Genomic DNA, 57,671 nt, shown 5'->3' on the forward strand with positions numbered 1-57,671 from the left:
AATTTTTAGTATAGAAACTGATTTAAAACAAGGAACTTATAAAATATCAAATACAACAAAAGATACAATTATAAAAACTATTTCAAAAAATAATGAGGTTAAAATTTTAAATCTACAAGAATCACACGAAATAAAATTAGAAAATGAAATGAAATTAATAATTTCAGGAGTAGATTATATAACATTAGAAAAAATTGATTAAGTTAAAAAGGAGACTTTGAACAGTCTCCTCTTTTAATTATCAAAATAGCAAGATTTCCAAACTCCAACCCGATGAAGTATCATGAAAGGATGGAATTCTTATTTTAATGATTTAGGCTTTCCGATAATCTCTGAATAGAGTACAGCTTTTGATAGACTTTCTTTACCTTTTATAATAAACTTTTTAGTCTTTCTTTCTATCAATTCATCTAAAGATTGAATATCTTTTCTCAATGTAACTCTTTCTGTTTTTCGAGAATTATACATCTGACCTTGACCTTCAATAGAAGTATTCATAATACTCTTACCTTCAATAGAAGTTGTCATAGCCGTCTTACCTTCATAAGAATAATTTTCTAGAGTATTTCCTTCAAAAGTAGAAGTCATAACACTCGTACCTTCAGGGCTCTCATAATCTTCGAAATTATTATTCTTATGACTCTTATTTTTTTTATTCTTGTTATTTTTCTTAGCTTTAGACTTATTTGATGTTTTTGCATGATTACTTTTACGTTCATCAATTCCCACTTCATCAATTTGAGTCTTTATATTATTAATCTCAGATTTTAAATCATCAATAAAAGACAAAAAGCCTTTTTCTTTTTTCATAGAAATTCACCTCTATTCTGAAAGTGATTCTCTCATTTTAGTATCAGATTTTAAATTCTTTAACTTTTCATATTCAAATACAGAAATATTTCCTTCTTCAAATGCTTTTGCAATAGCAAGTGGAATTTTACTTTCTGATTCAACAACTTTCGCCTTCATTTCTTCAATCTTAGCTTTATTTTCTTGTTCAACTGCAACAGCCATTGCACGTCTTTCTTCTGCTTTGGCTTGTGCTATTTTCTTGTCAGCTTCAGCTTGATCTGCTTGCAATTGAGCACCTATATTTCTACCAATATCCACATCTGCAATATCAATAGATAAAATTTCAAATGCTGTTCCTAAATCCAATCCTTTTTTCAAAACAGTTTCTGAAATAGCATCAGGATTTTCAAGCACTAAGCTGTGCCTTTCTGCACTACCTACAGTAGTAACTATACCTTCTCCAACTCTCGCTATGATAGTTTCTTCTCCAGCTCCACCTATAAGTCTTGAAATATCAGCCCTAACAGTAACTTTTGCTATAACTATCACTTCAATACCATTCATTGCAACTGCTGCAATTTTTGGAGTATTGATAACTTTAGGATTTACACTGACTTGAACGGCTTCCAACACATCACGTCCGGCAAGGTCAATTGCTGTTGCCATTTCAAAAGTCAATTCAATATTAGCCTTTTGAGCTGCAATCAAAGCATCAACAACATTATTTACATTACCTCCTGCCAAATAATGTGCTTCTAATTCTGAAATGTTAATTTTAACATTAGCCTTTGTTGCTTTAATCAATGGATAGATAATTTTTGACGCTCTAACTCTTCTAAGTTTCATTCCAATAAGGTTCGAAATTTTAACTTTAACTCCACTGAATAAAGCCGTAATCCAAAGTCCTACGGGAACAAAATAAAAGAATCCAAACACCAAAACCACTATTAAAATAACAATAATGCTATTAGTTGTTGGTAACACTTTCATAATTGTTTGTGGTAACATCTTCATAATTAAGTCCTCCATAATTTATTTACACTTCCGTGTATGATTATATTATATCACTTTTTATAAAAAATTCAATAAAAAAAGAAACCAATTTATAAAATTGATTTCTAAACGTCATCCGTTTCACATTTTATTTTTGCACTGATTTCATTATTATTTATTTCAAGTTCATCAACTAAATGTTTAACAATTCTAAGTCCACGACCTGAAGTGGTCGTATTAATATCTTTATTTTCATTAAATATGTAATTTATTCCATCTCCCTCATCTTTAACATTTATATGTATACAGTCCATATTAACACAGACTTTTAAGTTTATACCCTTTTCTTTGTTACATTTATTTCCATGTTCATAACTATTTATAACTATTTCATTTATAACTATTCGGATATTAAACATTAATTCTTCATCTCTAATAACACTTGACAATTTCCCCAAAATAAAGGAAACTGCTTCATCAATATCATCCAAATCACTTTTAATAACCTTAACGTACTCAAAGTCCATATTTTTCTCCTAACCTTTAATAATTGGTATATACCCAATCAAAAATAATTATTAACATTTTTTAACTTTTTATTTGCATATTTAAAGATTTTCTAATATAATATATACATCATGAGGTGATTAATATGTTTTTTAAAAATAAGAATTTATATAAAATAGATTTATTTATACTGATATCGTTGATTTTAATAATACTAATAGGATTAGTAAATTTATATAGTGCAACAATAAGTTTAAAGAGGAATTTTATGTTGTCGCAAATAGTTGCTACAATTTTAGGTTTCGTCTTAATGTTTATATTAATTGCAGTAAATATAAAATTTTTAAAAAGACTATATTTACCGATTTATATAGTTTCAATAGCACTATTAATATTAGTACTTATAATTGGTACAGGAGATTCCGTAGGAGCAAGAAGTTGGATTAAATTCGGTCCTATTTCTTTTCAACCATCAGAATTTGTAAAACTTGGGATGATTATTTGTTTAGCTACAGTTATTGAAAAAAATAGTGCTAAATTAAACGAGCCGAAAACTCTAATAAAAGTTCTAATATTTGCTTTTATTCCGGTTGGATTAGTTCTAATGCAACCAGACTTTGGAACTGCATTTGTTTTTATATTGGTAATTGGGTCAATGCTATTTGTAGCAGGAATAAGTCTAAGACTCGTAGTTTATACATTACTCGCTGCAGTAGCAAGTTTGCCTGCTTTTTATTTTAGTTTATCACCATACCAAAAAAATAGAATTTTAAACTTTTTACATCCTGAAAGAGATATTACAAATACAGGTTATCAAGCGGTTCAAGGAAAAATAGCTGCAGGTTCAGGAAAATTTATAGGAAGAGGACTGTTTAAAGGTCCTCAAAATCAATTTAATTTTATACCTGAAAAACAAACAGATTATATTTTTCCGGTTTTTGTTGAAGAAATGGGATTCGTTGGTGGAACAATTTTAATCGGATTATATACAATTATGTTGTATAGATTTGTTAAACTTTCTAAAAAGACAGCAAATAAATTCAATCAAATGTTAATTATTGGAATATGTGCAATGTTTTTAGCACATATATTTGAAAATATAGGAATGACAATAGGACTAATGCCAATAACAGGCATTCCACTTCCGTTTTTAAGTTATGGTGGAACTTTTCAATTAGTAAATTTAATAGCAATGGGAATAGTATTATCTATATCTTGTGAAAAAACTCCACTTGATTTTATGTAAAACATATTTAATTTTTATTTTTTATATTAAACTATTCTGAATTAATGAACATAAAAACTCGATGCATTTTTGCACCGAGTTTTTATAATTCATAATAGTTTTTTTCGGTTGATAGATAATCTACTACTCTTACTACTTTATTCCCCTCGAGATAGACCCTCGGAATTCTCATGTTTATTCTACAAATTAAGTCATAGACATTTGTATTCGCAATTTTTGCAATCTCAAAAATATCAAGCTTCATATCTTTGTATTCTCCATAAAGTAAGGCTGTATCTCCTATTTTTACATCATCAATATCAGAAATATCTATCATAGTTTGATCCATACAAACTTTTCCTAAAATCTTAGCCTTTTTATTATTTATCATAACATACCCTTTATTGCTTAATTCGTAAGGGTATCCATCTGCATATCCTATTGAAATGGTAGCAACTTTGATAGTTCTATCTGCACAAAAAGTCCTACCATATCCAACCGTATCACCCTTATGAATATATTTTATATTACTCACTGTACTAACAAAACTCACAACAGTATCCATTTTCATTTTAGAATTATCTTTTACATATTCTGAAGGGTAGTGACCATATATTCCAATTCCAACTCTAACCATATCATAATAATAATCATGAAGCAATGCTCCGCCATCATTAGCAATATGTAACATTGGTATTTTTAGATTTTCTTCTTCTAAAATATGTTTAACTTTTTCAAATCTTTCAACTTGTAATTTTGTAAATGAAAAATCATCAATATCAGAAACGCATAAATGTGAGAACATTCCCTTTACAATAATATGCTTCATAGAATAAATTTCTTTTAAATAATCTTTTAATTTATCATCAATTAAAAAACCAAGTCTATTCATTCCAGTATCTATTTTGATGTGTATTTTACATTTTTTTCTACATTTCGCTGAAATTTCATTTAACTCTCTTATCATTTCTATATTATATACTGTTAAATCTACATTATTCTTTATTAACTTTTCAAATAATGCATTTGGAACATAACCTAAAATTAAAATAGGTAATTTTATTTTCTTTTTTCTAAGCTCCATAGCCTCTGAAAAGTTTGCAACACAAAAATAATCTGCTCCTTGTTTTTGCAAAAATTCAGCGACAGTACAAGCACCAAGCCCATACGCATTTGCTTTTAAAACTATTCCTACTTTTGCTCCATTACATTTTTCTTTTATTTTTAAAAAATTATTTTTTAATTTATCTAAATTAACAAAAATCAAAGATTGATTTTCATACATAATATCACTCCCTAATATATTTAATTGCCTTTGGTAAAAATTTAATTATATCTGATGCTACTAAAGAATCTTCACCTAATTCTTCTTTGGCAAAATCTCCAGCCAAACCATGAATAAAGACCCCAAGCTTTGCGGAATTAAAAGCACTAAGACCTTGACCAAGCAAAGATAAAATAATTCCTGTTAGGCAGTCTCCACTTCCTGCTGTTGCCATACCTGAATTTCCAGTATTATTTATATATATTTCTTCGTCAGACTTAACTATAGTATTTTTACCTTTTAGAACAAGAGTATAGTTTAAATTTTTTTCAAAAAATTTATTTACAACTTCCAATCTATTTTCTTTAATATTTTTTAAATCATAAGATGAAAACCTTGAAAATTCTACTTCATGAGGAGTTATTACAATATTGTTTCTATTTAAAATCTCTGCTTTAATATTTCTTAAGAAAAATATAGCATCAGCATCTATAACTATAGGTTTTTTAAAATTTTTTACAATCATTTCTAAAATTTTTGCATTTTCTTCATTTCTTCCTAATCCGCATCCAATAGCTATAGCATCCAAATTACTTATTTTATCAATTATTTCGTCAATATATCTAAAAGTAAAACAACCTTTATTGTCATCAGAAATTGGTAAAACAATATTTTCAACAGCTTTTATTTGTAAAATATCTGAAATAGAATTAGGACAAATATTATAAACCAATCCACTTCCTGTTCTAAGTGAAGCCTTTGCACACAAATCAACACTTCCACACATTCCAATACTTCCACCAATTATTCCGACTTTTCCAAAATCACCTTTATGTCCATCATCTTTTCTATTTAATATGAGATTTTTACATTCTAAGGCATTTTTGGTATTTATTGATATATTTAAAAATTTAACATCTACTACTGCAATGGCATAATCAGAATCATGGGAAACAGAACAAGATAAATCTTCAATTTTTTTTATAATTTCATTATGAATAATTAAATCAGGTTTTCCGGAAAAATTATGTATAATTTCTACATCAATAGGTGAAATGTTTCCAAATCCAGTACCAATTGCCTTTACAAAGGCTTCTTTTAAGGAAAAAATACCCGCTATGGTTTCATCTCTATTTCCCGTCTTTAAAATATAGTCAATCTCTTCATTTGTAAAATATCTTTTTAAAAACTTGTCCAAATTTTTCATATTTGAAAATCTTGAAATACTACAAATATCTATTCCTATCATTATTCAAATTCATCCATTTCTTTTATAACAAAATTATTTTCCAAAGACTTATATAGTTCTTCATAATTTAAAGCTAATATTTCTTCAGGTTGTTCTACATTTTTTAAGAAATTTCTAATTTTATTCTCAATTTCTTTCATACTCTTAAAAGTAATTAAACTAGGTGCATATGAATTACAAATAAATTCCATAACCACATAAGAAATGTCCCATTTCAATTTAAACTTATCTTCATCTGAAATATTTAATTCATCAACAGCACGTTTCACTCTCTTAACAACTGCGAATACAATAAATTCTGAAAACAAAACAAATTCTTCACAAAAGTCATTTTCTTCAATATCTTGAATAACGGAAAAAATCAAATTCCATTTAAAATCCTTATTTACCAGTTCTAAAAGTCCTAATCCAAATTTTTTACACAAATCATTTTTAAATTCAATTGTATCACAAATTTCAAAAGTTTCTCCAATAACAATGGTTCTATTGTTTGCTCCACTAAGCCTATTTAAAAATCTAACAAAATAATCCTCGTAGCGCATAGAATTATGAAATTTGTTTTTTGAAAAAATATAATCTACAATAATATTTGCACAATCTTTGAAATCAACAACGAATCCTGTGCTTTCTTTAATTTTAACAGAATACAAATCATGAACCATCTTTGAAACAATAGTTTTTAAATGTATCTTTGAAGAATCATAATTATTCTTGTTTTCTACATTTTTTAAATGATTATAAACACTTTGAAGTTGATTATCTATCATCGATAAATTAGCTTTAATAGAAAACATTATAGATCGAATAAAATCTTCTGTTATCATATAATTAAAATTTTTATACAATACTCTGTGATCAATTTCTCCCCAAAATATATTTACCAAAGACTTTATTTGCAATTCAAAATTTACAAAATAATCACCCTCAACTACATATCTACCATCAATTTTATATATTTCAAAACCGTTTTTCTGAACTGTAGGTTGCTTTTCACTAAGTTTTAATTCTATATTTGAATTTAGTTCACTCCTATAAAAACCATCTTTTAATTCAACAGTAAAATTTTTGGAAATTTCATCAAAAATTTTCTTTTCATCATCAATAAATCTACATTCAACTCTAATACCTATTAGATCTGGAAGATTTTCGATTGCAGTCTTATAATTAGGATATTTATAATAATAATTATTTCTTAACAATTTTTCTCTGATACTATCCTCGCTTTTTATTCTTGCGGTTGTGTTTATAAAAAAATCACAATTCAAAAAAATATCGTTAAAGAACTTTTTTAATGATTCAGACGAATTAGAAATAAAATCCATATTCTTATCCATATGTTCTATTGATTTTTCTAAAAATTGAAAAATTTCAAGTTTCAAAAAAACACCTCCAATCACAGAAATATTTTACCATAGATTATAAATATTTACAATCTAAAAAATTCTAAAAAAAAGACTGCTTAAGCAGTCTTAAAACTTATAAACTATCTACAACTTTTTTCAATCTGTTCAACCCGTCTGTTAGCATTTTTCTGTTACAAGCTATATTCATTCTAAAGAATAGTCTTCCATTTTCTCCATAAGTTATTCCTGAATTTAGTAGTAACTTACCTTCATTAATAAGTTTTTGGTGCAACTCATCGTGATCAATATCAAAAGCTCTAAAGTCTAGCCATAATAGAAAACTTGCTTCCGGTCTTTTTACTTTTACTTTTGGAATTTCTTTGTTTATAAAATCTATAGCAAAGTCAATATTATCTTCAATATAACTTATACATTCTTCAAACCATTCTTTACCATAAGTGTAGGCTGCCACAAACCCAACGACTGCAAAACTTGCCATATGGAAAATTCCATATCCTACTAATCCTTCTATAAATTTATTTCGAAGTTCTTCATTTGGAATAATAGCAACAGATTGTGCAAGACCTGCAATATTAAAAGTTTTACTTGGCGCAGTTAAAGTAACTGTATTATATAAAAAATCATCATTAAGAGATGCGATTGGTATATGTTTATAATCCTTAAGAATTAAATCTCCATGAATTTCATCTGAAACCATTAATACATTATGCTTTCTACAGATTTCACCATATTTATTCAATTCTTCTTTTGTCCAAACTCTTCCAACAGGATTATGAGGACTACATAACACACTTAATTTTACATTATTATCAACAATTTTCTTTTCAAAATCATCAAAATCAATAACATACTTATCTTCTAATTCAACTAGTGGATTTTCAACAACTACTCTGTTATTTAATTGTATAGCATTAAAAAAAGGTGGGTATACAGGAGTATTTATAATAACAGCATCTCCTTCTTTTGTATTCCGTAAAATAGTGTTTGCAATTCCCGGTACTACTCCAGGAACGGGAACTATCCATTCTTTCTTTATATCCCAATTATTTTTTTCTTTTTCCCATTTTATAAATGATGAAAAAAACTTTTCACATGGACAGTCGTATCCTATTACTCCGTTTGATATCGGTTCTTTCAAAGCTTCTAAAATTTCATCACAACATTTAAATTCCATATCAGCAATGGACATAGACAAAATTGAGTGGTCATTTTTTTGTGCTCCTGCAGAAATCATATTGTTCCACTTTTCTGCGTGTGAATTTTTTCTGTCTACATATTCATTAAAATCATAACATCTTCCCATAATAACATCTCCTATAAAATTTACGTTAATCTATATTAATTTTTTAATATCTTCAACTTTATCCAATTTTTCCCAAGGTAAATCTAAATCATTTCGTCCGAAATGACCATAAGCGGCAATTTGACGATATATAGGTCTTCTTAAGTCTAAAGTATCGATAATTGCAGCAGGTCTTAAATCAAACACCTTGTTGATTATTTCAATAATCCTATCATCCGAAATTTTTCCTGTACCAAAGGTATCTACATAAATAGAAAGAGGTTTAGCCACCCCAATAGCATAAGAAATTCCTATTTCTAATTTTTCACAAATTCCACTGGCAACAATATTTTTAGCAATATATCTCGCCATATAAGTAGCAGATCTATCTACTTTGGTTGGATCTTTTCCTGAAAAAGCTCCACCACCATGTCTTCCAAATCCACCATAAGTATCAACTATTAGTTTTCTTCCTGTTAATCCTGAATCTCCCATTGGTCCCCCAATTTCAAATCTACCTGTAGGATTTACATAAATCTTAGTATTTTCATCAATTAAGTATTCAGGGATAACTTCATCAATGACAAATTCTTTTATATCTTTTTGAATTTGCTCTAACTTAACTGAAGGACTATGTTGAGTAGAAACAACTATTGCTTCTATTCTTGAAGGAACACCATCAATATACTCAACAGTAACCTGACTCTTACCGTCAGGTCTTAAATATCCTAATATATCATTTTTCCTAACATAAGATAATCTTTTTGACAATTTATGAGCCAAAGTAATCGGTAAAGGCATAAATTCATCAGTTTCTGTACATGCATAACCAAACATCATTCCTTGATCTCCTGCTCCGACAGAATTATACTTATCTTCATTACCATTTTTATATTCTAATGCGCTGTCAACACCTAATGCTATATCTCTTGATTGTTCGTTTATACTTGTTACAACTGAACAAGTTGATGCATCAAAACCGAACTTAGCTCTAGTATATCCTATTTCTTTTAAAACATTTCTAACTATACTCTGTATATCAACATATTGAGAAGTTGTAATTTCACCAACAACCATTACAATTCCAGTTGTTGTTAAAGTTTCACATGCAACTCTTGCAACCGGATCAACTTTTAAAATTTCATCTAAAATAGCATCAGAAACTTGATCACAAATTTTATCCGGATGCCCTTCAGTCACGGATTCAGACGTAAATAAAACTTTTTTCATTTTTACCTCCTTATATTTTATCAAGTAATACCACAGCCTGAGAAGAAATACCTTCTTCTCTACCTTCAAAACCCAAATGTTCTGTTGTAGTAGCTTTTATACTTATATTTTCTATATCAGTTTCCAAAACATTTGCAATATTTTTTCTCATTTTAAAAATAAAATCAGCAAGCTTAGGCTTTTGAGCACAAATAACACTATCTACATTCCCTATTTTATATCCTTTTTCTTTCATAAGTCTTACAACTTCTTTAGTCATTATTAAAGAGTTTATATCTTTATATTTCGAATCATTATCAGGGAATAGTTTCCCAATATCACCTAAACACAATGCTCCCACTATAGCATCATTTATTGCATGAACTAAGACATCAGCATCGCTGTGTCCCAAAAGTCCTTTTTCATGTTCTATTTTTACTCCACCTATTATTAAATCCCGTCCAACGACCAATTCGTGAACATCAAAACCAAATCCTATTCTCATACTAAATGCCTCTTTCTAATAATACTTTTGCATATAAAATGTCTTCTATAGTTGTAATTTTTATATTTGAATATTCACCTTCAACAAGTTTTATTCTAACACCTAATTTTTCAATGATAGAAGAATCATCAGTAATAAAATTACTTTTTTCAAAGAACTTTTTATATCCTTCTAAAATAATTTCCTTTTCAAAAGCTTGAGGTGTCTGAATATTATATAATAAACGTCTGTCAGGTGTAGAAATAACCTCTAAATCAGAAGAAATATATTTAATTGTATCTTTGACTCTAACACCTGTAATAACAGCTTTATAATTATCCAATTCGTTTATAACATTTACAATATTTTGTTTACTGACAAGTGGTCTAGCTCCATCATGACAAATTACAAAATCTGAATCATCTGATACTTCCAAAAGTCCATTATAAGTAGATTCTTCTCTTGAGGAGCCTCCCTCAACTAATTTTATATTTAAAAAGTATCTTTTAATTATATTTTTAAAATCATCAAAAAATTCTTTCTTTGTTACTAAAATAATCTCAAATATTTCAGGTATATCAGTAAAAGCAGAAATTGTTCTTTCAATTACAGAACGTCCACATAAGTCCAAAAAAATTTTATTTGTATTCATTCCCATCCTATTTGAAGAACCCGCTGCAACAATTATAACAGAAATTTGTTTTGCCATAATTTCACCTCGAACTATATTGTACCACATTTAAAATTTATTTTCTATATTTTATAATAAAATTTACGAAGTAAAAATAATAATAATAAAGAATCTCACCCTTATATGATTTTTTGAATTAGGTGAGAGACTTTTTATTTTACAACAAAAGCGATGAATCCTCACCGCTTTTAAAAAGATAAATTATTTTACAAGATCATATTTATATTGTTTTACACCTTGTGCATTGCTAACATTAGTATAACCTAATTTTTTCAATTTTTCGAATGCTTGTCCGCTTCTGTTTCCAGTATTGCAATATAAAACAATTTTTGTATCTTTTTTAGGTACCTTAGATGCAATATCTTTTTCAATTGTTTCTAAAGGAAGATTTATGGCATCTTTAATATGTCCTTCTTTGTATTGGTCTGCAACTCTAACATCTATAACAGTAGCACCTTTTTTTTGTTCTTCTAAAAGAGTTTCCCCTTTCATTAAATTTGATGATTTTTTATCATCCTTTTTTTCAGTTTGTTTTTCAGCTGTCTTATTATCACTCTTTGAACCACAACCTACCAAAGTTGTTGCAGTGATTAATGACAAAAGCAACATTCTTGATAATTTTTTCATTAATTTACCTCCTAAATTTTAATCAATAGAATAATATCATATATTTAAAATAAAGTAAAATAATTTTTTCTTATTAATACAACTTATTAATAATTTTTTTCTATATCACTATATTTTTTATGTTATTACATATATTTTCCCAACTAAATTGGGTTATTTTATATGAAAAATCTTTTTCAAAATTATTATTATATAAATTATTAATTTGATTTTCTAAAGCCAAACTTAATCTTTGAATATAATCATTTACTTCTTCTTTCACAACTTTATCAGTGTCAAACAATTTTGGCATTTTTACAAATTCTATATTTTTAGAATTTATTATATCATCTCCAACAAAATCCATAAAATTTTCGAGTTCATTCATAACAACTTTTAGATCACAAGCCATTGCTTCTATTGTTACAAGTGAAAGTCCTTCATAAAATGAAGGCATAACAAAGATATCACAAGATCTAAATAAATCAGCTATTTCTTGCGTATCCATATATCCATACAATTTGACTTTATCTGACATTTTCTGAGAATATGAAATAATTTCATCATATTCTTCTCCCGTTCCACTTCCTGCCAAAATTAATTCTATATTATATTTGTCTTTTACTTTTTCAAAGGCCTTAAGTAAATATATAACTCCCTTAGCTCTGCTAAATTTTCCGGCATATATAAGTTTTAATTTAGAATTTTTATTATATATTTTATCTTCGCCTCTATAATAAAATTCTAAATCATATCCACCTCCGATAACATAAACTTTATCTTTATTATATTCAAATACTTCAATAATTTCCTCTTTTTGTTTTTCGGACAAGCAAAAAATCCCATCAACTTTTGGGATATTTTTACAAATTAATTTTTTATGGATGTTATTTTTATATAATTGTCTTAAATCAGTTCCATGACAAAATGCAAAAACTTTACAACTTAAATTAAGACTTGCAACAATGGATGACATAATATATAAGTGGTTTGTAAAAATAATATCGGGATTAAATTCATTAACAATTTTTGTTATTTTGTTTGTAAAAACTTTAATATACTCCTCTAATTTTTCGTTTACTAAATTAGAAAATAAAAATGACTCATAAGGCATTACATCACTCATTCCAACAACTGGAAAAGATAAATCTTTACTCTTGAATTTGATAATTTCATAATCATCAAAATTGACTTTTATGATATCATCTTCATTCATTGCACATAAAACTTTTTGAGTAAAGTTCATAGACTTAAAATTTTTATATACTTCCGTTAAATATATTCCACTACCTGTTTTTGAAGGGTACTGACTAATTAAATGTAAAATTTTCAATTTAACAACTCTCCTTATAATATCATAAAAAACTGAAATATCGAATCATAATTTCTTCTGATAATTATATCATATCAACATAAAAAAGTAAAAAAAAAAGCTCCACACGGAGCAAATATAGTGTGTTGGATCCATACACGCTATATTTACGCTTGTGTTGAAGCATCATGTAATCTTTTACTTAATTTACTAACTTTTCTAGATGCAGCGTTTTTATGAAAAACACTGTGTTCAGTAGCTTGTTTAAGTCTTTTGTCAATTGTTCTCAATAATTCATTAGCTGTTTCTAAATTTTTTTCAGCTAAAGCTAAATCAAACTTTTTAATATAAGTCTTTATTTCAGATTTTCTACTTTTATTTTTAAGAGTTTGTTTTTTAGTAATATCTATTCTCTTAAGTGCTGATTTAATATTTGCCATTTCATTCACCTCCTCAAAAACAACATTAATATTATACTACAAACATATAATTTTTACAAGCCCTATTGCTAAAGATTTAAATATACAACTAAATGCTATCTCTAAGAGCGCAATTTTCGCAATACCACCGAATGAGCACCGGAGAATCTTATTGTTCCACAATAAAAAGAACCGGAATAGCATAATCCCAGTTCTTTTTTCAAATTAAAATAAATCAAACAAACTAACTTGATTCGTTTCTTGCAACTTATTTAACACCCCATGTTCTCTTAAGGATTCTAAAGCATTTTTATTTATTTTTGTTCTCTCTTGAAAATCTTCAATAGAGATAAATGGTAATTTTCTAACTTCTTCATAAATTGAAACTGAATTTACGTCGCTTACAAAATCTAACGCTCTAAATGGAGGTAGGATTTTTCCATTTCCATCAATTAAAAATCTTGAAGAATCTGACCTTTCTAAATCAACTTTGCTTGCAACAATTCCTCTAAGATACATTTCTTCCGCAACTTCAAGAATATCATATACATCCTGTTCTTTTTGTGATGCTAATTTTCCTAATTCTTCTATTTCCTTCATTTTAGTTTGGATTGCAGTAAGCCCTTTAAAAATTAAATTACCTGGATAATTATCTATTTTTGTTGTAAAATATGTTGCATAAAAAGCTTCCGGATAATGAACTTTAAAATATGCAATTCTATAACTCATCATTACATAAGCAACAGCATGAGCTTTTGGAAAAAGGTATTTTATCTTTTTACATGATTCAATATACCATTCAGGTATTCCGTTTTCTCTCATATATGATTCTGTTTCTTCATCAAGACTTTTTCCTTTTCTGACTGTTTCCATTATTTTAAATGAACGTTTATTTTCAAGACCTTTAAAAATCAAAAATGTCATTATATCGTCTCTGGTACAAATCGTCTCATTTAAAGGAATTCCCTTTTTTATAAGTTCTTGTGCATTTCCAAGCCATACATCAGTTCCATGAGATAGACCTGAAATTCTTATAAGTTCAGTTAAAGTTTTTGGTCTTGTATCAAGTAGCATCTGTCTTACAAAATTCGTTCCATATTCAGGTATTCCTAAAGTACCTACTGAATCTTTGTATTTGTTATCCATTAGTTTTAAACTATCTGTTGAATAAAATATATTTAAAGTTTCCTTGTCATCCATAGGAATATTTAGAGGATCAACTCCTGTTAAATCTCCTAAATGTTTTATTATAGTTGGAACATCGTGTCCAAGTAAATCAAGTTTTAAAATTCTTCCACTTATAGACTTATAACTAAAATGTGTTGTTTTAGTTTCAGACGTTGGATCATCTGCCGGATATTGTATCGGAGTAAAATCATAGATTTCTTTATTATGAGGAACAATCATTACACCACCGGGATGTTGACCGCTTGTTCTTTTTACGCCAACTATCTTTCTTACATACCTTCTAATATTACCGGCAGTTAAAGAAATTTCTTTTTCTTCTACAAATTTTTTAACATAACCAAATGCAGTTTTATCAGAAATTGTACCAATTGTTCCGGCTCTATAAACTTTATCCGACCCAAATAGTTCTTCAGTATATTTATGACAAGTTGATTGATATTCTCCGGCAAAATTTAAATCAATATCCGGTTCTTTATCACCATCAAATCCTAAAAATACTTCAAAAGGAATGTCATGCCCTTCCTTACTCATATTTATTTTACAATGTGGACATTCTTTATCAGGCATATCGACTCCGGATTGCCCACTATATTCTTCATGAAATTCTGAATATTTGCATTTTGGACAAATATAATGTGGGATTAATGGATTTACTTCTGTTATGCCAGCCATAGTAGCTGCAAAAGATGAGCCGACAGATCCTCTTGAACCTACCAAATATCCATCATCATTTGATCTCCAAACCAATTTTTGAGCAATTATATATAATACAGCGTATCCATTTTTTATAATTGAACTTAATTCTCTCTCAAGCCTATCTTCAACTATTTTCGGTAAATTTTCTCCATAAATAGATTTAGCCTTATCATAACATATTTTTCTTAATTCTTCATCAGAACCTTCAATAAAAGGTGGATATGTTCCATTAGGAATAGGTAAAATATCTTCCAGCATATCTTTAAATATATTTGTATTTTTTACTACAACTTCATAGGCTTCATCTTTCCCAAGATATGAAAACTCATCAAGCATTTCATCAGTAGTTCTAAAATAAAATGAACCTTCTTTTTCAAGATTTTTTCTTCCTTGACCATATAAAATTACATTTCTAAAAATATAATCATTTTTATCCAAGTATTTTACATTTCCAGTTGCTACCACTAACTTATCTAATTTCTTTCCGAGTCCATAAATCTTTTTATTTATTTCTTTCAAATCATCTATGCTTAAAACTTTACCTCTAAAAAACAAATGTTTTAAATTAGATATAGGTTGAATCTCAAAAAAATCATAAAATTTTGCAATTTCTAAAATTTCTTCTTCACTTTTTTCTTCAATAAAAGCTCTAAAAAGTTCTCCATCCCAATTTCCCGAACCAATTAAAAGGCCTTCTCTATATTCCTTTAATCTTGACTTTGGAAAGCCGGCAACTCTTCTAAAATACTTCATTAATCCTTCAGAAACCATCTTATAAAATCCACTTAAGGCTTCCATTTTCTTAACATATATAATTGAATTATATGAAATGTTTTTTGCAACAGGCCATTTTGTTTCAATATTATTTATATTTTCATCAAATACTTTTCCTTCTTTTTCAACTATTTTTATAAGTTCTAAAAGTATTCCTGCACAAGCCTCAGCATCAAAACTGGCTCTATGATGATTTAATAAATTTACTCCTAATTCCTTACATAATGTATTAAGTTTATGATTTTTTAAATGTGGTAATATAGCTCTTGCAAAACCCATTGTATCTATAAATGTTGGATTAAATTCAAGATTTAATCTCTTACAGTTAGTTTTTATAAATGAAATATCAAATTCTGCATTATGTGCAACAAAAACTGCATTTTTAGAAAATTCTAAAAACTTTGGCATAATTTCACTTATTAATGGTTTATCTGCTACCATTTCATTAGTAATACCGGTTATTTCAGTAATTTCTTGAGATATTTCTTGTTCAGGATTTACCAGCTCATTAAAAACATCAACTATTTTTCCACTTTCAACTCGAACAGCTCCTATTTCTGTAATATTATTTTTTAAATGTGAAAGACCGGTTGTCTCAATATCAAAAACTACAAAAGTATCAAAATTTACACCATCTTTATAATTATATAAAATTCTCGGGTTATCCTCTAACAAATTTAATTCAAGTCCATATAATGCCTTTATATCGCTCTTCCCAAACAAATCCATCATTTTCGGATATGCTTGAACAACTCCAATATCTGTGACACCTATGGCAGTATGACCCATTTCTTCCAATCTTGATTTTAAGACTTCTAAATTTACACAACCATCAAGCCCACTCATTTGTGAATTCAAATGCAGTTCAACTCTCTTTTCAGGTGCATTATCAATATAAACAAAACTTGAAGACTTTTCCATGCCATCAATCATCATAGAAATTCCTTTTGCATATTGATCATATTCAACTCTACCGATAGCCGTTACATAAATTCCTTTTTTAATGGAGTCTCTATTTATATTATTATTGAAAATAGATAATTTCTTTTCATCTAAAAACCATTTACAATTCATAGCAGAAGTTTCATCTTCAATATCAAATAATGCTAATTTTTTCCCACTTTTCAGCTCTCTAATTTCTAAATCATAAACTCTTCCCTGAATTTTACAAAAACCACTATTTTGATCTAAATCTGAAATTTTTAAAATTGGATCTTTATCCGAAATCTTTTTACCTAGTCTAAATAAACTATTTTCTTCTGTACTTTCTTTATTTACTTTGATTTTTTCAGCTTTAATTTTATTTTCTTGCTTTATTTCTTTTCTTTTATTTTCTAATTTGTTATCAAGTTTTTCACAACTTTTTTCTTCTCTTGTTATTAAACAATTTAGCATAATAAGCTCAATGTCTTCAGTAAATTTACCGGATATAAATTCTTTTAAATCATCCAAAAAAGAATTTGAAATAAGTTTAAACCTACAAAGAGAATTTGAAATAAAAATTTCTATATAATCTTCCAAAAAATTTATTCTATCACTATTAGTAAGTGAAAATCCATGATTCTTCAATAATTTTTGAACTTCATTCACAAATTCATCATAATTTATATAATAAAAATATTTATAAGGATATTCAGATTTTGAAAAGTTTTGAACCGAAAAATCTACTTCTCTTCCATTAAATATCTCATGAAGTTCTTTATCCAAAACAATAAGTTCTTCTATTCCAATATCATCGGAGTTTGTAAGCAATCTAAAACTTATCTTTTCATCACCAAAAATAAACTCATCAATGATAAAATCATCTGATAAGCTGTAATTTTTTCGCTGTGAAAAATAAAAACTTTTTAAACTCCTATACATACTATTCCTCCAATTTATTTATTTCGTTAATAAGTTCTGCTAATAAATCTTTTTCTTCAACTTTTTTTATAATTTGCCCTTTTTTGAAAATCAGACCTTTACCATTCCCGCCTGCAATTCCTAAATCCGCTTCTTTTGCCTCACCGGGACCATTTACGGGGCATCCCATTATCGCAATTTTCAAATTTTTCTTTACATGTTTTAATTCCTTTTCAGCTTGTTCAACAATATTGATTAAATCTATTTTTGTTCTTGAACAAGTAGGACAGGAAATTAAATCTATTCCATCTTTTAAAAGTCCTAGTGAACGTAAAATTTCTTTTCCAACTTTAACTTCTTCTACCGGATCTCCGGTTAAAGAAACTCTAATCGTATCTCCAATTCCTTTTGCTAAAATAATACCAAGTCCTACAGAAGATTTTATGGTTCCTCTAAAGCTTGGTCCGGCTTCTGTAATCCCTAGATGTAATGGATAATCGCATAAATTACTCAAAAGTTCATAAGACTCAACACAAATAGGAACATTGCTTGATTTTATTGATATTTTAATTTGATCAAAATTTAAAGATTCTAAAAATTCAACTTGATCTAAGGCACTATAAACTATAGACTCTTTATTAACTCCATGAAATTTATCTATAAACTTTTGATTTACAGATCCGGAATTAACCCCAACTCTTATTGGAATATTATGGTACTTACAACATTCCACAACTTCTTTAACTTTCTTTTTTCCACCAATATTTCCGGGATTAATTCTTAAACAATCCGCTCCGTTTTCGGCTGCCATTATTGCAAGTTTATAATCATATTGTATATCTGCAATAAAAGGTATAGTAGTTAAAGACTTTATTTTCTTAATTGCCAAAGCATCATCCAAATCATTCACTGCTGAACGACTAATATTGCAACCTTCTTTTGCAAATTCATTAATTTGTCTAGCAGTTGAAAATACATCTTTTGTAATTGTATTAGTCATTGATTGTATAGAAATAGGAGAACCCCCTCCAACAGGTACGTTCCCCACATAAATTTTCTTAGTTATTTTTCTTTCCATTAATTTGCTCCAAATATTCCTAGTCTTATTACATCTTTAAACGATACAAATAAAATAAGACCCATTAAAAATATAAATCCTATTGTATGAATTAAGCCTTCTTTAGATCTTGAAACAGGTCTTCCTAAAATAAATTCTATAAATAAGAAAACCAGTCTTCCTCCATCTAAAGCCGGAATAGGCAATAAATTTATAAAGCCCAAGTTCACACTTAAAAAAGCTGTAATGTATAATAATGAATACCATCCATTACTTGCAGCACTACTTATTGCTCCAACTACTCCTATTGGTCCAGATAATTGTCCTACACCAACTTTACCTGTAAATAATTGTCTTAAAATATCAAACATTGAGCTTATAAAATAAAAAAATGTATTAAAAGTTTCTTTTACAGAAACTAATAAATTTCTTTCCAATTTTGAAGTAATACCCAAAATTTTTTCATTAGAATTATCAAATTTTACTTTTATTTCTTTTTCTTGTCCATTTCTCACTACCTTAACAACAGTTTCTTGTTTGTCAAGCTTAGATAAACTTTCTTGAATATCTTTCCAAGAATTTATTTTATTTTCTCCAATACCTACAATTTTATCTCCAACTTGAATTCCATACTTTTGAGCAATTGAATTGTCCTTAAGATTACCCACCGTAGTTGTTTGATGTCCTCTAAATCCAAATAGTGTAAAAAGGATAACAAATGCTAAAATAAAATTAAACAATGGTCCTGCAAAAATAGTTAAAATTCTTCCACCTATTGAGGCTCCATTAAAATGTCCTCTTTTTGAAAAATCTAATTCCTCTTCGTCTTCTCCTTCATCTTCACCTTCCATAGCACAAAAACCGCCTAATGGTAAAGCTCTGATAGAATATAATGTATCTCCTCTTTGTTTTCCAAAAATTTTAGGTCCCATTCCGACGGAGAATTCATTTACTTTTATCTTAGCTCTTTTAGCGAAAATAAAATGTCCAAATTCATGAACTACAACTACTACCATAAACACTAAAAGTGCTATTATTATTTTTATAATCATCAAATACTACCTCCAAATATGTGAAAAATAATATAGACTAAAGGAGTTACAAAAATTATACTGTCAAACCTATCTAAAAATCCGCCATGTCCTCTAATAATATTACTAAAATCTTTTATTCCAATTTCTCTTTTTATTTTAGATGCAAATAAATCTCCCAATTGAGCAACAATAGAAAGAATTATTCCAAAACTAATTATAAAAACGGCATTATATTTTAAAACAAAAAAATTGAATATATTTAACAATATAACTGATCCGAAAATTCCTCCTAAAGAGCCCTCAACAGTTTTTTTAGGACTTATGCTCGGATATAACTTATGTTTTCCAAAAATTATTCCAAATAGATAAGCAAATGTATCAGTTCCCCATGAAATAAGAAATACAACCCACAAAAGATTTGTTTGCCCTAATCTTAAAAAAATTCCCATAGGTATTGAAATATAAATAAAAGAAAACAATAATTTTCCAAAATTTTCAATATTGATTTTATTAAAAAACAAATAATATATGGAAATAGAAAGAAAATATAATGAAAAAAAAGTCAATACTAAATCTTTATTTGAACTTCCTATAGAATACAAAATTGCCACAGAAAATAACATACTAAGAACTATTACTAATATATCATTTAACTTAAATGTCCTAAACAATTCAATTAAACATAGAACAGCAATAGTCATAGCATATCCTATAAGTGCATAACCACCACAACAGATACAAATAAAAGATACTATTAACATTAAAACTCCACTTATAGTCCTATTAATAAAACTATTCATTAAATTCCCCCAAATCTTCTATTTCTATTTTGAAAATCATATATTGCATCATACAAATCATCGGCATAAAACTCAGGCCATAAAATATCTGTAAAATAAAATTCAGAATAAGCTAATTGATAAATCAAAAAATTGCTTATCCTCTTTTCATTTCCTGTTCTTATCATTAAATCAACATCTGAATTTTCTTTTGTATATAGATATTTTTTAAAGCTTTCTTCATTTAAATTATCTATTAAAAATTTTTCTTTTAAAATATCATCATATAATTTTTTTATTGATGCAATAATTTCAGCTCTACCACCATAATTTAATGCAATATTTAATACCATTCCATTATTATTTTTTGACTTGTTTATACTGTCTTCAAGTAACTTAACTATAGAATCCGGCAACTTACTATAATCTCCAATAACTCTAAAAACTATATTATTTTCTAAAATCCTCTTTAATTGAGAATTTATGTAAATAACCAAAATATTCATAAGACCATTCACTTCTTCTTCAGGTCTTTTCCAATTTTCAGTTGAAAATGCATATAAAGTTAGAGTCCTAATTCCTATTTTACAGCACTCTTCAACAATATCAACAACTCTATTCATTCCTTCTTTGTGTCCGGCAATTCTGGGCAAAAATCTATTTTTTGCCCATCTTCCATTGCCATCCATAATTATACCAATATGTTTTGGCACATTTTTTAAATCTATATCTTTCATTAAATTTCCATTAATTCTTTTTCTTTTAATTTTGTAATATCTTCAACTTTTTTGATAAATTTATCTGTAACTTTTTGAACTTCTTCTTCAGCTTGTCTTAATTCATCTTCGCTGATTTCTTTATCTTTTTCTAATTTTTTCAATTTATCAAGTCCATCACGTCTCAAATTTCTAATAGCTATCTTAGAGTTTTCCCCATATCCCTTAACAACCTTAACTAATTCTTTTCTTCTATCTTCTGTCAATGCCGGAAATGGCAGTCTAATAACTTTTCCGTCATTAGATGGAGTTATTCCTAAATTTGATGCTAAAAGAACTTTTTCTATAGGAGTTATCAAAGATGCATCCCAAGGTTGAATAACTAATAATCTTGCCTCCGGAACTGAAATAGATGCAACTTGCTTAATTGGAGTTTCTGTTCCATAATAATCAACAGTAAATTGATCTAAAATTGTAGGATTTGCTCTACCAGCTCTTACTGTTGTTAGTTCTGTTTCATAAGATTCTATTGATTTTGACATTTTTCTTTCTAATTCATTAATTATTTCTCTATGCATTTTATTTCCCCCTTACTATTGTTCCTACTCTTTCTCCCTTTACAACTGAAACTAAATTTTCCGGATTGTCAATTCCAAATACAATAAGAGGAATATTGTTATCCATACAGAGAGAAGTAGCTGTAGCATCCATTATACCCAATCCTCTATTCAAAATTTCTATATATGTTAATTCTTCAAATTTCTTCGCATCTTTAAATTTATTTGGATCTTTATCATAAATACCGTCAGTTCCTGTTTTACCAAGTAAAATTACATCTGCTTGCATTTCTGCTGCTCTTAAAGCTGCAGTTGTATCAGTTGAAAAATATGGCATACCTGTTCCTGCTCCAAAAATAACAATCCTACCTTTCTCAAGATGACGTTCAGCCTTTCTCTTTATAAAAGGTTCTGCAACTTCATGAACACTAATTGCGGTCTGAACTCTTGTAGGTACTCCCATATTTTCAAGTGTGGCTTGTAACCTTAAAGAATTTATTATAGTTGCAAGCATACCCATATGGTCAGAAGTTGAACGTTCTATTTTTTCACTCGAACGGCCTCTCCAAAAGTTTCCACCACCGACTACAATACAAATTTGAATACCTAAATCATATACATCTTTTACTGATTTACAAATTTTTTCAATTGTTTCATCATCAAGCCCATGTCCTATTCCACCTGACAAAGCCTCTCCACTAAGTTTAATAACTACTCTTTTAAAATCTAAATCCATAAGATAGTTTTTCTCCTTTAATTTTATACAATAAGTGTATCATTTTTTCGAAAATTTTTCAATATTTAAAATATATTTATAAATATATAAACTTCAAAAAATATATTAAAATTAAATTTTGTATTTAAGAATTAAAAAAAAGATTGAAATATAATTCCAATCTTATCTTATTTTTTATCAATAAAATATTTTATTTTTTATCTTTTTTCATTTCTCGCTCTATTTCATCTTTAACTTTTGGAGAAAGTTCATCTTTATTATTCTCCATACCTTTAACTGTATTTTTATATTGATTAACTAAATCCTTAGCTTCTTTATAAGCATTTATATATTCGTTGTCATCACTCTCTATTCCATATTTACTCAAATTATCAACATATTCTATCCCCAAAAGTGTATCTAAAATCGTAAATTCATCTTTGATTTCAAATCTATAATTTGGATAAAACTTACTATCAGAATTTATATATTTTTTCCCGTTCCTTACTTCTATTTTTAGGTTAAAGGCTTCAAAGAAGGCTTCTTCTCTGTTTGGTTTTTTAAAAACTTCTCCATTCTTATCAACTATAACACCTGAATTTTTGTTCCAACAATAGTCAGGATATTTTATATTAATTTTATCCATATGAAATACAATACGTCCATTGTCATTTGCTAAAAATACTTTATTTCTAAACTTTTCTATACTAATATTAGAACTTTTACAAGAAGAAAAGAGAATTAAAAAGCAAAAAGAAAATGTTACCAATAGGACTTTAAAATTAAAAAGTTTAATTTTTTTACTCATAATAACCACCTCTGTATATTCTCTTCCATTATATCACATTAGCGAAACGAATTCAATAATCATTACTGTAAATTATATAAAAAAAGACAAACAACAATGTTTATCTTAATTCATAATTATATTTTCACTTAGATTTTGGATAAACTCGTCAACATTTCTTTTTTACAACTCTATTATTTTAAAATCTTCATCATAAATATTATACTTTGTTAAATGTGAAATAATCATAAATTTACATTTATATAATTTCTTTATATTATTTATAATTAATTTTATTGTTTCAACATCTAAATTTGCATCAGGTTCGTCTAAAAAAAAGTATTTGAGGGTTTGTTATTAATGCCCTAGCTATTGTTAATCTCATTTTTTCTCCTTTAGATAAAACACTTACCTTTTCATCAATATAAAAGTCAAGTCCATCATCCAAAGAATCTATCCAATTATCTAAACAAACCGTTTGTAAAGCCTCATATATTTTATCGTCACTAACATCTTTTTTATCTAGTAATATATTTTCTCTTACAGTACCCGAAAAAATCAAAGGTTCTTGAGAAACATAAACAGGATTTCTACTATTCTCTAATTTGCAATATTTAAAGTTAATGCTCCCTTTATCAGGTTTTAAAATACCAAATATCAATTTAAATATTGTACTTTTGCCAATACCATTTTTACCACAAATTATATAGTTATTTGAAAAATCAAATTCTAAGTTTAATCCATCTATTAAATACTCTTTACTATCAAAAAATTTAAAAAATACATCCCTAAATTCTACCTTAGATATAGGCTTTAAAACAAATTTTGATTTTTCAGAATTTCTTTTAGAATATAAAAAAGTATTAACTTTTGAAATACTTATAAATAATTTTTGTATAACAGATATATATTCACCTGTATAACTTAAAAAGAAAATTATTCCTTCAACCATAGAAAAACATAGTAATAGATATCCAAAATTTATACTTCCTATCGAAACAAGATACATTCCATAAATAATTATGACTAATTTGAATCCAATTTTATATACCATATTGTCTATAAAAAAAGTTATCGTTTCATAAATTTTAATTCTTAATTTTTGTTTATATACTTCCCCCAATACTTTTAAAATATCACTTTCCATTGACTCATTTAATCCGTAAATATTTACTATTATTAAATTATTTACATACTCAGACACATATTTTATTTTAAGCTCAATATTTTTTCTTATACATAAATATAATTTTTTTATAATTTTTATAAAAAATAAATTTGATATTATTGCAATTAAACCTAGAATGTAAAGTAATAGTAGCATTTTATATGAAGCATTAAAAATCACAATAGTTGATATAATACCTGATAAAATAGCCTGAAAAAGCACTACAAGATCCCAACCTAATATCTTAGAATCATTTATTACATCATGTTGAATTAAAGTAATGTTCTCAGATGAATGTACATCACTATTTCTATTAAGAATTGTTGTAAAAACTAAATCAGTTAAATTTTTCTGATAAACATTAACACCTTTTTCCATATGATAGCCCCAAAAAGGAATTAAAAACACAAAATATAAAAACACTAGAAATGTCAATAACACTAAAAATGGATAATCTATTTTACTATAATACAATTTTTCAAAAATTAAAAAATATAATATTCCAAAAAGAAAATCAGCAAAAACACTTTGAAAAGAATTGAATAGGAATGAAATTCCAGATAGTAAATTAAAACTATTTTTTACTAAATTAATTTTTTTAAACATGAATTTCACTCTCCTTATTTATTTCAAAAACTTTATTATCTGAAATTCTAAGTAATCTATCACTCATATCCATAAGTTTTTTTCTATGTGTAACCAATATAGTTGTAACATTAATGTTTTTTAACAAATCACAAAATAAGCCCTCGCTGTAATCATCAAGTGCAGATGTAGGATCATCTAAAATCAAAAGACTTGGATTTCTAAATAATGCTCTGGCTATACAAATTTTCAATTTTTCTCCTCCAGATAAATTTGTTCCAAATTGCTTTATACTCAAATCTTTATCTAATAAATAGTTTATACCAAGCATTAAAGCTATATTTTCTAAATTTGTTAATTCAGAATTGGTTAAATCATTTTTTAAAGTAATATTATAATTTATACTCCCATCAAATAAATATGTATTATTATCAACATATCCAATATTTTCCCAAATTTCTCTTTTTTCATTATTAACATCAAATCCAAAAATATTTATTTTTGTTTTTTCATTTAAGTCATATAATCCTAAAATAATTTTTATCAAAGTAGACTTTCCTGAGCCAGTTTCACCAATTATAGAAATTTTTTCACCATTCTTTACACTAAAATTTACATCCCTAAAAATAATTTTATCTCCATAATTAAAATCCAAATTTTTAACATTAATTACTGTATCATTAGTAAAGTTTGAACTTTTAAAATTATTCTTAATGATATGACAATCTTTTAAATCTATTATTTTTACAATGTCATCCAACAAAACACTTATTGATTTCAAATTAGTGATTGTTCTTAAAAATTTCGTAAAAGGTAATGATATCCCAACAACCATACTAAGTAATGCAAAAAACTGACCATAGCTCATAGGAGAATATTTTACTCTTAAAATTGCTATAAAAATTAATATAATAGTCGGTAAATATTCGTTTAATAGTGCAGGAATATAGGAAATTTGTTCTCTAAATGTGAGATAATTTTTAGATTTTAATAATTTTTCTTGTTTTTTTCTATGTAAACTATCAACATAATTTTCAAGACTATTAATTTTTATATTTTCAATTTTTTCTAACATTTCTTTTTGAAAATTTATGCAATGACTATTTTCTTTATAATATTTTTGTGAAGAATATATCAGTTTATCTGTCAACAAAAAACCGATAAACACGGTAGTTACCACAACTGGGATAATTATTATTGCAGTCATTCTATCAATCAAGAAAATTCCTAAAAAAGTAAATATAAATGAAAAAGGTGTATAAATAAGACTGTTTAAATTATTATCTAGAAAATCTGTAAATTTTGAAATTCTATCCATGATAACAATGGAATTGTTTAATTCTTCTTCTTTTAAATTTTTTATATTTAAAATATATTTACTCAAAATTTTATATTCTAGCTTTATAGCAATAACTGAAAACAAAAATTTTTTTAAGGTACTCATTACTAAAAAAGCAAATAATATACACACAAATATTTTAACACCATAATAATAAATACCATTTAACTCAATAAATTTATCAACTATTTTTTTAGTATAAGTATAAACAAGAAGTTGAAAAACAGAAGTTAATATACAAACGGCAAAAATTACTATATGAGTAAAATAATTAAAATTAATAATTTTATAAAATTTTCTAACCAAAAAATCCCCCTCTATCAGCAATAAGATTGTTTAATACTAATTGCAAATTTGATTACACAATAAGATATCTTTAAAACCTAATTCATAATAATGTTATTACTAAGATTTTGGATAAACTCGTCAACATTTCTTTTTAAAACTTGATTTTCTTCTTTTTCAAAATTAAAATCATCCATCAAAATCTTATCAACATATTTTATAGCAGATTTTAAAAGCTCATAATCTTTTTGAATATTTAAAATTTTAAATCTGGCTTCTCCTGATTGACGATATCCAAGTATATCACCATATCCTCTTAGTAAAAAATCTTGTTCTGAAATATAAAATCCATCATTTGATGAACACATTATATCCATTCTCTTTTTTACATTTGTACTTTTATTATTACTAACTAAAATGCAAAAACTTTCATAATTTCCTCTTCCTATTCTTCCTCTTAGTTGATGTAATTGACTAAGACCAAATCTTTCCGCATTGTAAATTACCATTATATTTGAATTAGGAACATTAATTCCAACTTCTATTACAGTAGTTGCAACTAGAACTTTTATTTTTCCGTTTTCAAAATTTTTCATTATCCTATCTTTGTCAACGGGTTTTATCTTCCCATGTATAAACTCAATTTCAATGTCTTGAAAATATCTTTCTTTTAAACGTTCATATAAATTTATAACTGACTGTAATTCCAATGTATCACTTTCATCGACAAGTGGACAAACAATATATGCTTGACGTCCTTCTGATATATATTTTTTTATAAAATTCATATATCTTTCTTCATAATTTTCATCTACAAAATAAGTATTCACCTTTCCTCTACCGCTAGGCAATTCGTCAATAGTAGAAATATCCAAATCACAGAACATAACAAGACCGACAGTCCTAGGTATAGGAGTTGCACTCATTACTAATATATCCGGATTTTTAGATTTTTTAGAAAGTAAAAGTCTTTGTTTAACTCCAAATCTATGTTGTTCATCTGTAATAACAAATCCCAAATTTTTGTAAACAACTTTTTCTTGAAAAACCGCATGTGTTCCAATTACAATATCAATTTCTCCATTTTCTATCTTTTCTCTAATAGCTTTCTTTTCGGATTCTTTTAAACTTCCAACTAATAACTCAACTTTTATATTATAATCTAAAAAAAGATTTTTAGCATTATCATAATGCTGTCTAGCTAAAATTTCAGTTGGAGTCATTAGAACTGATTGAAATCCATTTTTTATAACATTAAACATAGCAACAAAAGATATAATTGTTTTTCCACAACCTACATCTCCTTGAACTAATCTATTCATTTGCTTATCGCTAGTCATATCTCTAAAAATATCATCTAATACTTTATTTTGTGAATTTGTCAATTTAAAACTCAAGGATTTTATAAAATCAAATGTTTCATCTTTTATCTCAAATTTAATAGCATCCTCATTATTTCTCTTTATTTTTTTCATAGAGAGTTGAAAATAAAAAATCTCATCAAAAACAAGTCTTCTTTTTGCTCTAATAAAACCTTCGTTATCTTTTGGAAAATGTATGTTTCTAATTGCATTGTCATAGCTTTCTAAGTTTAATTCATTTAGAATATTACTAGGTATTTTTTCTTCAAAATATGAATTCTTTTTTAATAAATTTTGAATAATCTTAACTATGTCTAGATTAGAAATTCCTTTACACAAATGATATTGTGGAATTATGCTTCCAATAATATTAGCTTTATTTTGCATTGTAGGAGACTGAATTTCAACATTTTTTCCAAGCAGTTTTGCTCTTCCGTACATTTCATATACATTGTTAATTTTTAAATTTTTTGAAATAAAGATATTATTAAAATATACAATTGTGCAATAATTCATTTCTTCATCCATTGCTAAAAATTTTGTAACTCTAATATTTCTTTTCTTTCTATTTTCCATTAAAGAAATAATTTTTAATCTATATGAATAACTTCCTTCTTCAGTTATTTCAGAAATTTTTTTAAATTTTGTTGTATCAATATAAGAATATGGAAAATACTCTAATAAATTATTAACTGTAAAAATTCCAAGTTTATTTAAAAGAGCAATTTTCTTTTCTCCAATTCCTTTAATATCTTTTAATTCCATAATTATCCTTACAAAAAAAGTCCTTTCGGACTTTTTCTACTCAACTGAAATCAAATAGTAATATAATGGTTGACCACCATATACTAATTCAACTTCAACATCTTCATATTTTTTCTCAATTAATTTTGCTAATTTTTCAGCATCTTTTTCTTTTACATCTTCTCCATAGTAAATACTTATTATAGATGAATCTCCATCAATAAGTTGATCAATAAGTGCTTCAAATGTATCTTCTATTTTCTTTTTGGATACTGTGATTTTACCTTCATTTAAACCCATAAAATCATCTTTTTTGATTTTTACTCCTTCAATTTCAGTATCTCTTAGGGCATAAGTTATTTGACCAACTTTAATATTGGAAATAGCTTCAGTCATAAGTTCAATATTTTCATCAACTGATAAGGATTCGTCAAAATTAAATAATGAGCTAAATGCTTGTGGTATTTGTTTTGTTTTTATAACATGAAGTCTCTTCTTCGAAATTTTTGCTGCCTGTTCTGAAACAAGTATAATATTACTATTATTAGGGAAAACAAAAATATCATCAGCATTAATCTTTTCAACTGCATTTAGTATATCTTCAGTTGAAGGATTCATTGTTTGTCCCCCAGTAATAATTTCATCTACACCCATACTCTTAAAGATTTCATCAATACCATCTCCTGTTGAAATAGAAATAAAGCCATATTTTTTATGTTCTTTTACTTCTTCAGAATGCTTAGCATCCTCAACTTCTTTGTCAGTATGATGTAAATGATTATGTTGTCTTCTCATATTATCAATTTTTAAATCATGTAAAGGTCCAAATTCTAATGCCCATTCAATTGCTTGTCCTGGATGATTGGTATGAACATGAACTTTTATAATATTATCACCTTTAACTACAATTAAAGAATCTCCAATACTTGCAAGTTTGTCTCTCAACACTCCATATTCTTCTGAATCACTTGTAATCATAAATTCAGTACAATATCCAAATTTTATATCTTCATCTTGTTGTGCAGCCAAATGTTCAATTCTTGCAGGTCTATTAAATTCGTAATTGTTTTTAATTTCAACAACTTCATCTCCTAATGCACCTTCAAGCAGATACATCAATCCTCGACCACCTGCATCGACAACATCTGCTTCTTTTAAAATAGGTAGGATTTCAGGAGTTTTTTCCAAACTTCTAAAACCTTCCTTTAAAATTTCTTTACAAAATTCTATTTCATCATTATAATAAGTGTAATTAGCTTCTGCAAATTCTCCCATTTCTCTTATAACTGTTAAAATTGTTCCTTCAGTAGGTTTTATAACTGATTTATAAGCGACCTTATAAGCATTTACAAAACATTCCTTAATAGTTTCAACATCAAGTGTTACACTTTCTTTACTTCCTAAATAGAAACCCCTTAAAATTTGAGATAAGATTACTCCTGAGTTTCCTCTTGCGCCCATCAATGCCCCATCGCTAATAGCTTTAGTAACATCTGCACAAGTATTAATTTTTGAATTTTCTAAATTCTTTATTGCTGATTTAATAGTCAAAGACATATTTGTACCTGTATCTCCATCAGGAACCGGAAATACATTTAAGCTATTAACTATCTCTTTATTAGATTCAAGATAATTACGAGCTCTTACAAATGCCATTTGCAATTGTTCACTATTTATCATAAACTCCTCCTAATTACCTTCTAATTTAATACCATGAACATTAACATTAACTTTTTTTACAGTTAATCCTGTCAAGTTTTCAACATTATATTTTACATTTTCTATTATATTTTCACAGACTGTTGATATCTTTATTCCGTATTGAATAACAATATGTAAATCTATAAAAATATTATTTTCTTTAAGCACGACATGAACACCTTTACCGGAATTATCCCAACCTAAAAGTTGGTAAATTCCATCTTTAGGAGAAACATTAGCCAATCCGCTAACTCCATAACTTTCTCTTAATACATTAGCTACGATTGTTTTAATCACAACGGGGTTAATAGAAACTTTACCTAATTCATTATTAAATTCCATAAAATACCTCCTAATTTATACATAATTATATAGATTACTATATCAAATTTTAGAAAAAAAATCAAGATTTTATAAATCTTTAATCGCTGATTCCCATTTCACTTTCATAACAAAAAAGAAAAATATAAATGCAGCCATACAATTTGAAAATAAATTTCCCCAGAAAATTGAATATACTCCCAAATACTTTTCAGTAAAAATTATAAAAATATATCTAAGTAACCAAACTCTCATTATTCCTGTAAGCAAAGGCATTTTAGTCCTTCCAAGTCCTATAAATACTCCTTGTTCAACTGTAAATATTCCAAATCCTATCACAGAATACATATAAATAGTCAATGCCTTATTAGTTATTGTTGTAATTTCCGGATTCTTTTGGAATAACTCAACAATATAAGGATTTAGAGGTGTAAAAATGATTATAATCGAAAATACTATCATCAAAGAAAACAAAATTCCATAATAAAATACTTTTTTTGCATTTTTGGAATTCCCATTTCCTATATTCATACTAATCATTGTAGTAACCGTTGTTCCAACACTTGTAGGCAAAACAAAATAAATTGAATTTATATTAGAAGCAATGGTAGAAGCATTAAGGGCAATAGAGCCATATTTTACTACTTCTTTATTAATTAAAAAGAATCCAATATAAACTAAGATATATGATAAAATGCTGGGAATTGCCAAAGCCATTGTTTTTTTTATAAATTCAAAATCGAATCTAAAATTTTTTAAAGAAAGTTGCATATCTGATTTTTTTATAAATAAATCATAGTACATCCAAATACCAATCAAAAAGTAAGACATAAAAGATGCAGATACTGCACCAAAAACTCCTAAATTTAAAATTGATAAAAATATTGTATTAAAAACTATTTTAAAAACCAAAAGAATTATCATACGAAAAAATGGTGCTTCAGGATGTCCTGTCCCATTTTTTATAGAATTAAAAATAGCTGCCATAAATAAAAAAGGTAAAACAAAAGAATAAAGTCCAAGATACTCAAAAACATGTACTGAAAGTTCTTCATTTACTCCTCTTGATATTATATAAGATAATATTAAACAGAGAGGCGAAAGTAGTAGTCCTATACCAAAAGATAAAACCAAAATTTGAACCGAACTATGCTTGGTTTTTTCAATATCGCCTTTCCCATATAATTGTCCTATTATTGCCGACGCCGCAACACTGAGCCCTTGAGAAAATGCATTTAAAATACCTATTACGGATTGAGAAAAACCAATAGCTCCTGCAATTACATAACCGGATTTGTTATTTAAAAATAAGCCATCAGTAATTGGAATTAATGCTTGTACTATTCCCATCATAAACATTGGTATTGTCAAAATAATAATTGTCTTTAAAACTTTTTCACTCAGAATCATATTTCGTCGTTCTTCCGAACTTTTATTAAAAAATTTTACATTCATAAAAATCACTCCAGTTAAATTATATACCTTAACGAAAATTATTTCAATGAAAACATAAAAAAGCTGTCGTTTTTTCGACAGCTTTGTAAAATTTTTGAATTTTATAATTCTATATCAAGTAATGCACCAATTGAATTATCCAATTCTTGATTTTCAAATTTTGTTTCTTCTTTTTCTTCTTCAATAACTACTTCTTCTTCGTTTTTTTCTTCTTCAACAGGTCCTTCAACAGGTTTTTCAAGAAGTTCTTTGATTGATAAAGAGATTTTTTGATTTTCTTCATCAATGTTAATAATCTTTACTTGCACTTCTTCTCCAATATTCAAAACATCTGAAGCTTTTTCAATATGGTCATGAGAAATTTGAGAAATATGAACTAAACCTTCAACATTTTCTTTTAATTTAACAAACGCACCAAAATCAACAAGATTAATTACAGTACCTGTAACTACATCTCCAACTGAATTGTTTTCTAAAAACAATTCAAACGGTTTTTTTGTTAATTGTTTTAGACCCAAAGAAATCCTATTTCTTTCTCTGTTAAGTTTTAAGATAATAACTTCTACTTCATCTCCAACTGACAAAATATCAGAAGGCTTTTTTATTCTATTCCATGAAATATCTGAAACATGAATTAAACCATCAACATCTCCTAAATTTACAAACGCACCAAAGTCAGTTAATTTCCTAACTGTACCTCTTAACACATCTCCAACGGCTAATTTACTCCAAGCTAAATCCAACTTTTCTTGCAATTCTTTTTCTTCAACTTCTCTTCTGGAAAGAACAATTTTTTTCTTTCTCTCATCAATGTTAATTATTGCACATTCCAATTTCTTACCAATATATGGCGTAAAATCTTTTACGAAGCTAGTTGTAATATGACTTGCCGGAATAAAAGCATTAATACCATCAACAGTAGCTAATAGGCCTCCTTTAACTTCTTTTACCACTTCAGCTTCTACCAACTCTTTGTTATTGAATTTTTCAACAAGATTTTGCCAATCTTTTAGAGATTCAACTCTTCTAGTTGATAAAACAACATTACCTTCTCCATCATCAAGTTTAATTACATAAACATCAATTTCTTGACCTTCATGAAATAAATCTTTAGGTTTCTTAGTAACGTCAGAAGATAACTCATCAAGTTTAATAATCCCATCACTTCTATAACCAATGTTTACCATAACTTCTGTTTCGGTAACATAAATTATAGTTCCTTTAACTACGTCTCTTGGATAAATTTTCTTAATACTCCCTTCTATTTGTTCCATAAATTCATCCTTGCTTAAAATTTCCATACCTTCAACTACCTCCTCTATTAACCAATCCGGAGTTGAAGCACCGGCGGTTAATCCTATTTTCTTGTATTTTGCCATATCTTTCAATGGCAAATCTAAAAATGTTTCAATCCTATATACGTTTTTACAATGCTTTTTAGCTACATCATAAAGTTTGTTTGTATTTGAGCTACTGTATCCCCCAATAACTATCATACAATCAACTCTTTTAGAAATTTCTTCGCAAGAATTTTGTCTTTTTGAAGTTGCATCACAAATTGTATTTTCAATTATAACATTTTCATTCTTACCCTTTATTATATCAGAAAATTGAAAAAATTTCTCTACTAAATTGGTTGTTTGTGAAATAATATATAAATTTTTTTTATTTTTTATTATTTCAGCTTCTTCTTTCGTATTTATCACACAAAATTTATCACCACAATATCCAATCATAGCTTTAATTTCAGGATGGTTTTTATCTCCGATGATTATAATCTCATATCCATTTTCAACTTTTTTTTCAATTTTTTTATATATATTTAACAAAACTGGACAAGTACAATCAATATATCTATGTCCAAGTTCTACCATTTTTTTCTTTATATTTGGATGTATCCCATGAGAACGTAAAACAATTGTTCCCTGCTCTTCTTTCTCAAAATCATCTATTACCTTAAGTCCGTTTTTATTAAATTTCTCAACGACTTGTGGATTATGAATTAATTCTCCATATGAATACACTTTTTCATTATTTTGATTTTCATTTAGAGTTTTTTCTGCTAATTTTACAGCTCTTTTTACTCCAAAACAAAAACCGGCATTATTTGCTATATAAATCTCCATACTTTCCTTGATAAATTTTATAGAATAATTCTTCTGTCAATTTATCAATAGCCTCCGCATCTTCCATATTTTCAAAATCACTAATTTCTATCATAGGATATATATCAACAGTTATTTTAGAAAAAATTTTATAGGTTCCTTCAATATGAATAGGCAATATATTTACTTTATTTTTCAAAGCAATTAAAGCTACACCTTTTTTCATATTACTAATGTCTATCGTTTTAACTCTTGTACCTTCTGGAAAAATTCCAAGCATATTTCCTGATCTTATAACTCTAAAGCAAGACTTTATTGCTTTTAAATCAGTATTTTCTCTGTCTATAGGGATGACTCCTAGTTTTGAAAAGAATTTTGCCGAAAATTTTTTATCAAAAAGTTCTTTTTTCGCAAGAAAAAATATTTGTTTTTTTGTCAAAGTTGCAAGAATAACAGGATCAAATATATGAATATGATTAGCACTTATTATTATAGGCTCATCATCTTTAAAATTTTCAATTCCATTAACTCTTACTCTGTAAATTATTTTTATAAGAACAGAAACTATCCTAAGTAAAAATTTATACATTACTTTCTCCTCTAATATAGGATAAAAACTCTAATATAGTTTCCTTAAGAGTCTTATCGGTAGAATCTATTTCAATTGCATCTTTTGCCTTTTTTAGAGGAGATGCTTCTCTATTCATATCATCAAAATCTCTTTTTTCGATACTTTCCCTAACTTGCTCCAAATTAAGACCTTTTTTTCGTTCACTTTGCAAAAATCTTCTTTTTGCCCTTTCTTTAGAAGAAGCAGTTAAATAAAATTTAAAATCTGCCTTTGGAAAAATTACAGTTCCAACATCTCTCCCATCAAGAACACAACTTCCTTCCAATCCTATTTTTCTTTGAAGTGAAACCAAATGATTTCTAACATAATCATAACTTGAAACTAGTGATGCTCCTTTTGAAATCTCATCAGTTCTAATTTCCTTTCCTAATTTTACACCATCCATATAAAGGCAATTAGCTTTATATGTAAAATCAGTATTTTCAAGAATTTCTTTTATTTTATTATGGTTATCTAAAGGAATATTATTAGAAATTAGTTTAAATGCAATCGCTCTGTACATCGCTCCTGTATCTATATAATTAATCTTTAAAATTTTAGAAAGTTTTTTTGCAATGGTGCTTTTTCCAACTCCTGAAGGTCCATCTATTGCTATAATATAATCCATAATTACTCTCCTTCTATACAGGAAACTCCAGCTAAATGTCCAGTAGAAAATGCAATAGTTAAGTTATATCCACCTGTATTTGCATCTACATCTAATAGTTCCCCTACAATATATAAATTTTTTATTAGCTTACTTTCCATAGTAGAAGCATTAACTTCCTTTACCGAAACTCCCCCAATAGTAATAATAGCTTCACTTAGCGGTCTTAAGCTCTTAAAATTAAACTCTAAATTTTTAATTGTTTCAACCAGTTTTTTTCTATCTTCTTTACTTAATTGATTAACTTGAATTTCACCATTAACTTCGGATTTTTCTAAAACAAGTTCAACCATTGAGCCAATTAATACATTTAAAAGTACATTTTTTAAATTTTTATTTTTATTTTGATCAAATTCTCTTAATAATCTAAGATCTAAGGTATGTTGATCAAGTTTTGGTTTTAAATCAATAGAGACTATATAATCTTTTGAATTATCAAAATACTTACTTGATTTTAAAACAATTGGTCCACTAAAACCAGTATGTGTAAAAAGCATTTCTCCAAATTCAGAATGTATAAGCTTTTTATTTGCATTATAAATCTTAAAATCTACAAATTTTAAACTTACTCCTGAATATTTCCTAATATTTTCTTTTGCATCAATTCCAACAAGTCCAGCTTTTAAATCTGTTACTGTATGACCCAACTTCTTTAAAATTTCATGTCCCTTTCCCCTAGAACCTGTAAAAGGATATGATTTACCCCCAGTGGCAAATATAACTTTATCAAAAAGTCCATAATCTTTATTACATATTAGTTGAAATTTTTCTCCAACAAGTTTTACATCCTCAATTTCAGTATTTAAAATAATTTTAACACCTTTGACATTTAATGCTTTTTCTAATACCTTTATAACATCACTTGATTTATCAGAAAGCGGAAAAACTCTTCCACCACGTTCAACTTTAGTTCTTAGGCCATTCTCGTTAAAAAATCTCAAAATATCCTCATTAGTAAAAGAATACAAACTACTATATAAAAAATTTCTATTTCTATTTATTTCATCAAAAAATTCGTAAATTTCTTTTGAATTGGTAATATTACATCTTCCTTTACCGGAGATATAAATTTTTTTTCCAATTTTTTCATTTCCATCAAATAAAAAAACCTCACTGTTTTCATTCTTTGAAAATATTGCACTCATAATACCTGATGCACCTGCACCAATAACTGCTATTTTTATAAAATCACTACCTTGAACTTAATAATTTAACTCATATAAGTATAAAATATTTTTTGCAATTAGTCAAATTTTTTTGTTATTTAATTTTTGAATTTTTACATTTAATATAATATCAATAAATTGTAGAAACATGTTATTTATTGTAATATAAAATTTCTCAAACAAAATTTTTAATATTTGAACAAAAAAATAGGAAGATAATAATCTTCCTAAAAATTTTCATTATAATTATTCAGCTGAAGTAAATGAAGGTCTTTCAACAAAACCACTCTTCAAACATGTAGTACAAACATTAATTCTCTTTACAGAGCCGTCAACAACAACTCTTACTTTTCTAATATTTGCTCCCCATGATCTACTGCTCTTTCTATGTGAAAAAGTTACTTTATTTCCAAATAATTTTGTTTTATCACAAATTGCACATCTTTTTGACATTTTCATACCTCCTTTTACAAACTCAAATTTAACATTAGTATTATATCATAGAATACTCGCCTTTGCAAGTACTTAGGTAGATCATATTAAATATTTTTTTGCAATCAATATAGATGTAAATTAAAATATATATCATTTTAGACTAATACTTTGTAAAAAACTTTCAAGATTTTCTTCAGTCATAATTTCAATTCCAAGCTCCTGTGCCTTTTTCAATTTTGAACCAGCCTTTTCTCCAACAACTAAAAAGTCGGTAGATTTGGCTACTGCAGATTGAACTATAAGTCCATTTTGAGAAAATATATCTTCTAAATCTTTTCTTTTATATTTTTCAAAAGTTCCTGTTATTACTATTTTCTTATCTGTAAATTCACTTTTTGAAATTTCTTCATAAGGAATTACTTCTATTCCTTTTTCAAGTAATTTATCTAAGGCATCTTTACTGTATTCATCATTAAAAAATTCAAAAATGGAATTAGCGACAACATCCCCAATATCATTAATTTGTTGTAGTTCTTCAACAGTTGCATTTCTTAAATTATCTAAATTTTTATATTTTTTAGCTAAATCTTTTGCAGTTTTAATCCCTACATTTTTAATTCCAAGTGCATAAATAAAGTTCTCTAAATTTACCTTTTTACTCTCTTCTATTGAGTTTAATAAATTATTAACCTTTTTATCTTTAAATTTTTCTAGAGTGATAAGTTCATCATATTTTAAATCATAAATTTTATAAACTTTATCAACTCCTAATTTATCGTATAGTAGTTCAATAGTTTTTTCACTTAGTCCTTCGATATTCATTGCATTTTTACTTGAAAAATGAACAAGTGAAGAGGTTAACTGGGGTGTACATGCTAAAGTATTTGTACAGAAAAAATGTACTCCATCTCTAATTAATTCACTATTACAATAAGGACAGTGTGTAGGCATTTTAATTTCTATCTCATTTTCACTATCTTCGTCCATTATTCCAAGAATTTCAGGAATAACATCGTTTGAACGTCTTATCAAAACTCTTGAATTAATTTTTACTTTTTTTCTTAAAATATCATCATAATTATTTAATGTTGCTCTTTGAACAGTTACATCTCCTATTTCAACAGGTTCTAAAATAGCTGTAGGGGTAACTTTCCCTGTTCTACCTACATTCCATACAACTTCTTTTAAAACTGTACTATATTCCTCTGCTTCAAATTTATATGCTATTGCAAATCTTGGAAATTTATTAGTATATCCAAAAAATTCCCTAAGTTCAAAATCGTTAACTTTAATTACAACACCATCTGTCAAATAATCAACTTTTTTTCTTAAAATATCTATTTCTTTTATTTTATCTTTAATTTCATTTATATTAAGACATTTTTTTTCATATCCATTTACTTTGAATTTATTTTCTTTTAAAAATGAAATCATTTCTTCTTGAGTTTTGAATTGTTCATCAGACTTAAAGCCAACATTGTAAATAAAAGCATCTAAATTTCTACTGGCAGTTTTTTTAGGATCAAGATTTCTAATTGCACCAGCAGCAGCATTCCTAGCATTTTTTAAAGGTACCTCAGCAGTCTCATTATATTTTACAAGAGCGGAAAGTGGCATAATAGCTTCTCCTTGAATTTCTACTAAACCCTTATATTCAATTTTAAGTGGAATACTCTTTATTGTCTTTACTTGTTCAAAAACTTCTTCACCATATACTCCGTTTCCTCTAGTAGATGCAGAAACTAAAATTCCATTATCATAAGTCAGATTAACTGTTAGCCCATCAAATTTAAATTCAACATAATATTCCAAAGTCTTTTTAGTATCATTGATAGAATTATATTCTTTCAAAAGTTTAGTACATCTATTATGAAATTCTTCAAGTTCTTCAAAACTTTGTGCCTTTTGTAAACTGTAAAGCTCTTTTAAATGTGTATGTTTTTCAAATTTTTCTAAAACTTCTCCACCTACTCTTTGAGTTGGAGAATTTGGTAAAATTACTCCTGTTTCTTTTTCTAATCTTAACAGTTCATCATAGAGTTTATCATACTCAGCATCACTTACAATAGGTTCGTCTAATGTATAATACTGATAAGCCCAAAGATTTAATTTTTCTACAATTTCTTTCATTTTATCCATTATTAAGCCCTCTTTATACGCTTGTCTTTTTTTATATCAAATAATTTAATTCCTTCTCCATCAAATGCAACCATAAGCATAACCTTTGTTCCTGCTTTTTCACATTTAATTACAGTTCCTTCACCATATTTTTCATGTATAATCTTTTCTCCAACTTTATAAACATCTTTAGATGAAGTCTTATTTGGTTTTTGATAATGATTTAATGGTTTATCTAATTTCGTTCTTCCAAGATCTGCATTAGAAACATAGGTTCTGGAGTAATCCGTATATGCATCATTTCTAATTTTTGAAGTAGCAACTCTTTCTTCATCGAAATTAAATTCAAGATTAATACTTTTATCGTCAACATAATTTATTATTTCATCAACAAAACTTGAAACCCTGTAAAGATTTAATTTTCCATACATGGTCATACTCTTTGTTGAAGATATAAAAAGTTTTTCCTTTGCTCTGGTGATAGCAACATAAAAAAGACGTCTTTCTTCTTCAAGACCGTCATCTCTCTCTTTAATTGACCTTTCACTTGGAAATATCCCTTCATTCATTCCAATTATGAATACAACCTTATACTCAAGTCCCTTTGCGGAATGAATAGTAGTTAAAGTAACTGTATCATCTGCATCTTCAGTCTTATCTATATCTGATAAAAGACTATTAGTTTCTAGATATTCTAATAATTTTACTCCTTTATAACTATTAGAAATTTCTTCTAAAAATAAATTTATATTTTCAGATTTCTTTTCAAAGTCCTTCTTTTCATTTTCTCTTAAATAATCTACAAATTTGATTGATTCTAAAAGCTCTTTAACTAAAATTTCAATTTCTGTATCTTCAACACAAGTGATAAATCCAAAAATCATATCTCTAAAATTTTCAAATTCAGTTCTTAACTTTTTACTTACAGACTCCAAAAATTCATTTCTAAATAACCCGTCAAAAAGGCTTATATTTTCTAAATTGCAATAATCTTCCAACTTTTGTAAACTCACATTCCCGATAGAACGCTTAGGATAATTTATTATTCTTCTAAAAGCATTATCATCCTTCGGATTTGCAATAAGTTTTAAATAGGCTAAAATATCTTTAATTTCTTTTCTATCATAAAATTTAAGTCCTCCGACCATCCTATATGCAATAGAATTTTTTCTTAAAGCATTTTCAATTGCAAAAGATTGAAAATTTGCACGATACAAAACTGCAATATCAGATAAATTGTATCCTTTAAAAATCAAATTTGAAATATTTTGTGCAACTTCTATGGCCTCATAATTTTCATTTTGATAGCTTTTATAAATTATTTCATCTCCACCCTCTTTTTTTGTCCAGAGATTTTTTTCTTTTCTATTTACATTATTTTTAATTAGTTCATTTGCACAATCCAAAATCTTTTGTGTTGAACGGTAATTTTCTTCTAATAAAATTATTTTTGAATTTGGAAAGTCATTTTCAAAATTTAAAATATTTGAAATATTTGCACCTCTCCAACCATATATTGATTGGTCAATATCTCCAACAGCACAGATATTTTTATATTTTGAAGCTAAAAGTTTTATAATTTCATATTGAGCATCATTTGTATCTTGATATTCATCAACATAAATATGTTTAAATTTTTCAGCATAATAGCCTAAAACTTCAGGACATTTTTTGAAAAGTTCAATAGTTTTAAAAATCAAATCATCAAAATCAAGAGCGTTATTATTAATCAAAATTTCTTCATATTTTTTATAAATCTTTTCGACTACATCAGTATTATTTCCAAAAGAAAAATATTTAGAAAACTCACTTGGTTTAACATTTTTGCCCTTTGCATCACTTATAATACCAATTACAGCATTTTTAAACTCTCCAAGTACATTCTCCCATATAGGATTTTGCTTAAAAATTTCTTTTAAAACTAATTTTTGATCATCTCTATCATAAATTGTAAAATTATTCGAATATCCAATTTTCTCAATGTTGAACCTTAAAATTTTAGAACAAATTGAGTGAAAAGTCCCTATCCACATACTAGAAATATCTCTTTTAAAGATATTTTCTATTCTCTCTTTCATTTCCTTTCCGGCTTTATTTGTAAAGGTGATAGCTAAAATTTCGTATTCACTTACATTTTTTTCTAAAACTGCATAAGCAATTTTTGTAGTTAATACCTTAGTCTTTCCACTTCCTGCTCCTGCAAGAACCAACAATGGAGAACCAAAATGCTCCACAGCCTCTAATTGTTTATTATTTAATCCTTTTAATAAATCCATATATAACCTCATTAATTATTTATAAAAAAGCAATGGGTTTACCATTGCTTAATTAAAATTTATTTTCCAATAGCTTGAACAATATCATTTGAAATCTTTGCGATTTCAATATTTTCAATATTTTTAGCTTTTATTTGAACATTTTTGCCAACGTCTTCTTTTTTTACTGAAATGTAAAGTCTTATATCCTCTGCATTAAGTTTAGCCAAATCCGATTCATAACCTCTTACAGTAACTTTAACCTTATCTTGTAAACCCTTCAAGAGAATATCTTTTCCGGATTCATTTTCTATTTCAATATTTGAAGTATCTATTTCTAAAGTTTTTTCAATTTTTTTATCAACATCAATATTGATAACAACTTTAAGATCATTATTAACAAGTGTTACATCAGATGGCAATTCTAAATTCAGGTTATACGAACCAGATTCTTTTATTTGTGATAAATCAAAAGGTTTAGTATTTATCTGAGAAATTTGCTCTAAACTTGTCAAATTTCCAACTATAGAAATTATATTAGGAACAATATCTTTCTTTAAAATTCTTACATCACTAGGCGGTGAATTTATCTCTACCAATTTTATTGGAACTTCTTTAAAGTTCTTAAATCCGATAGAAACATTAGTATCTGTTTTGCTAAGACTGACCTTTTTGACTTCTTTATTGAGTTCATCAACAGGAACAATTTTAGACTGAACCACTTCGTCTCCGTCCTTATTAGTAACATCCACTACACAACGAACTCTCTTTACTTTATTTACATAGCTTACAGGACCTTTAACTACAACTTCAGAATCTGCAGGTTCTTTTTTAGCAACAACTTGATTTTTATTTTTTATCTGCCCAATAGTTTCTACTTCTACTTTATAAGTCTTACTTATCTCTTCATCCAAAGTTACAAGCAAATCATTATCTGAAGCTGATTTAAACTGAACATTATATGGAACCTTATAGTTAATAGACAATCTATGTGCTCCAGATGTTATTCCATTTTGTAAATTTACTTCTGCAACAATATCACTCTTATTCACAGAATAAACATCACTTCTTTTTCCTGTTATAGTAACCGTTACCGTTGGATTTTCAGGACTAACTCTTATCAATTTTCTAGATTCTAAAACAGATTGATTCTTAAAACTTACAGGAACATCAGTAAATTGTCTTGTAACCACAGGATTAACTCCTCCAATTACTAGAAACCACATAACAATCCCAACAGATAACGAAATTAATTTTAATTTAAAATCTTTTTTTACTAACTCAATTATACTCTTTATATTAATCTTTTTTAACAACTTTATCACCTTGATTTTCAACAATTTCACTAACTTCTTCTTTTATATCGTCAATAATTTCTTTTTTAACTTCCTCTTTAAGTTCTTCCTTTGTTACAGATTCTTTTGAAATTTCTTTGTTTTCAAATAAATTTTGGAAAATTTCTTTAAAGGAATTTGTATTTTTTTCTTCGACAACAAAATTTTCAACCAAGTAATTCAATAAATACTCCTTTGAAACATTTCTATTTATTTTTGATTTTTCACAAATAGAAACATATCCTGTTTCTTCACTAACAACAATTACTATAGCATCAGATTTTTCGGAAATACCAATACCTGCCCTATGTCTTGTTCCTAGCTCCATAGAAATTTGTTTGTTATCTGTTAATGGCAAAAAACAAGATGCTGCTATAATATGATCATTGCTTATAACAACTGCTCCATCATGCAAAGGAGTATTAGGAATAAATATATTCATAAGTAATTCATAAGAAATATCAGAATTTAAAGAAATACCAGTTTCAATAATATCTCTAAGTCCGGTTTTTCTCTCTAAAACCATCAACGCCCCTATTTTTTTACCTGCTAAAGAATAAGTTGCCTTAACAATTTCTTCAATAACATTAGCATTACTTCTAGATTCTTCAAAATTAACCGGTTTTAAAAGTTTATTATTTCCAATATGTTCCAAAATTCTCCTAAGTTCCGGTTGAAATACAATTAGAATAGCAATAAATCCAACAGTAACCGCATTATTTAAAATCCAACTTATAGTATAAAGTTTAAAAAATTCACTAAGTTTTGAACCTATAAAAATGAATAAAATTCCCTTTATAAGCTGAGTTGCTCTTGTTCCTCTTATCAAAGCAAATAACTTATAAAACATAAAACTGACTATAAATATATCTATAACATCTGTTATCCTTATTGTTGACAACAAAAAAACTAATTTATCTAAACCCATAAAATCACATCTTTCTAATTTTTATAATTTACATATTAATTATAATATAATATAAACTAAAATTCAACATTTCAATAATATAGAAAAAGGAAAAAACTTCCAATTAATTTGAAAGTTTTTGTACTTTGTACTCAATAAAAACATCATCTCCAATGTTTTTCTCTTTTCCTGTATTTAATTCTATAACTTTTAAAATTTCTTCATCATTTCCCTTTAATTTTAGCTGATATTCTATAAACGCCCCTCTAAATTGTTTTTCAAAAATATTAGCAGGAATATCAGTTTCATAGTCAACTATTTTTATTTTTTCGGGTCTAATAAAATTCTCTTTGTCAAATTTATTTGAATTTCCAATAAATGAAAGAGAAAATTCACTATTCGGAAAATTATATAGCTCTGTAATGGTTGAGTTTTGAATTATTTTTCCTTCATTCATCAAAATAACTTTATCTGCCATTATAAAAGCATCTTCTTGGTCATGAGTTACAAGTATTGTTGTCATTTTAAAATATTTTACAAGTTTTTTTATCTCATTTCTCATTGTATTTCTTAAGCTTTTATCAAGATTTGAAAAAGGTTCGTCAAGTAAAATAAGTCTTGGATTTATAACCAAACTTCTGGCAAGAGCAACTCTTTGCCTTTGACCTCCAGATAACTCATGAATTTTTTTGTTTTCATATCCTTCAAGCCCAACTATTTTTAAAATTTCCATAGACTGTTTCATTCTGTCTTGTTTTTTTACATTTCTAAATTTTAATCCATAAGCCACATTTTCCAAAACATTTTTGTTACTAAATAATCCATAAGATTGAAAAACAGTAGAAATATTTCTATTTTCCGGACTTAATAAAGTTACGTCTTCACCATCTAAAATAATTCGTCCGGAATTATTTTTAATAAAACCTCCAATCGAATTTAAAATAGTGGTTTTTCCGCAACCGGAAGGTCCTAATATACATAGAATATTTCCTTCATCAAGAGAAAAATTAATATCTTTTAAAACTTCTTTTTTCCCATAATTTTTACATAAATTTTTTACTTCTAAAAACATAAAAATCTCCTAATTTATTTAAAATATAATTAATCAACATAAATAGCAAACTAAAACTTAAACAAATCAGAATTATCAATAGAGCTAAAACTGATGCTGTATTATATTTACCACTATTTATAACATCAAACATGACAAGAGTTAAAACTTTTTGTGCAGGATAAACGATAAAAATTATAGACCCCACTGTAGTCATAGTACTGTTAAATCCGTTTATCATACTTATGACAAAATGATTTTTCGTATGTGATAGTATTACATCTTTAAAAATATAAAATTCATTGGCACCTAAGTCCTTAGCACTTAAAATTTGATTCTCATCTATTGTTTCTAAACTTGAACTAAATATTTTTGTAGAAAAAGGAAGTTGTTTAAAAGTAACATTTAAAATCACAATCAAAGCCGTTCCTGTAATGTAAATTGGATAATTATTAAAAGCTAATATATAACCAATACCAAAGAAAGTTCCCGGTAACATGTATGGCATTGTAGCAATAAAATCAAATATCCTTAGAAATTTTACTTTTCTTATATGAATATAATATTGCAGTAATAGTCCTATTAAGCTTCCAAAAAAAGCTGAAATTAATGAATAATAAATACTTCTAAAAACAGTTTTATCTATATAATTTTTTATTCCTGCAAAATGTTCAAATGTAAAATATAATTTTCCTTTTGAATAATCTGTAAAAGCAGATAAAACTATTGAACTGTACTGTAAAATTAATAAAATCAAAAATACTGTTGATAAAAAAACAGCGAAAGAAAAAATAATACCTTTCTTTTTAATATTTACTTCTGATATATTAGATCCAAAGTTTGTATTTGAGATTATTTTTGAGTTCTTTATATAAAATATAAAAGTAAAAATAACCGGAATACAAAGTATTATATTCATCGCTCCAGCTTGAACAATATTTCCATCAGAAATGAAAACATTATATGATTTTGAAGCTAAAGTTTCAAAGGATCCACCTATTATTAAAGGTGTAGAAAAATCGGCAATACTTCTTATAAAACTCAAAATTGCAACAACTTTTATACTAGGCAATAATTGAGGTAAAATAATATCTAAAATGATATTATTTGTCTTTGCTCCAAGTGATCTTGCACTGTTTATCTGTTCCTTATCAATACCATCAAGAGAAGAAATAATCATAAGAGCACTCAATGATATAAGACCTATACTTTGCATTAGAATAACACCAAAAGATCCATAAGCATTTAATGAAAGGTTAAAAATATCATGAGTTATAAATCCCCTACGTCCAAAAAGTTTTATATATGCTAATGATGAAACAAAAGGCGGAGATATCATTGTAATCATTAATACAAATGAGATTAATTTCTTTACACTTTTTCTTATAGTAAAACAAAAAATTCCAATTGAAACTGAAACAATTGTTGTAATTATAGTAGCAAAAAATGCTACAAAAATTGAATTATATAAAAGTTTACTCTGTGTTTTTAAAAATGCAAATCCTTCTAAAGTAAATTTTCCATCATTGAAAAAAGTAGAATAAAAAACTTTTAAAAAAGGAAATAAAATAAAAGTAAATAAACAAAAAACAAGAGTAAATATAATAATTGTATCTATAAATTTAAAATATCTTTTCATAACTTTATCTAATTAAAAAGGGAGATTGCTCTCCCTATTTTCTATTGTAAAACAACAAGATTTTTAAAAATATTATCGATGAAAAACATCGTAAAATTTTATTTTCCTTGTGTTAATTCTGCCCATTTCTTAAGAATGTCATCTCTTTGCGAACCAAAACTTTTAATATCTTCTTTAATAAATTTATCTTTAGGTAAACCAAGATCATAACCTTTAGTCCCTTCAATTACCATTTGTGCACCATCTTTTCCATCAAGTTCAGCAATTAATTGTTGATTTTCAGGTCTTAAAATAAAGTCTTCAAATGCTTTAGCAACTTCAAGGTTCGGACTGTTCTTAAAAATTGCTACACCTTCCGGTACCCAGCATAAACCATCTTCAGGATAAATTGCAGTTAAATTATTTTTTTCAGCTACATCAAAAGCTGATTTATCAATTGGAATAATTCCAATTCCAAATTCTCCGGCAACAGTTTTTTCTTGTGGATCTTTGCCTCTTTTCCCATAGAACTTAACATTATCATTTAACTTTTTGAAATATTCCCAAGCCTTTTCTTCTCCATACATATCTATAAGACCTTTAACATTGGCAAAACTAGTTCCTGAAACAGCAGGATTTGCCATAATAATTTCATCTTTATACTTAGAATCTACAATTTCTGCCCAAGTTTTTGGAACTTTAAGCCCTTTTTCTTCTAAAATTTTATTATTAATTAAAAATCCTACTACTGTAACTCCCTTTGAAATCCAATAACCCTCATTATCTTTAAATCCTTCTTTAATTTTATCAAATCCTTCAGGTTTATACATTTCTAAAAGTCCATCTGATTTAGCTTTCATAAAGGCATCTATTCCTCCACCAAACCAAACGTCAGCACTTGGTTTTCCACCTTCAGCTTTGAGTTTAGCAATAACTTCTCCACTTGACATTGAAAGGAATTCAACTTTAGCTTTAGTTTCTTCAGAAAATTTATCAAAAAGTTTTTTATACTTTTCTGAAGTTGCTACAACATTTAATGTCTTTCCTTCAAAATTCTTAGTAGTTTCTACTTTTTTCTTTTCATTTTTATCCTCTGCTTTTTTTGGTTGACAACTGACTAACATTAAACCTGCAAGCATTAAAGATAAAATTCTTGATTTCTTCATACTTTCCTCCTAAATTATCTAATCCATATTATTTAATATAATTATGGAAATAAAATAAATGCAACTTTATCACAAAGGATAAAGATATAATTATTATATCATATTTTTATAATTTATCATAATTTATTTTGATATGATAATATGATTTTTTACCATTGATATTATGCTTATATTATAATTTTAAAATAACTAACAAATTTGTATTTAATTATAATAAATTTCTATAATTTATGAGAAATATTTTCGAAAAAGTTTGATCAAACTAAATAAATATTTTACTAATTTTAGAAATATTTTTCAAAAATTTTTATATAAATATGTTTTATTCCACTATATTTGTGGAATATAATAAAGGCATAAATTTTTATGGGAGGTGTTGTATGAAAAAAGAACGAAGTGAAATGATTCTACATGGTGATATTTACAAAATAATCGCAATAATATCCATTCCAATTATTTTAAACAATTTTATTCAACAGTTATACTCTCTTGCGGATGCCTTTTGGCTTGGAAAATTAGGAACTGCTGAATTTGCATCAACAAGTTTTACTTGGCCTGTTATTTTTCTATTTAATTCTATTGGTATTGGACTATCAATTGCAGCTATATCTTTAATTTCTCAATTATTAGGACGAAAAGATTTTTTACACGCACAAAAATATGCAGATACTTTAATTAATATTTCTTTACTCTTTTCGATAGTATTTATGTTGTTAGGATATTTTAGTGCTGATTTGATAGTAAAAATGATGGGAGCTACAGGTAATCTTGCAAAATACAGTGTAATCTATTTAAAATATAGTTATCTTGGAATTCCATTTATATTTTTATATTATATATATTCATCAATTTTATCCGCTCAGGGGAAAAACACAATTCCTACAATGATTAGTACAATTTGTGTTATATTAAATATGATTTTAAATCCAATTTTTATCTTTGATGTAATACCATTTACATCAATTTCAGGACTTGGTCTTGGAGTAAAAGGTGCAGCTCTCGCAACTGTATTAACACAAGGAATTATGTTTATAGTAGGATTTATTCATTTAAGAATAAATAAAGATATAATAAAATTAAATCTACATAGCTTAATATATATTAAATGGGAAAAACATATCTTAAAAAGAATTTACAGAATTACTTTGCCATCAGTAATAGGGCAAGTTGGAACTGCCATAGGTTTCATGATAATGAACTCATTTATTCAAAGCTATGGAACAGAAACTGTTGCCGCTTATGGAATGGTAAATAGAATAAGTGGACTATTGAATATACCTCCTGGTGGAATAGGATCTGCTATAACATCAATAATTGGACAAAACATAGGAAATAATAATATAAAAAGAGTAAAAGAAACATTTAAAAAAGCATCTATTATAATAATTATTATGTCAATTTTAATTGCATTTATAAGTTTTACATTCAGATATGAAATCTTATCTTTCTTTATAAATGCGCCAAAAGAATCAGAACTTATGATTCAAGCAAATAGTTATATGTTTTATACATTAATAACTCTCGTAATGTTAAATATGTTTTTTGTATATCAGGGTCTTTTTCAAGGCTCCGGAAACAGTAAATATTCAATGGCAATAGATATGATAAGACTTTGGGTAATAAGAATTCCATTAATACTTTTCTTTAAGTATTTCACTAAACAAGGTGCAACAGGAATTTGGCTCGCCATGGCAATTTCAAATATTTTAGTAACAATAATTGCTCATTTGATATATCTAAAAGGAAAATGGCAACAGGGTTCATTTTGTAGATAAAATATATAATATGATTGGTACAAAAATTGGTGGAAAATTTTCCACCAATTTTTGCTATATATTATACATTTAGTTATTGAAATTTTAATATCTTATTTTTCAAGCAAAAAAGACAGCGATATTAATCACTGTCTTAAAACCATTTTTATATTCCCATTTGTTTTGCAACTTCTTCAGCAAAGTTTTCTTCTTTCTTTTCCAATCCTTCGCCTACTTCAAATCTAGTGTATTCTACGATTTCGATATTTCCACCTAATTCTTTTGCCTTATCATTTACAGCTTCTAAAACTGTCTTATTATCATCCAATACATATTGTTGGCTGAATAACGCATATTGTTGATCAATCAAAGTATTATCTTTAATAAATCTTTCAATTTGTCCCGGCAAAATTTTATCCCAAATTTTTTCAGGCTTACCTTGTTTCTTCAATTCTTCTTTTAATAATTCTTTTTCATCTTCTAAAACTTTTTCTGTTATTTGAGACATTGAAGCATATTTTGGAATCCTCTTTAACTGTTTTCCAAGTCTAACTAATTCCTCATTTTCTTTTTCAATTGATCCTTTAAGAGCTAGATATTCTTTTTCAACAAAATCAACATCTAAATCTTTATAACTTAAATATTGTGGTTTCATTGCTGAGATATGCATACAAACGTTTTGTAATAAATCTTTTGCACCTTTCTTTGTTGCTTCACTATCACAATTAGCTTTTAGGATAACTCCTACTTTTTTATTAAAGTGAACATATCCGCAAACTATGCTGTTTTCACAACATGCTTTAGCAAATGCCAATCTTCTTACTACAATATTTTCTCCAATTGAAGAAATTTGTAATTTTAAAAATTCTTCAAAATTAGTTCCATCAATAGTTGACTTATTTAATTCTTCAAGATTTTTTATTTCATTATTAAATATATGTTCAGTAACTTTTTTAGTTAATGCTACAAAATTTTCATTTTTAGCAACAAAATCTGTTTGTGAATTTACTTCTGTAAGAGCAGCTTTAGTATTATTTTCATCAATAACTAAAGTTATTAAACCTTCAGCAGCAACTTTGTTTGCCTTTTTAGCAGCTTTAGCTAATCCTTTTTCTCTTAAAAATTCGATAGCTTTTTCCATATCTCCATTAACTTCTTGTAATGCCTTTTTACATTCCATCATTCCGGCACTAGTAATTTCTCTTAAATCTTTTACCAATTTTGCAGTAATTTCCATAAAATCCTCCTATAATTTATAAAAAACAAGGTAAGGATAAATATTAAAAATTTAAATCCTTACCCTTTAAAAATTCTACTTACTAATTATTCAGCCACTTCTTCAGAAACTTCTTCTGTTTCCATTACAACTTCTTCTACTACAGTTTCTGTTTCTTCTTGTTCTCCTTGTTTAGCTTCAACAATAGCATTTGCAATAGTACCTGTTAACAATTTTACAGCTCTGATAGCATCGTCGTTACCTGGAATAGCAATATCAACTTCATCAGGATCGCAGTTAGTATCAACAACACCAATAACCGGAATACCTAATATTTTTGCTTCATTTACAGCAATTTTTTCGTTCTTCGGATCTATAACGAAAAGAACATCCGGAAGTTTATCCATTTCTTTAATTCCACCTAAGAATTTTTCTAATTTTTCAGCTTCTCTTTTTAATTTAATTACTTCCTTCTTAGGCAATCTTTGGAAAGTTCCATCTTCTTCCATAAGTTCTAATTTTTTCAATCTTTCAATTCTTTTTCTTATAGTCTTATAATTAGTTAGCATACCACCTAACCATCTATGACTAACATAGAATTGTCCACTTCTTTTTGCTTCTGTTTCAACAGCTTCTTGAGCTTGTTTTTTAGTTCCAACAAAAAGAACTCTACCACCATCAGCAACAATTTCTCTTACAAAATCATATGCTTGTTCAATTTGTTTTACAGTTTTTTGTAAATCTATGATATAGATTCCATTTCTTTCTGTAAAGATAAACTTTGACATTTTTGGATTCCATCTTCTAGTTTGGTGCCCAAAATGTACTCCTGCTTCTAATAAGTTTTTCATTAAAATTACTTGTGACATTTTCTTACCTCCTGTTTTTAGCCACCCATATTCATCAACTTGACAAGGACCACTTGGGCAACGCTTGTTCAATCAGAATATGTGATTATTTACCAAAATATTATAACATAATATATTTCATTTTTCAACATATCTAACGAAATTTTTACAAAAAAATCAGACTACGCGTCTGATTTTTTATTAGCAATCAAAAATTACTTATTTACAATTTCTTTTAATGATTTTCCAGCTTTGAATACTGGAGCTTTTGATGCTGGAATTTTGATAACTTCTTTAGGGTTTCTTGGGTTTCTTCCGCTTCTTGCTTTTCTTTCTCTAGCTTCAAAAGTTCCAAAACCAACTAATTGAACTTTTTCCCCTTTTACCAATGTTTCTTCAACAGTTTGAATGAAAGCATTCAATGCTCTTTCAGCATCAACTTTTGTGATTTTTCCTTTTTCAGCCATACTAGCCAATAATTCAGATTTGTTCATTAAAATTTCCTCCTAAATACACTATTATATTTAATAATTGCCTATTAAATGGTCACTTAACCATTGTGCAATATTATTATATATTAATTTTCAAAAAATATCAAGCAACTCAGCCAATTTATTTAAAATTTTTAATTGGTAAGTACCCAACTTCTTTTTGAATCTTTTCAAACTCAGTTTTGAATTTTTCAGATAACAGAGATTTTTTTAGATTTTGCTTTATACGTTTTTTACTTTCATCTGAAAACTTATCGTAATCTTCAACAATTTCATTTAATTTTATTATATGATAGCCAAATTTAGTTTTTACCGGATCGCTAATTTCGCCAACTTTTAATTTAACAGCTGCATCATAAAATTCTTTAACCATAACCCCTTTAGTGAAAGTTCCTAAAACTCCCTTATTCTTTTTAGCTGATGGATCTTTTGATACTTCAGTCGCAACGTCTTCAAATTTTTCTCCCGCTTCTAAACGACTCTTTACTTTTTTTGCATCCTCTTCATTTTCAACTAGTATATGGCTTGCATTAATTTGTGGACCGTCAAAGTCACTACCTTTGTATTTTTCCATAATTTCTTCATCAGTTGGATCATAATTTTCACTAAACCAAGTTTGAAATTTTGTAGAATATAAATTGTCCTCAATCTTATATTTTAATTCATCTTCAGTAAGCTTGGCTTTTTCAAGTTCTTCGTTGAATTTATCACCTAATTGTTCTTTAACTTTAGCAAGATTATCGTTAATTTCTTGTTCTGTAACGCTTACTTTAGCTATTTCTTCTTCAGATTTACCTTCGTCTTTATATTCTTTTTCTAACTTAGCAAATTTTTGTTTAACAACTTCTATATTAGAAAACATATCTAATATATTTTGCTTCAAAGTCAAAGAAGCCTTTTTTCCTTCTTCAGTTGACTCATCATATTTCGCCTTTTGCTCGTCTGAGTAAGATGCAATTACTCTATCATACTCTTTTTGTACTTGATCCTTAGTGATATACTTTTCACCAATTTTTACCATCGCGCCTCTTGGTGCCGAAGCACAAGCAGTTAAAAGCATAGCTGATAATGCAATAGCACTTGCAAATTTTATAAATCTATTTTTCATATCTCTCTCCTTTTTGATTAATATTCTAATCTTTTGATATTATACATTATTTTTTTATTAATGTCAAAGTTTTTTTAATTTTTTTGCTTTAAAAATAGCAAATTTTCAACAAAATCAATACTTTCTGATAATTTATCCTTATCGTAATTAAATATTAACTCCGCATTTTCATTTAAATTGAATTCAATTTTTCTAAATAAAACATCTGATAATCTGCCTATTAGCTGTAAAATATCTCTATTTGTTTGTTCAAATTTAAATACGACAGACTTCTCTCTATCTATTATCCTTATAAAATTCAGCTCTGTAGAAATAGTCTTTAAATATGAAACATTCATAACATTTAATACCGTTGTTGGAACATTACCAAATCTATCAGTAAGTTCATCATAAATTTCATCAAAGTCATCTCTTGATGATATTGCAGCAATTTTTCTGTACATATCAATTTTCTGATTATTATCTACTATATAATTTGAAGGAATATACGCATCAACTGATAATTCAATCGTAGTTTGATCTTTAATTTGTAAATTTTCTCCCTTAACAGTTTTTATGCTTTCTTCCAACATTCTAACATACATTTCATATCCGATAGTCTCTATATGTCCGGATTGACATTCCCCTAAGATATTTCCAGCACCTCTAAGCTCTAAGTCTCTCATAGCTATTTTAAAACCAGATCCAAATTCCGAAAAATCTCTTATTGCCATAAGTCTCTTCTCTGAAATTTCAGTTAAGACTTTATCTTTTTCATAAGTAAAATATGCATAAGCTCTTCTTGTAGAACGACCGATTCGTCCTTTTAACTGATAAAGTTGAGATAAACCCATTTTATCTGCATCATATATAATCATAGTATTACAATTTTTTATATCCATACCGGTTTCAATTATTGTAGTACATAGTAATATATCATATTCTCCTTCTTGAAAATCATACATTATATTCTCTAACTCTTTGTTAGACAATTTACTATAAGCCATCGCAATTTTAGCATCAGGAACAAGTCTTGATAATTCAACATACATTTTATCCATATCATGAATCCTATTATAGACAAAATAAACTTGTCCACCTCTATCTATTTCTTTATAAATTGCTTCACGAATTATTGAATCATTATATTCTAAAACAAATGTAGCGATAGTAACTCTTTCTTCCGGCGGATCATCTAAAATGCTCATATCTCTAATTCCAACTAAACTCATTTGCATAGTTCTTGGAATTGGTGTTGCAGATAAAGATAATACGTCAATATTTTCTTTTATTTTTTTTAAGGTCTCTTTATGTTTAACACCAAATCTTTGTTCTTCATCTATTATCAGAAGTCCTAAATCCTTAAATTCCAAATTTTTTGACAATAATTTATGTGTACCTATAAGTAAATTTACTTTTCCGTTTTTCACATTTTTCAAAATCTCTTTTTGCTTTGCAGGACTTCTAAATCTACTAAGCATTTCAATTTCAACAGGAAAATTTCCAATTCTATCAATAGCAGTATTATAATGCTGTTGAGCAAGTATGGTAGTTGGAACTAGAAATGCTACTTGCTTATCATCCATCATTGCTTTAAATGCAGCTCTTAAGGCAACTTCTGTTTTCCCATATCCTACATCTCCACAAAGCAATCTGTCCATTGGTTTAAACTGCTCCATATCTTTCTTTATTTCATTGATTGCTCTAAGTTGTGAATATGTTTCTTCATAAATAAAACTATCTTCAAATTCTTTTTGCCAAGTTGTATCTTCCGAAAAAGCAAAACCTCTTATTTTATCTCTTTTCGCATAGAGCTGAACTAAATCTATTGCAATTTCATCTAAAACTTTTTTAGCGCGAGTCTTAGTTTTTATCCAATCATTAGAACCTAATTTATTTAATTTTGGTTTATATCCGTCTTTACCAATATATTTTTGAATTAAATTCATTTGGTCCGTTGGAATGTATAATTTATCATTTCCTTTATACAAAATTAAAATATGATCTTTTACAATACCGTCAACCTCAATTTGTTCAATTCCCCTATATTCTCCAATTCCATGATTTTCGTGAACTACAAAATCTCCAACATTTAAATCTGTGTAGTCAAGTAAATTCTCTTTGCTTTTTTTTCTAGTTTTTTTAGAAGTTTTTTTTACAGTTCCATAAATTTCTTTATGTGTTAAAAACAGTACTTTTTGAATTGGATATTCAAAACCTGATTCTAAATTTAAAGTAGAAATTCCTAAGATAGAACTTTTTAATTCGAATTCTAATCCTTCAAGTATATTGGAATTTATATTTTCTGCATATAAAATTTCCTTTAAATTATTTGCCTTTTCCAATGAACCCGCAAAGATAACAATTTTATACCCTCTTTGTAATTTAGATTTCAAATTCTGAAATAATAAATCAAATTTTCTATTAAATATCTCAGCTTCAATAGTTTTTAAATTTATAATACTTTTTGGATTTATTATTTTTGTTCTTTTTAATAGTTGTGTGAAATTAATTATACTAAAATCCTTTATTCTCCTTAAAATATGTTCAAAAGGAATCAAAATATCTTTATGTGAGTCTAAAATTTCTGCATTCTCAATAGAAAATACTACATTTTCATGGAATAAATTTTCTATTTCCAAATTTCTATCATAAATTTTTAAAATATCCTCAGCACATATTATTGAATCTTGAGCCAAATAATCTAAAAGAGTTGAATAGCTACCTTTTCTTATATAGGGAGAGATTAAATCCATATTTGAAATATGGTAATTTATCTTTAAATCATTATAAATTTGATAAAATTTTTCTGTTGATTTCTCAATATCTTTTCCAAACAGTTTTAATTTTTGTAACTTTTCAATATCTTTATTCAAACCATTTAAAATATTTTCAACATCAGATTTTGACAATACCATTTCTTTTGCAGGTATTATTTCCACCTTATTCAATTTTTCAACAGATCTTTGACTGTTAATATCAAAAATACGTATGGAATCAATATCATCTCCAAACAATTCTATTCTTATCGGATTTTTAAAATTTACGGGAAAAATATCAAAAATAGATCCTCTTATTGAAAATTGACCTTTTGCTTCAACGAAGTCAACTCTATCATAATGCATTTTAATTAAATTTTCTGTCAATTCTTTAAGATTTACTTCCAAATTTTCATCAATATAAATATAATGTGATTTAAAAAATTTTGGTGTGCTGATTTTTTTTGATAAAGCACTTGCAGTTGTAATTATTATGAATTTCTCTTTAGAGAGAAGTCTATTCATTATCTCAATTCTAATATTTTCAAGATTTGTTTCTAAACTATTGATATTGTGAAATCTTATCTCAAAATTTGGATAAACTACAACTTTATCTCCTACCAAACTTTTCAATTCATCACAAAGTTCATTAGCTCTATTTTCGTTTTCAACAAGTAAAACTAAATTTTTATCGGGCAAATCATTAAAAATAGAATATATTAAATGGAATAGACTCTCTTTGATAAGTCCATTACAATAAATTGGAACATTATTTGATTTTAAACCTGAAATCATATCCAAATATGATTCATTATTCTTTAAAAAATCAATTAAAAAATTCATAATTAACTCCTCGTTTATAAAAAATATAGAGGAATATTATTCCTCTATACACATTCCATTAAATTTACACATTGTTTTGTCAACATCGTTTTTTATTATTTCTTCAACTGCATCTGCAGAAATTTCCAATTCTTTTTTCAAAATTTTCTCTTCAGATGGTAAAAATTTACTTAAAACAAAATCTTTTAAATTCATATAATCCGGACATTTACCAACGCTTATCTTAACTCTAGGAAAATTTTCTGTTTCTAAATGATAGATTATTGATCTTAACCCATTATGTGTACCGGCACTTCCCTTTTTCTTAATTCTGACAGTTCCAAAAGGAATGTCTATATCATCCACTACAACTATAATATTTTCCGGTTTTATTTTAAAATAATTTACCGCATCTATAACTGCTTCTCCTGACAAATTCATATAAGTAAGAGGTTTTAGAAAGATACACTTCTTCCCAAACATATTTATTTGACCGTAAAAAGATTTAAATTTTTCTTTTTTCATATTGATACTATACTTTTCAGCTAAAATATCAATAACACCATATCCTACATTATGTCTGGTTCCAATATAATTTTTACCGGGATTTCCAAGACCTACAATTAAAAATGTATTATCTTCCATCAAATAGCATACTCACGGGTCTATTGTTATTTATTCTATCAATAGCCTTTGCAAAATATTGGGCAACTGATACAACTTCGATTTTTCCACCTAAATTTTTTTCTTGAGGGATTGTA

General features: G+C 27.0%; 49 protein-coding genes (2 of these 49 only partly in view). 3 read left to right on the forward strand and 46 right to left on the reverse strand.

Features of this window, described 5'->3' with window-relative positions:
• Nucleotides 1-202: the 3' end of a hypothetical protein gene (locus VJI94_RS01725; RefSeq protein WP_324008093.1), read on the forward strand. Its footprint begins 635 nt before the window's first position; 202 of the gene's 837 nt are visible here — the last part of the coding sequence; the start codon falls outside the window, past its left edge; the stop codon is at nt 200-202.
• Nucleotides 203-300: 98 nt separating this feature from the next.
• On the opposite strand, the gene VJI94_RS01730 is transcribed toward VJI94_RS01725, so the two are convergent.
• The 3 genes from VJI94_RS01730 to VJI94_RS01740 form a co-directional block, all read right to left on the reverse strand.
• Nucleotides 301-810 (reverse strand): hypothetical protein, encoded by a 510-nt coding sequence (locus VJI94_RS01730; RefSeq protein WP_041954017.1) that lies wholly within the window; start codon nt 808-810, stop codon nt 301-303.
• A gap of 12 nt (nt 811-822) precedes the next feature.
• The gene (gene floA, locus VJI94_RS01735; RefSeq protein ID WP_269470969.1) at nt 823-1,806 is read right to left on the reverse strand and encodes a flotillin-like protein FloA; all 984 of its coding nucleotides are present in this window, start codon (nt 1,804-1,806) and stop codon (nt 823-825) included.
• Nucleotides 1,807-1,910: 104 nt separating this feature from the next.
• Complete coding sequence (locus tag VJI94_RS01740) at nt 1,911-2,312, reverse strand: ATP-binding protein (protein ID WP_004833277.1); 402 nt, start codon at nt 2,310-2,312, stop codon at nt 1,911-1,913.
• A 125-nt stretch (nt 2,313-2,437) separates the two neighbouring features.
• On the opposite strand from VJI94_RS01740, the gene rodA reads away from it, so the two are divergent.
• Nucleotides 2,438-3,538, forward strand: coding sequence for a rod shape-determining protein RodA (gene rodA / locus VJI94_RS01745; RefSeq protein WP_004833276.1), 1,101 nt, complete (start codon nt 2,438-2,440; stop codon nt 3,536-3,538).
• 82 nt (nt 3,539-3,620) lie between these two features.
• Here the strand turns inward: rodA and alr are convergent, their stop codons facing one another.
• From alr to VJI94_RS01925, 36 genes are all read right to left on the reverse strand, one after another.
• Nucleotides 3,621-4,802 carry an alanine racemase gene (gene alr, locus VJI94_RS01750; protein ID WP_004833275.1) on the reverse strand — a complete coding sequence of 394 codons (1,182 nt, stop codon included), beginning with the start codon at nt 4,800-4,802 and terminating at the stop codon, nt 3,621-3,623.
• A gap of 4 nt (nt 4,803-4,806) precedes the next feature.
• Complete coding sequence (locus VJI94_RS01755; protein ID WP_004833274.1) at nt 4,807-6,030, reverse strand: NAD(P)H-hydrate dehydratase; 1,224 nt, start codon at nt 6,028-6,030, stop codon at nt 4,807-4,809.
• Complete coding sequence (locus tag VJI94_RS01760) at nt 6,030-7,409, reverse strand: GTP pyrophosphokinase (RefSeq protein ID WP_050749950.1); 1,380 nt, start codon at nt 7,407-7,409, stop codon at nt 6,030-6,032. Before VJI94_RS01760 ends, VJI94_RS01755 begins: the two co-directional genes overlap by 1 nt.
• A 97-nt stretch (nt 7,410-7,506) precedes the next feature.
• On the reverse strand, nt 7,507-8,697 hold the full coding sequence (locus tag VJI94_RS01765) for a MalY/PatB family protein (RefSeq protein WP_324008094.1): 1,191 nt from the start codon (nt 8,695-8,697) through the stop codon (nt 7,507-7,509).
• Between the two features lie 30 nt (nt 8,698-8,727).
• Nucleotides 8,728-9,906, reverse strand: coding sequence for a methionine adenosyltransferase (metK, locus tag VJI94_RS01770; RefSeq protein ID WP_040597101.1), 1,179 nt, complete (start codon nt 9,904-9,906; stop codon nt 8,728-8,730).
• A 10-nt stretch (nt 9,907-9,916) separates the two neighbouring features.
• The gene (gene ispF, locus VJI94_RS01775) at nt 9,917-10,390 is read right to left on the reverse strand and encodes a 2-C-methyl-D-erythritol 2,4-cyclodiphosphate synthase (RefSeq protein WP_004833270.1); all 474 of its coding nucleotides are present in this window, start codon (nt 10,388-10,390) and stop codon (nt 9,917-9,919) included.
• A 1-nt stretch (nt 10,391) separates the two neighbouring features.
• Nucleotides 10,392-11,078 carry a 2-C-methyl-D-erythritol 4-phosphate cytidylyltransferase gene (ispD, locus tag VJI94_RS01780; protein WP_040597100.1) on the reverse strand — a complete coding sequence of 229 codons (687 nt, stop codon included), beginning with the start codon at nt 11,076-11,078 and terminating at the stop codon, nt 10,392-10,394.
• A gap of 183 nt (nt 11,079-11,261) precedes the next feature.
• On the reverse strand, nt 11,262-11,687 hold the full coding sequence (locus VJI94_RS01785) for a rhodanese-like domain-containing protein (protein ID WP_029949110.1): 426 nt from the start codon (nt 11,685-11,687) through the stop codon (nt 11,262-11,264).
• Between the two features lie 100 nt (nt 11,688-11,787).
• Nucleotides 11,788-12,999 (reverse strand): glycosyltransferase family 4 protein, encoded by a 1,212-nt coding sequence (locus VJI94_RS01790; RefSeq protein ID WP_324008095.1) that lies wholly within the window; start codon nt 12,997-12,999, stop codon nt 11,788-11,790.
• A gap of 146 nt (nt 13,000-13,145) precedes the next feature.
• Nucleotides 13,146-13,418, reverse strand: coding sequence for a 30S ribosomal protein S20 (rpsT, locus tag VJI94_RS01795; protein WP_029949113.1), 273 nt, complete (start codon nt 13,416-13,418; stop codon nt 13,146-13,148).
• Between the two features lie 204 nt (nt 13,419-13,622).
• Nucleotides 13,623-17,918: a PolC-type DNA polymerase III gene (locus VJI94_RS01800; protein WP_324008096.1), complete on the reverse strand. Its 4,296-nt coding sequence runs from the start codon at nt 17,916-17,918 to the stop codon at nt 13,623-13,625.
• A 1-nt stretch (nt 17,919) separates the two neighbouring features.
• Nucleotides 17,920-18,975 (reverse strand): flavodoxin-dependent (E)-4-hydroxy-3-methylbut-2-enyl-diphosphate synthase, encoded by a 1,056-nt coding sequence (ispG, locus tag VJI94_RS01805; protein WP_041954041.1) that lies wholly within the window; start codon nt 18,973-18,975, stop codon nt 17,920-17,922.
• Complete coding sequence (rseP, locus tag VJI94_RS01810; protein WP_004833263.1) at nt 18,975-20,006, reverse strand: RIP metalloprotease RseP; 1,032 nt, start codon at nt 20,004-20,006, stop codon at nt 18,975-18,977. The genes ispG and rseP overlap by 1 nt, the downstream gene beginning before the upstream one ends.
• Nucleotides 20,006-20,788, reverse strand: coding sequence for a phosphatidate cytidylyltransferase (locus tag VJI94_RS01815; RefSeq protein WP_324008097.1), 783 nt, complete (start codon nt 20,786-20,788; stop codon nt 20,006-20,008). Before VJI94_RS01815 ends, rseP begins: the two co-directional genes overlap by 1 nt.
• Nucleotides 20,788-21,504 carry an isoprenyl transferase gene (locus tag VJI94_RS01820; RefSeq protein WP_324008098.1) on the reverse strand — a complete coding sequence of 239 codons (717 nt, stop codon included), beginning with the start codon at nt 21,502-21,504 and terminating at the stop codon, nt 20,788-20,790. The genes VJI94_RS01815 and VJI94_RS01820 overlap by 1 nt, the downstream gene beginning before the upstream one ends.
• Entirely contained in the window at nt 21,504-22,061 is a 558-nt protein-coding gene (frr, locus tag VJI94_RS01825; RefSeq protein WP_004833260.1) for a ribosome recycling factor, read from the reverse strand. The genes VJI94_RS01820 and frr overlap by 1 nt, the downstream gene beginning before the upstream one ends.
• Nucleotide 22,062: 1 nt before the next feature.
• Nucleotides 22,063-22,776: a UMP kinase gene (gene pyrH / locus VJI94_RS01830; RefSeq protein WP_029949118.1), complete on the reverse strand. Its 714-nt coding sequence runs from the start codon at nt 22,774-22,776 to the stop codon at nt 22,063-22,065.
• Nucleotides 22,777-22,966: 190 nt separating this feature from the next.
• The gene (locus tag VJI94_RS01835; protein WP_324008099.1) at nt 22,967-23,563 is read right to left on the reverse strand and encodes a hypothetical protein; all 597 of its coding nucleotides are present in this window, start codon (nt 23,561-23,563) and stop codon (nt 22,967-22,969) included.
• Nucleotides 23,564-23,861: 298 nt separating this feature from the next.
• Nucleotides 23,862-25,316: an ABC transporter ATP-binding protein gene (locus VJI94_RS01840; RefSeq protein WP_324008100.1), complete on the reverse strand. Its 1,455-nt coding sequence runs from the start codon at nt 25,314-25,316 to the stop codon at nt 23,862-23,864.
• A complete protein-coding gene (locus tag VJI94_RS01845; RefSeq protein WP_324008102.1) occupies nt 25,309-26,940 on the reverse strand; it encodes an ABC transporter ATP-binding protein in 1,632 nt (543 codons plus the stop codon). Before VJI94_RS01845 ends, VJI94_RS01840 begins: the two co-directional genes overlap by 8 nt.
• A gap of 77 nt (nt 26,941-27,017) precedes the next feature.
• The gene (recG, locus tag VJI94_RS01850) at nt 27,018-29,045 is read right to left on the reverse strand and encodes an ATP-dependent DNA helicase RecG (protein ID WP_324008104.1); all 2,028 of its coding nucleotides are present in this window, start codon (nt 29,043-29,045) and stop codon (nt 27,018-27,020) included.
• Between the two features lie 36 nt (nt 29,046-29,081).
• Complete coding sequence (locus VJI94_RS01855; protein ID WP_281703626.1) at nt 29,082-30,704, reverse strand: DAK2 domain-containing protein; 1,623 nt, start codon at nt 30,702-30,704, stop codon at nt 29,082-29,084.
• A 9-nt stretch (nt 30,705-30,713) separates the two neighbouring features.
• A complete protein-coding gene (locus VJI94_RS01860; RefSeq protein WP_004833253.1) occupies nt 30,714-31,067 on the reverse strand; it encodes an Asp23/Gls24 family envelope stress response protein in 354 nt (117 codons plus the stop codon).
• Nucleotides 31,068-31,136: 69 nt separating this feature from the next.
• Nucleotides 31,137-32,501, reverse strand: coding sequence for an MATE family efflux transporter (locus tag VJI94_RS01865; protein ID WP_029949124.1), 1,365 nt, complete (start codon nt 32,499-32,501; stop codon nt 31,137-31,139).
• Nucleotides 32,502-32,602: 101 nt separating this feature from the next.
• Entirely contained in the window at nt 32,603-34,627 is a 2,025-nt protein-coding gene (locus VJI94_RS01870) for a bifunctional 4-hydroxy-3-methylbut-2-enyl diphosphate reductase/30S ribosomal protein S1 (protein ID WP_324008105.1), read from the reverse strand.
• Nucleotides 34,605-35,195, reverse strand: a complete 591-nt coding sequence (locus VJI94_RS01875) for a lysophospholipid acyltransferase family protein (protein ID WP_269752900.1) — start codon at nt 35,193-35,195, stop codon at nt 34,605-34,607. Before VJI94_RS01875 ends, VJI94_RS01870 begins: the two co-directional genes overlap by 23 nt.
• On the reverse strand, nt 35,188-35,844 hold the full coding sequence (cmk, locus tag VJI94_RS01880; RefSeq protein WP_041954060.1) for a (d)CMP kinase: 657 nt from the start codon (nt 35,842-35,844) through the stop codon (nt 35,188-35,190). Before cmk ends, VJI94_RS01875 begins: the two co-directional genes overlap by 8 nt.
• A gap of 2 nt (nt 35,845-35,846) precedes the next feature.
• Nucleotides 35,847-37,067 carry an NAD(P)/FAD-dependent oxidoreductase gene (locus VJI94_RS01885; protein WP_324008165.1) on the reverse strand — a complete coding sequence of 407 codons (1,221 nt, stop codon included), beginning with the start codon at nt 37,065-37,067 and terminating at the stop codon, nt 35,847-35,849.
• A 228-nt stretch (nt 37,068-37,295) separates the two neighbouring features.
• The gene (gene rpmB, locus VJI94_RS01890; protein ID WP_009372827.1) at nt 37,296-37,502 is read right to left on the reverse strand and encodes a 50S ribosomal protein L28; all 207 of its coding nucleotides are present in this window, start codon (nt 37,500-37,502) and stop codon (nt 37,296-37,298) included.
• Between the two features lie 132 nt (nt 37,503-37,634).
• Nucleotides 37,635-39,623 carry an NAD-dependent DNA ligase LigA gene (ligA, locus tag VJI94_RS01895; protein WP_324008106.1) on the reverse strand — a complete coding sequence of 663 codons (1,989 nt, stop codon included), beginning with the start codon at nt 39,621-39,623 and terminating at the stop codon, nt 37,635-37,637.
• A 2-nt stretch (nt 39,624-39,625) separates the two neighbouring features.
• Complete coding sequence (locus VJI94_RS01900) at nt 39,626-41,878, reverse strand: ATP-dependent helicase (RefSeq protein ID WP_324008107.1); 2,253 nt, start codon at nt 41,876-41,878, stop codon at nt 39,626-39,628.
• Nucleotides 41,879-41,937: 59 nt separating this feature from the next.
• Nucleotides 41,938-43,182, reverse strand: a complete 1,245-nt coding sequence (locus VJI94_RS01905) for a YbbR-like domain-containing protein (protein WP_004833243.1) — start codon at nt 43,180-43,182, stop codon at nt 41,938-41,940.
• A complete protein-coding gene (gene cdaA, locus VJI94_RS01910; RefSeq protein ID WP_004833242.1) occupies nt 43,157-44,119 on the reverse strand; it encodes a diadenylate cyclase CdaA in 963 nt (320 codons plus the stop codon). The genes VJI94_RS01905 and cdaA overlap by 26 nt, the downstream gene beginning before the upstream one ends.
• A 103-nt stretch (nt 44,120-44,222) precedes the next feature.
• Nucleotides 44,223-45,170: an ABC transporter ATP-binding protein gene (locus VJI94_RS01915; protein ID WP_324008108.1), complete on the reverse strand. Its 948-nt coding sequence runs from the start codon at nt 45,168-45,170 to the stop codon at nt 44,223-44,225.
• The gene (locus VJI94_RS01920) at nt 45,142-46,788 is read right to left on the reverse strand and encodes an ABC transporter permease (RefSeq protein WP_269755536.1); all 1,647 of its coding nucleotides are present in this window, start codon (nt 46,786-46,788) and stop codon (nt 45,142-45,144) included. The genes VJI94_RS01915 and VJI94_RS01920 overlap by 29 nt, the downstream gene beginning before the upstream one ends.
• Nucleotides 46,789-46,886: 98 nt before the next feature.
• A complete protein-coding gene (locus tag VJI94_RS01925; RefSeq protein ID WP_324008109.1) occupies nt 46,887-47,933 on the reverse strand; it encodes an ABC transporter substrate-binding protein in 1,047 nt (348 codons plus the stop codon).
• 380 nt (nt 47,934-48,313) lie between these two features.
• Between VJI94_RS01925 and VJI94_RS01930 the strand changes: the two genes are divergently transcribed.
• On the forward strand, nt 48,314-49,708 hold the full coding sequence (locus VJI94_RS01930) for an MATE family efflux transporter (RefSeq protein WP_324008110.1): 1,395 nt from the start codon (nt 48,314-48,316) through the stop codon (nt 49,706-49,708).
• 145 nt (nt 49,709-49,853) lie between these two features.
• On the opposite strand, the gene tsf is transcribed toward VJI94_RS01930, so the two are convergent.
• The 7 genes from tsf to VJI94_RS01965 form a co-directional block, all read right to left on the reverse strand.
• The gene (gene tsf, locus VJI94_RS01935) at nt 49,854-50,924 is read right to left on the reverse strand and encodes a translation elongation factor Ts (protein WP_324008111.1); all 1,071 of its coding nucleotides are present in this window, start codon (nt 50,922-50,924) and stop codon (nt 49,854-49,856) included.
• 86 nt (nt 50,925-51,010) lie between these two features.
• Nucleotides 51,011-51,772, reverse strand: a complete 762-nt coding sequence (gene rpsB, locus VJI94_RS01940) for a 30S ribosomal protein S2 (protein ID WP_041954078.1) — start codon at nt 51,770-51,772, stop codon at nt 51,011-51,013.
• Between the two features lie 194 nt (nt 51,773-51,966).
• On the reverse strand, nt 51,967-52,245 hold the full coding sequence (locus VJI94_RS01945; RefSeq protein WP_004833235.1) for an HU family DNA-binding protein: 279 nt from the start codon (nt 52,243-52,245) through the stop codon (nt 51,967-51,969).
• A 118-nt stretch (nt 52,246-52,363) separates the two neighbouring features.
• Nucleotides 52,364-53,350, reverse strand: coding sequence for a peptidylprolyl isomerase (locus tag VJI94_RS01950; RefSeq protein ID WP_029949141.1), 987 nt, complete (start codon nt 53,348-53,350; stop codon nt 52,364-52,366).
• Nucleotides 53,351-53,424: 74 nt separating this feature from the next.
• Nucleotides 53,425-56,931: a transcription-repair coupling factor gene (gene mfd, locus VJI94_RS01955; RefSeq protein ID WP_324008112.1), complete on the reverse strand. Its 3,507-nt coding sequence runs from the start codon at nt 56,929-56,931 to the stop codon at nt 53,425-53,427.
• A 36-nt stretch (nt 56,932-56,967) separates the two neighbouring features.
• Nucleotides 56,968-57,555 (reverse strand): aminoacyl-tRNA hydrolase, encoded by a 588-nt coding sequence (gene pth / locus VJI94_RS01960; protein WP_281703636.1) that lies wholly within the window; start codon nt 57,553-57,555, stop codon nt 56,968-56,970.
• Nucleotides 57,545-57,671, reverse strand: the final stretch of a protein-coding gene (locus VJI94_RS01965; RefSeq protein ID WP_248109571.1) for a ribose-phosphate diphosphokinase. Its footprint extends 836 nt past the window's final position; only the last 127 of its 963 coding nucleotides appear in the window; its start codon lies off the right edge, out of view; the stop codon is at nt 57,545-57,547. Before VJI94_RS01965 ends, pth begins: the two co-directional genes overlap by 11 nt.

The sequence above is a fragment of the Parvimonas sp. D9 genome (assembly GCF_035282565.1).
Taxonomy (GTDB): domain Bacteria; phylum Bacillota; class Clostridia; order Tissierellales; family Peptoniphilaceae; genus Parvimonas; species Parvimonas micra.

Excerpts from the sequence above, each read along its gene's own strand:
- VJI94_RS01740 (WP_004833277.1), bottom strand. The coding sequence starts at position 2,312 with ATGGACTTTGAGTACGTTAAGGTTATTAAAAGTGATTTGGATGATATT.
- VJI94_RS01865 (WP_029949124.1), bottom strand. The coding sequence starts at position 32,501 with ATGAATGTAAAATTTTTTAATAAAAGTTCGGAAGAACGACGAAATATG.
- VJI94_RS01870 (WP_324008105.1), bottom strand. The coding sequence starts at position 34,627 with ATGGAGATTTATATAGCAAATAATGCCGGTTTTTGTTTTGGAGTAAAA.
- VJI94_RS01915 (WP_324008108.1), bottom strand. The coding sequence starts at position 45,170 with ATGTTTTTAGAAGTAAAAAATTTATGTAAAAATTATGGGAAAAAAGAA.
- mfd (WP_324008112.1), bottom strand. The coding sequence starts at position 56,931 with ATGAATTTTTTAATTGATTTTTTAAAGAATAATGAATCATATTTGGAT.
- VJI94_RS01835 (WP_324008099.1), bottom strand. The coding sequence starts at position 23,563 with ATGAGTAAAAAAATTAAACTTTTTAATTTTAAAGTCCTATTGGTAACA.
- frr (WP_004833260.1), bottom strand. The coding sequence starts at position 22,061 with ATGCATAGAGAAATAATTAATGAATTAGAAAGAAAAATGTCAAAATCA.
- tsf (WP_324008111.1), bottom strand. The coding sequence starts at position 50,924 with ATGGAAATTACTGCAAAATTGGTAAAAGATTTAAGAGAAATTACTAGT.
- ispD (WP_040597100.1), bottom strand. The coding sequence starts at position 11,078 with ATGGCAAAACAAATTTCTGTTATAATTGTTGCAGCGGGTTCTTCAAAT.
- VJI94_RS01800 (WP_324008096.1), bottom strand. The coding sequence starts at position 17,918 with ATGTATAGGAGTTTAAAAAGTTTTTATTTTTCACAGCGAAAAAATTAC.
- rpmB (WP_009372827.1), bottom strand. The coding sequence starts at position 37,502 with ATGTCAAAAAGATGTGCAATTTGTGATAAAACAAAATTATTTGGAAAT.
- VJI94_RS01855 (WP_281703626.1), bottom strand. The coding sequence starts at position 30,704 with ATGATAAATAGTGAACAATTGCAAATGGCATTTGTAAGAGCTCGTAAT.
- rpsT (WP_029949113.1), bottom strand. The coding sequence starts at position 13,418 with ATGGCAAATATTAAATCAGCACTTAAGAGAATAGATATTACTAAAAAA.
- VJI94_RS01930 (WP_324008110.1), top strand. The coding sequence starts at position 48,314 with ATGAAAAAAGAACGAAGTGAAATGATTCTACATGGTGATATTTACAAA.
- VJI94_RS01945 (WP_004833235.1), bottom strand. The coding sequence starts at position 52,245 with ATGAACAAATCTGAATTATTGGCTAGTATGGCTGAAAAAGGAAAAATC.
- alr (WP_004833275.1), bottom strand. The coding sequence starts at position 4,802 with ATGTATGAAAATCAATCTTTGATTTTTGTTAATTTAGATAAATTAAAA.
- rseP (WP_004833263.1), bottom strand. The coding sequence starts at position 20,006 with ATGATTATAAAAATAATAATAGCACTTTTAGTGTTTATGGTAGTAGTT.
- VJI94_RS01765 (WP_324008094.1), bottom strand. The coding sequence starts at position 8,697 with ATGGGAAGATGTTATGATTTTAATGAATATGTAGACAGAAAAAATTCA.
- VJI94_RS01840 (WP_324008100.1), bottom strand. The coding sequence starts at position 25,316 with ATGTTTAAAAAAATTAATTTAGTAAAAAATAGTTTTAATTTACTATCT.
- recG (WP_324008104.1), bottom strand. The coding sequence starts at position 29,045 with ATGGAATTAAAAGATATTAAAGGAATTGGAGAAAAGAAAATTGCTCTT.
- VJI94_RS01785 (WP_029949110.1), bottom strand. The coding sequence starts at position 11,687 with ATGAAAAAATTATCAAGAATGTTGCTTTTGTCATTAATCACTGCAACA.
- ispG (WP_041954041.1), bottom strand. The coding sequence starts at position 18,975 with ATGGAAAGAAAAATAACTAAGAAAATTTATGTGGGGAACGTACCTGTT.
- rpsB (WP_041954078.1), bottom strand. The coding sequence starts at position 51,772 with ATGTCACAAGTAATTTTAATGAAAAACTTATTAGAAGCAGGAGTACAT.
- ispF (WP_004833270.1), bottom strand. The coding sequence starts at position 10,390 with ATGAGAATAGGATTTGGTTTTGATGTTCACGAATTGGTCGTTGGACGG.
- rodA (WP_004833276.1), top strand. The coding sequence starts at position 2,438 with ATGTTTTTTAAAAATAAGAATTTATATAAAATAGATTTATTTATACTG.
- cdaA (WP_004833242.1), bottom strand. The coding sequence starts at position 44,119 with ATGGGTTTAGATAAATTAGTTTTTTTGTTGTCAACAATAAGGATAACA.
- VJI94_RS01925 (WP_324008109.1), bottom strand. The coding sequence starts at position 47,933 with ATGAAGAAATCAAGAATTTTATCTTTAATGCTTGCAGGTTTAATGTTA.
- VJI94_RS01860 (WP_004833253.1), bottom strand. The coding sequence starts at position 31,067 with ATGGAATTTAATAATGAATTAGGTAAAGTTTCTATTAACCCCGTTGTG.
- VJI94_RS01820 (WP_324008098.1), bottom strand. The coding sequence starts at position 21,504 with ATGAAAGATATAGATTTAAAAAATGTGCCAAAACATATTGGTATAATT.
- VJI94_RS01900 (WP_324008107.1), bottom strand. The coding sequence starts at position 41,878 with ATGGATTTATTAAAAGGATTAAATAATAAACAATTAGAGGCTGTGGAG.
- metK (WP_040597101.1), bottom strand. The coding sequence starts at position 9,906 with ATGAAAAAAGTTTTATTTACGTCTGAATCCGTGACTGAAGGGCATCCG.
- VJI94_RS01920 (WP_269755536.1), bottom strand. The coding sequence starts at position 46,788 with ATGAAAAGATATTTTAAATTTATAGATACAATTATTATATTTACTCTT.
- floA (WP_269470969.1), bottom strand. The coding sequence starts at position 1,806 with ATGAAGATGTTACCACAAACAATTATGAAAGTGTTACCAACAACTAAT.
- ligA (WP_324008106.1), bottom strand. The coding sequence starts at position 39,623 with ATGGATAAAATGAAAGAAATTGTAGAAAAATTAAATCTTTGGGCTTAT.
- VJI94_RS01950 (WP_029949141.1), bottom strand. The coding sequence starts at position 53,350 with ATGAAAAATAGATTTATAAAATTTGCAAGTGCTATTGCATTATCAGCT.
- pyrH (WP_029949118.1), bottom strand. The coding sequence starts at position 22,776 with ATGGATTTAGATTTTAAAAGAGTAGTTATTAAACTTAGTGGAGAGGCT.
- VJI94_RS01875 (WP_269752900.1), bottom strand. The coding sequence starts at position 35,195 with ATGTATAAATTTTTACTTAGGATAGTTTCTGTTCTTATAAAAATAATT.
- VJI94_RS01730 (WP_041954017.1), bottom strand. The coding sequence starts at position 810 with ATGAAAAAAGAAAAAGGCTTTTTGTCTTTTATTGATGATTTAAAATCT.
- pth (WP_281703636.1), bottom strand. The coding sequence starts at position 57,555 with ATGGAAGATAATACATTTTTAATTGTAGGTCTTGGAAATCCCGGTAAA.
- cmk (WP_041954060.1), bottom strand. The coding sequence starts at position 35,844 with ATGGATTATATTATAGCAATAGATGGACCTTCAGGAGTTGGAAAAAGC.
- VJI94_RS01815 (WP_324008097.1), bottom strand. The coding sequence starts at position 20,788 with ATGAATAGTTTTATTAATAGGACTATAAGTGGAGTTTTAATGTTAATA.
- VJI94_RS01755 (WP_004833274.1), bottom strand. The coding sequence starts at position 6,030 with ATGATAGGAATAGATATTTGTAGTATTTCAAGATTTTCAAATATGAAA.